The organism is Streptococcus ferus DSM 20646 (assembly GCF_000372425.1).
GTDB classification, from domain to species: domain Bacteria; phylum Bacillota; class Bacilli; order Lactobacillales; family Streptococcaceae; genus Streptococcus; species Streptococcus ferus.
The window spans coordinates 1-57,454 of sequence record NZ_AQVD01000004.1 but is presented as its reverse complement, the minus strand read 5'-3'; the positions used below and the strand labels follow the sequence as shown (position 1 = coordinate 57,454).

The following is a 57,454-nucleotide window of genomic DNA, read 5'->3' as shown; positions in this document are numbered from 1 at the left end:
TTCTCATCTCTTTTACCCCAAAACACCGCAGACTTTCCAAAATGGACAAGTTCATCAGCGGTTAAGGGAAGGTGAGCAATCCTGTCTTCCAGAAAGGACCGATCCACCTTGTCTGAATAGAAAAGGACATCCTTTCGCGCCAAGTCCTCCTCCCACCATGCTGGCAAACAGTCGGCATCTTTTTGATAGTCGCTTTGACTTAATAAGACAAAGGATTTTACAAAAGGATAATGTTTCTCAAAAAGGGCGGTAAATGATTTTTTTAAGACTGATGGCGAATGTTCTGAATCAAAGAAAAGATTGCCGCTGTTAATATAGGTGACAACCTTCTGACAGCCCAAATCAACAGCCAGCTGTTTGAGATCAGCCATGGCAACCTTATTGTTGCCGCCAACATTGATACCTCTTAGCAACAAAACATATCTCATACTTTCTCCTCCAGTAAACGATCTTTAATGACCTTAATCAGTTCATCTCGGTCCACTATCCATTGAGCTCGGTCATCTTTTTCGTAAGTCCGATTAGACAAGAAAATAGCAGCCTTTTGCCGAGGAATATTGATTAGAATAAAGGTGCCCGTATAGCCTGTGTGAAGCAGCCATTCACCGTCCAAATCCCAGGCCAGACTCCTGTCCTTATTGGATCTGGAGTAATTTCGGCTTAACTTTTTGGCAAATGAATCCGTCAGGTAATGGTTAATAAAGGCTTCAAGGTCAGCCAGATTGGAAAAAAGACCGGCCGATCCCGTATGGATTCCCAGAACAGCCGCCTTGGGGTCATGGACTCTCCCTGAAGGAACATCTTTTGCCGTAACGACAGCATCCGCTACAGGACCGAAAGACGTTGAGGTCATTTGGAAAGGGCCAAAAACCCTCTCCTGAAAAATAAGATCCAGAGACTGCCCCAAAAAGGTTTCGAGCATAAAGCCCAGCAGGATAAAATTAATATCTGTGTATTTAAAAGATCTATCCGCTGTGACCTTAATCTGGTTGATAGCCTCAGTCAGCTGGGCGGCACTTAATCGATCACGATTGGGAATAAAGGGATCAATTCCCGAAGCATGTGTTAGGAGCTGCCTAATGGTGACGGTATCATCGTCAAAGTCAGGATAATAGTGCTTCAACGGCTGATCCAATGCGATTCGCCCTTCCTCAATCAAGAAAATCAGAACCGTCCCGACACCAACAACCTTTGAAACACTGGCGAGATCATAAATCAATCCTTCCCTGACCGGCTGACCTGGCTGTACCTGACCGTAATAGTATTCTTGCCATTGGCTGCCATCAAAAAGAGCGAGACTGGCTCCTAGATAAATGTTCTGGTCAATCTGCTCTTTGATTTTATTATGAATAGAGGTCACGTGTTCTGTCATTCCTTGCTAAACCATACTTCAATCCGACTGGGATCAGAGACCGCAAGGACCTTTTCCTTATGATCCAAATAAACATCCTGTCCTTGCGCTTCCAAATAAACTTTCAAGGACGCCAAATCGTAATCAGCCGGCACTCTAAATTCGATAAATTCGATATCCCAAGTAACATGCGGTTCTACCGCCAAGTCCGGTCCCTCAGCCGCGACAAAGAGCAAATGGACTGGAAGGCCTTCAAAAAGGCGATAAAAGTCCTGACTGGCCTTAAGATCTGCCACATTGAGACTAATTTGGTCAATGGTGAAATCAGAAAGTCCTGTGAACCCTTCTCTCACCTGACCCTCAAAACAATCAACCTCCACTAGGCTGCTTAAATCATCTTCTGCATGCAGCAGAAAACGATCGTTTTCTGGGGATAGGGTCTCAAATGCATACCCCTTGCTGCCCTTGAAAAGTTTGCTGGCCTTAGCTCCCTGAGCAAGTAAGGCAGCAATATCCTGAGGCTGACTTGTTTTGAGAATAATCTGATTGAGCTTTTTCTTGCCTTCTACCGCCCTTGTCCGATAAGCAGGCGACTCTTCAATGACAAATTGGCTTCCTGAACCAGTCCAGTCACTGAAAAAAGCCAGTGCGTTTTCTTCTGAGATTAGTTTAAAACCTAAATTTTTCTCATAAAAAGCAATATTTTCATCGCGATTATTCACCCGCAAAACAGGTGAATAAAGTCTCATACCATCAAATGTCATTATATCTCCCCTTTACCTTACTTTACATTTTAGACAAATCTCCACTATTTGACAAGAAATTATATGCTCTGAAAGCCTTTTCTACATAAAAAAAAGAGACTTGAAGTCTCTTTTAATGTTAAGCAGCGTATAGGTATTGGTAAAGTGCCACTGCAGCAATTCCTGCAAGGATAGGTGCTACAACTGGTACCCAAGCATACCACCATTTTGAATCGCCTTTATGTTCACCAAGAACTGATTTCGGCAAGAAATGGTGAAGAATACGTGGACCAAGGTCACGTGCAGGGTTTAATCCAGGACCTGTAGGACCGCCAAGTGATGTCACAAGGGCCATCACAAGGAATCCAAGAGCCATGTGAGAAACAGCAAGTCCTGAGTTGATGTGTGAGCCTAACTGAACTTTTCCGGCTACTGTTGATGCGTCAATTCCTTGACTAGTTGCATATTGAACAACTTCTGCACCAAAGTAATTCTTTGTCATGGCGATAGCTGCAAAGAAAAGAACAAAGGAGCCAAAGAATTCATTGATGAAACCATTTGTCAGACCACTGTTGCGAGATTCTTCTTTACCATTATCTACGCTCACGATAGTTGAGAATGATCCTAGAATAGCGTTAGGATTTTCTGTTTGCAGGTAGTACGGGCGGTGTGTCGCCACAACCACAGCCTGACCGGCAATCGCTCCAAGAAGCTGTGCGCAGATATAAGGCAATACCTGAGCCCAAGGGAAGAGACCTGCTGTTGCCAAACCTAAAGTAAAGGCTGGGTTAATGTGATTGCCTGATACATTTCCAAACATGAGTGCTGGAATCATAACTCCCATACCGTAACCGATAGCAATCGTCAGCCAACCGCTAGCATGACCTTTAGTACCTTTAAGTTCAACGTTAGCAACCGCACCATTTCCTAAGATGATGAGGATAGCCGTTCCCAAAAATTCAGTGATGTATTTCACTGTCCATGTAACATCCATTTGTCTTTGTTTCCTCCGATTTGAATTTATTTAGACATGTTACATTTTATCAAGTATAATGAATAATGTAAAGGTCTCCACAAAATAAAAACGTTTACTTAATAAAGAGGAAAAGATGAAATATAATCAATACAGCTATATTCCTGTCACCGAATCAGAAGCCCTTGAAGAACTGCAAAAGCTAGGCTTCTCTTTATCAGCTGATAAGCAGCCTAAGGATAATCTGGAACAGTTTTTAAAGACCCTTTATTTCCAGAATCCAGACTTTGATGAGGTGTCCCAGCAGCTGATTGCTGACTTTGAGACTGATCTTCTGACCTTTTTCCATTCTCAGCAGGCGTTGACCGATACTGTCTTTCAGACCATCGCCTTGCAGCTGCTTGGTTTTATCCCTCACGTTGATTTTGCAAACTCGGCAGATTTCTGCCAAACTATTGCCTTTCCTATTACTTTTGACCAGAGTCATTTCTTTTCTAATCTCCACCAGCTTCTGGCCTGCCGGCGAAAAAATGGTATGACCCTAATTGATAATCTGATCAGTCAAGGCTTTCTGCCAGCTGATAATGACTATCACTTTTTCAACGGAAAAAGTCTGGCAACTTTTGAGACATCTGATCTGATCAGAGAGATTGTTTATGTGGAAGCACCGGTAGATACTGATGAAGATGGGCGTCTGGATGTGATTAAGGTTTATATTATTCGACCCAAGACCAAGCACAAACTGCCCAGTATGATGACAGCCAGTCCCTACCATCAAGGCATCAATGAGACCGCAAGCGACAAAAGACTGCATCAAATGGAAGGCAAGCTAGAGGTCAAAACAAAAGGCCGAATCACAGTAGAAACAAGTGATTTCCAGCCTTTACCTTCTGAAGAACAGGATTTGCTTCCTCTGACATCTGCCACAGAGAGTTTCAGCCACATCGACTCATACAGCCTGAACGATTACTTTCTGGCTAGAGGCTTTGCTAATCTTTATGTCTCTGGAGTTGGAACCCTAGGCTCAGACGGCTTTATGACCAGCGGTGATTATGCTCAAATCCACTCTTTCAAGGCTGTTATTGACTGGCTCAATGGTAAGGCAAGAGCCTTTTCCAGCCGAAAAAGGGATAAGCAGGTTTTGGCAGATTGGGCCAGTGGCCTGGTTGCCACAACAGGGAAATCCTATCTGGGGACCATGTCTACTGGTCTTGCAACGACTGGCGTGGATGGTCTTAGGGTGATTATTGCAGAAGCCGCCATCTCAAATTGGTACGACTATTACCGAGAAAATGGGCTGGTTTGCAGCCCTGGCGGCTATCCGGGCGAGGATTTGGACGTTCTGACTGAGCTAACCTATTCTCGGAATCTGGCTGCCGGCGATTATCTGCACCACAATCATCAGTACCAAGCACTGCTGGAGCAGCAGATCGCTCAGCTTGACCGCTCATCCGGCGACTACAATCAGTTCTGGGAAGACCGCAATTACCTGCCTCATGCGAATCAGATTAAGGCTCATCTTGTCTTCACGCATGGCTTGCAGGATTGGAATGTAAAACCGTCACAGGTCTACAAAATCCTTAATGCCCTGCCAGAACAGGTCGACAAACATGCCTTTCTCCATCAGGGAGAGCACGTTTATATGCACAATTGGCAGTCTATCGACTTCCGAGAAAGCATGAACGCCCTCCTAACGAAGGAACTTTTAGGGCTGGCCAACGGCTATCAGCTGCCTGCTGTTATTTGGCAAGATAATGCGCAAGAACAAAACTGGGAAACGCTCACTCGTTTTGGCAGTCAGCAGACTGTCCGTCTGACTCTTGGTGATAGCCAAGAGCAGATTGATAACCACTACCCAGACGAGACCTTTAAGGCCTATTGCCAAGATTATCTCAGCTTTAAAAAAGACCTCTTTGATGCTAAAGCCAATCAAATTACTGTGGATCTTGATATCACTGAGGAGCTGCTGATTAATGGAGCCATCCGCCTGCAGTTAAAACTGAAATCCAGCCATCATATGGGGATCTTATCAGCACAGCTGCTTGATTTGGGCAAGAAAAAACGCCTAACCGACAGCCCTCATATTTTAGAAATGGCAGCCATTGATAATGGCAGGAATTTCTCCCGTGAAGCGCTTAAAGAATTAGCCTATAAAGAAAGTCCTTATCGGGTCATTACAAAGAGCGTGCTCAACCTTCAGAATCGTCAGGACTTATTGACGATTGACGACATCATTCCCAATCAATGGATGACGGTTAGCTTGAACTTGCTGCCGACTATTTACCGCTTAAAGAAACACGATAAGCTCCGTCTGGTACTTTATACCACTGATTTTGAACATACCATTCGTGACAATAGCTCTTACAGCCTAACGGTAGACTTAAAAGCATCGTGTCTTGACATTCCTCATTCTTAAAAAAGCAGCTGTCTTTCAGCTGCTTTTTGATTAGTGCTTTGTTGATTTGCTCCCGTAAGCAAGGTAGTAAAATAGGCTGACAAAAACAGCTCCCCCCAGCACATTTCCCAGATAAACACAGGTAAAATTAGCCCAAAAATCCATCCAGTTAGCCTCCTGTTCAAAAATGGCCGCCGGAATAATAAAGGCATTGGCAACACTATGCTGGAAGCCAATGGCAACAAAGGTCATGACAGGGAACCAAATCCCCAGTAGTTTGCCGCTGGCTTCTTTAGCCCCGTAGCAGAGCCACAGAGACAGGCCGACAAACCAATTACAGCCGATACCTGACACAAAGGCCTGTAAAGGACTGGCTGAAAGTTTGGCATGAGCCACCTCAACCACTTCTTCTTTGAAAATACCTGTCGCTGTCAGGCCCAGAAAATGGCCGAAAACATAAGCCACAAAGAAGGCTCCGATAAGATTAAAGATGGTAATGGTCAGCCAGTTTTTAAGCAAAGAAATGGCTGATACCTTCTTGGCGAAAAAAGCAGTTGCAACAGCCATCATATTACCTGTTATCAGCTCTCCGCCAGCCATCAGAATAACAATCAGACCAATCGGAAAAAGACAAGCCCCGATAAAACTGGCAAAAGCGCCAAAGGTGGCCATACCGCTGGCTGCCACCCTGACATATAAAAGATAGCCCAGACTGATCATAGCCCCTCCAATAAAACCAAGAATCGCCTTGGCAAGAAGGCTCTTTTCAACCTTATGCTCTCCGATATGAATCGTTGCCTCTAAAATCTCTTCTGGTGTCTTCATACATACTCCTTTGTTATCGCTTTCACAAATCATTTTCATTATATCAAAAACCTGATGAAAAACAAGCCTTACAGAATATCTTTCTCAGTTTGCTCAACCCTTAAAACATGATATAATAGACAAATATCATTTAGACATCACCGTCAAGAACAGTGTGACAGTGGGATGACGTCTTAATTTGAAAGGAATCTAGAAAATCTTATGATGAATATGCAAGGCATGATGAAACAGGCGCAAAAGCTTCAGAAACAAATGGAAGAAAAGCAAGCCCAGTTAGCTAGTACGACCTTTGTCGGTAAGTCGGCTCAGGAACTTGTGGTCGCAACTTTCACCGGTGATAAAAAGCTGGTTGCCATTGACTATAAGGAAGCGGTGGTTGACCCTGACGATATCGAGACCCTTCAGGATATGACCGCTCAGGCAGTCAATGATGCCCTTGAGCAAATTGATGCTGCTACCCAGAAAACAATGGGCGCTTTTGCAGGGAAATTGCCCTTTTAAACTCTAAAAAGCAGTTTGGTTAAAACCCAAACTGCTTTTTGTTTACCTGATACCCGATAGGCTGGTTAAGATCAGTCTTGAATTGACGCTCTATCTAAGAACAGGATAAAGCGCATCTTGTCACCGGATCGTTTAAAATGATAGGAAAAGCCATGCTGATCTAAGATTTGCTGAACCATATAAAGTCCCATGCCTGTGCCCCCATCCTTGCGGTCACGGCTAAAATCAGGTCGATAGAAAGGCTGGAAGATGTGTTTCAGCTCCTCATCTGTCAGCAACTGTTCAGCTTGATTTTCAAGTATCAGACGCCCCTCAGAAAGACTTAGATGAATGACTCCTCCTGCTCTTGTATAACGAAAGGCATTGTCCAACAGATTTTTGATAGCTTTCAGGAGATAGGCTGGATTGGCAGTCACCCGATAAGAGGTTAAGGTACTTGAAAATTGGTAGGAATGCGTTTCAGCCAGAATATAATAGCTGTCTAAATTTTGCTCAATCAGTGATTTGACGTCAATGGTTTCCTGATGAGACTTGACCCCTATGTCCAGATTAGTGGCATCCAGGACGGACTGGACAAGAACAGACTGTTCCTGGAGGATGTCCCGACACTTCCTCAAATAGGTATCATGGTCTTTAAAATCACCTACATTATAAAGCATCCCTTCCACTAAGGCTAGGCTACTGGCGATAGGTGTTTTTAATTCATGCGATGTGATTCTCAGAAAATCGGCCTGCTGGCGTTCACGTTCAACCGTCCGCTGGTTCTCCTGTTTCAGCTCCGCAATACTTTGTAACAGATGATTATAGAGCTGATTGATATTTTGAGCCAAGTTGGCAATCTCATCCTGGCCGCTAATCTGGCAGGCAAGTCCCTCTTCTAAGGCTCTCATCTGCCGCGTTGTTTCAGAAATCGTTTGAATCCGCTTGTTAGACAGACGACTATAAACATAGGCCACTAGACTGGCCAACAAAACAATGAAGACCAAAATAAAGGGATAAAAGGTCAGCAGAATCTGACTGATGCCTGACAAAGACTGAAAGCCATATTCCGCCTGTACAATATAGGCATCCCCTTCGGAGCTGGCAATCAATTCTGACCAGCTGCCGATTTGATCAAACTGACCCTTTTCCAGATAGGTCTTTCTCCGATCAGCAGCCTCCTTATCTGAGGCATCTGGGTACAGAATTTTGCCAGAATCATCCATCAAGGTTAATAGAAGGTTGGGATTGGTCTTATCGTAGGTAGCGATCTGAGACAGCAGTTTTTCTGTCGATTTGCCATCCAATTGTTTGACAATAGCTTGGTAATCGTTTTTAATCTCAACTTGTTTGGCCTGATTATAATAAATGGGCATCGCATAATAAATAACAGCCAAAAGAACAAGAACCGTAGCGATTATCATGGAGGTCACAATGAGGAAGTTTTTTCGAACGATTCCCATCTTAATCCTCCTCAATCTGATAGCCACGGCCAATTACTGTCTTCAAAGGTAAGGATGGCAGTTTTTTTCGTAGATTTTTCATATGATTGTCCAAAACTCGGCTGTCCAATTCCGTATAGCCCCAAATGGTCAGCATCAGCTGGTCCCGACTGACCAGACGGCCTTTTCGTTTCAGCAGAAGCATTAAAATATCGTATTCTTTTTTGGTCAGGCTGATGTCTTGTCCAGCCATCTGAACAGCGCCGCTATCAGGGCAGACCTTGATATCTGAGACCGCAAGATTTTCAGGCCCCTCTTGCTGTCGCAGGATATTTTCAATCCGCTTCATCAAAATCAAAGGGGAGAAGGGCTTGACAACATAATCGCTAATCAAATGATTAAAGCTGACTAGCTGTGTGTATTCATCAGCCATGGCGGTCAGCATTAGAACAGGAACTGCTGATGTTTTACGGATTTCTTTAAGAAGCTCAATACCACTTAAAGACGGAATCATAATATCCAAAATCAGCAGATCAAAGGACTCCTGCTGAAAAAGCGTCAAGGCCTCTTTCCCATCAAATACTGGCCAAGTCTGATGCCCATGTTCTTTTAAAAATTCACAGACGACTTGGTTAATGACTTTGTCGTCCTCCACCACCATGATGCGTGCCATATAGAAAACCTCCTAGCTTCTCTTCTTTTATTATAAGCACAAGAGACTTTCTTCGCAAGTTGTTAAACAATAGGAAAAAGAGATAGAAAAGGCACTAAATTCGCCTTTCTTCTGATTTTTTCAACCAGAGCTTTTAAAAAACAGGTAAAAAACAGATGGGAAACAGATAAGCAATAGTCTCCTTTGCTAAAATAAGGGTGAAAGAAGCGATACCTTAAGAAAATAGAAAGGTTATTTCCAATGAAGGAAAAGATAACGGTTTTAAAATGGTTTGATATTGCCATCATCACTGTCATTATGTTCGGTGACGGCATCTACAACTCCACCCTCCAGTATCTGGCTTTGAGCAATCAGACAAGCACACTGAAAGAGAATCTGACCTTCTCCAGTATGCAGAATTACCAGGCCTTGGCCCTGCAGTCACTTTTGCTTTTCCTAGCCTTTATGTATCTGGTTTTCAGGAATTTTGATTTTTCGGTTTGGACCCAAAAAATGGTTTTTGAGCCCTGGCTTTTAGTCAAAATTGTAGGTATTTTTATTCTGGCAGCCCTAGCCATGGATATCTATGCCTTGGTCAGTTATCAGCTGTCAGCAGTTGCCACACCTAGCTTAGCACAACTTTTTCCAAACCTAGACCTGTCACTGATTCTTTATGCCTTGTTAAATGGTTTTTACGAAGAAATCTTTTTCTTGGGTGTCTGTCTGGCCGTCAGACCAGAATATACCAAGTGGGCCTTCCTTTATTCATTGGTAATACGCTGCAGCTTCCACACTTATCAAGGATTAGGAACAGCCATCGCTTTAGGGCTTCTTGTCGGTACAATTTTCTACCTGCTCTATCGAAAATTAAAACCACAAAACCTGCTGCCCTTCTTCTTTGCGCATGCTATCGCTGATGTGATTGGCCTATCTGTCCTCTTCTACTTTTGGAATTAAGCATCCTATTTTCACCCTCATATCGCTTTGCTCAGATTATTTTCCCCTAAAATAATCCCTGCTGCCTAAGGCAAGCACTTATAGAACGGAGACGTCTTGTGAAAAAACGTTTAAAAAAATATGGGAACAACATTGTTCTCTTTATAACTATTGTCCTTGTTGTTTCAGGTATGTCACTTCCATTTTTGGAGTTTGCAAAAACCCATGGACATGCTGATCGGTATCCTCAGTTTCTGATGGCTCTGCCTCTGCTTCTGATTTACATTATTCCTTTTGCCTTTTTTACCAACTACTTGCGCAAACGCTTTGACGTCTCAAAGACGGTCTTTACGCTGACTTGGTTTTTGGCACTTGCTATTCCTGTGAATATTGGGGCTCTGGGCAATGAATTTCTATCGTTATTTCTGCTAAAACTGAAACTCTCTGAGCAATTTTTAAATGATTGGGGGGCGTCTCTGACGGCTCCTTTCACAGAAGAAATTGCGAAAGGAATCGTTGTTCTGCTGATTGTTCTTCTTTTCCAGCAGCGGTCCTTAAAAACCAGCCTTCTTTTGGGAATGATTGCCGGAATAGGCTTCCAAATTGTTGAGGACAGCCTTTATATCCAACAGACGATTTTCAAAAACGATGGCAATGGCTTTATCACAGCCTTTGAACGCATCGCTTATTCTGGTCTGAGCCACTGGGTTTTCTCTGCCATCTTCGCAGTCGGTCTGGTTGCCCTCTTCACCAGAAGTAAGGCTATTTCTAAGATACGGGCCATTTTCTATATTATTGCCCCAATCGCTATCCACTTTGCCTGGAACTCCCCGCTAGATTTTTCTGGAAGTAATACCATTTACGGCATTATTTCTTGGATGATCTTGTTCTCCATCTTTAAAACAGTTGATCAACTGCCAAAAGAAGCGGAAATGCTCCCGTCAGCCTAGATAACAGTGCCCAAAACCTTTTGAAGTCATTTTCCCCCTCCTTTACAATAAAACGGGCACTAAATCACAAAAGCAAGAATCAGATGATTCTTGCTTTTGTCTGTTCTTAAACCGTCCAATCTATTTCTGGCCCTAGAGGAACAATCCCGTTGGGGTTGATGGTCTTGTGGCTGCCATAATAATGCTCCTTAATATGTTCAAAATTCACTGTCTCCTGAATGCCAGGCAGATGATAAATGCTTTTCGTATAAGCCCATAAATGAGGATAGTCAGATAATTGTCTGATATTACATTTAAAATGCCCAAAATAAACCGAATCAAACCGAACCAGACTGGTAAATAAGCGAATATCTGCCTCCGTCAGACGGTTTCCTATCAGAAAGTCCTGTTGAGCAAGAAGGGCTTCTAGCTTATCTAAGGCCTTAAACAGGCACCTCACTTCTTCCTGATAAACTTCCTGTTTCGTCGCAAATCCGACCTTGTACACCCCGTTATTAACCGCATCATAGACAAAAGCATTCATGGTATCAATCTCTGACAGAAGCTCTGTCGGGGCATGATGATTGGGGGCTGCACCCAGATGATCAAAGGCTGTGTCCAGCATGCGGATAATGTCAGCAGATTCATTATTGACAATGGTTTTGGTCTTTAGGTCAAAGAGCACCGGAACGGTAACCCTGCCACTATAATTAGGAGCTGCCTTTCGATAAATGTCGTAGAGATACTGAGCATTAAAGACTGGATCTCCAATAACACCAGGACCTTCTTCAAAAGTCCAGCCATTCTCCAACATCAGAGGGTGAACAACTGAGACAGAGATCATGTTCTCCAAACCTTTCAAGGCTCGGATAATCATGACACGACTAGCCCAAGGACAGGCTAAAGAAACATATAAATGGTAGCGGCCGACTTCAGCCTTGTAGCCTCCCTTTCCAGTCGGACCGGCCGAACCATCTGCTGTGATCCAGTGACGGAACTGAGATTCCGTCCTCACAAAACGTCCCCCCGATTTTGAGGTATCATACCATTGATCAACCCACTTGCCATCAACCAATAAACCCATCAGCTTACCTACCTTTCCAAACGATTAAGATGAAAATAAAAAGGAACCGAAAATGATTTTCAGCCCTTTATCTGCCAAATAAACGCGCAAAGAAACCTTTTTTAGCTTCTTCTTGCTGATTTTGAATCTCTTCAACTTCTGCCTTGGCTTCGTCTAATTCTAACTTCAGCGTGTCCCTGTCAGAGAAAGCTGCCAGCGTCAGCTGCTGCTGCTGATCCAACTGTTTGTCTTTCTCAGCAATCTGAACATCCTTGATACGAAGCTGTTCATCCTTATTCTCCAGCTGGCTGTCCTTAGCTTTAAGCTGTTCATAGAGACGGGTAATTTCAGTATTTTTCTCATCAATAAGAATTTCTAAAAATTCGCGCTGCTTAGCTTCCTCGCTGACCGGCTCATCTTCAAAAATGGTTTTTTTGTAAATCTCTTCAAGTTTAATGAGGCCGCTTCTCAGAACGACCGTCACTCCCTTATCATTTTTATCCAAATCTTCCTCAGGGAGAGCCTTGACCCGATTATTAATCGCTTGGCGACTAATTCCTAAAATCTCAGCCAGCTCACTGACGGTTTTTTCAATTGCCATAATATCCTCTTTTTACTGAAATAATACTATGAAAATCTTACCATAAGGCTTGGTTTCTGTCAATTTTAGCCGACTTTTCAGGCGCTTGTCTTCCTTTATTTTATGGTAAAATAAAAACATGACAAAACCATTCGATACGATTATTATTGGGGGCGGTCCGGCCGGTATGATGGCGGCCATTTCCTCCTGTTTTTACGGGCAGAAAACCCTCTTAATTGAAAAAAATAAGAAGCTGGGCAAAAAACTTGCCGGGACTGGCGGCGGCCGCTGTAATGTGACTAATAACGGGGATTTGGATGATCTCATGGCAGGGATTCCAGGCAACGGCCGTTTTCTTTACAGCGTCTTTTCTCAGTTTGATAATCATGATATTATAGCCTTTTTTGAAGAGAACGGCGTTGCTTTAAAAGTCGAAGACCATGGCAGGGTTTTTCCTAAAACGGATAAATCACGTACCATTATTGACTGTCTGGAAAGAAAGATCAATGCGCTTGGCGGCCAAATGCTAACACAAACCGAGGTAGTTTCTGTTAAAAAGATAGACGGACTCTTTCACCTTAAAGCAGCTAACCAGGAATTCAGCTGCCAAAAACTGATTGTGACAACTGGAGGAAAATCTTATCCTTCGACAGGTTCAACCGGTTTCGGCCATGAGATTGCCAGACATTTCAAACTGAACATCACTGAACTGGAGGCGGCTGAAAGCCCCCTCTTAACAGACTTTCCGCATAAGACCCTGCAAGGAATTTCCCTAGACGATGTGACACTCCGCTATGGCAAGCACCTCATTACCCATGATTTACTCTTCACCCATTTTGGCCTGTCTGGTCCGGCAGCTTTAAGACTCTCTTCTTTTGTTAAAGGAGGAGAAATAGTTGAATTAGACTTTCTGCCGACACAATCACAAGACGCATTAAATGCTTTCTTTGAAGCCCACCGCGACAAAACAGTCAAGAATGCCCTAAAACAGCTGCTACCCGAACGGCTGGCAGACTTTTTGGCCCAAGACTTTCCAAAACCCCTTAAGCAGTTGACGCCTCGCGAAACATCTAGCTTACTCACAAACCTTAAGGCTTTTCCAATTCAGATTACCGGTAAAATGTCTCTGGCCAAATCCTTTGTGACAAAAGGTGGCGTCGAACTAAAGGAGATTGACCCCAAGACCTTGGAAAGCAAGAAAGTGCCCGGCCTCCATTTTGCCGGCGAAGTGCTAGACATCAACGCCCATACCGGCGGCTTTAACATCACTGCAGCTCTCTGTACAGGTTGGGTTGCAGGGAGTGTGCATATACAATAACTGATCCTATCCTTTTGAAACAGATCCTCTTGCCAAAAAGTTACAGTCTGTGTACAATAAAGGTGATATAAAAACACATTGCAGTTGGTAGTCTGCAAACATCTTGATGATGTCAGTAACCTTCCCTCCAGGTCGTCCTTTATCACATTTATCATTTAGGAGGGGACTCTCATGAAATTGACAGTCTATTTTGATGGCACATTTTGGTTTGCTTTGGTGGAGCATATCAACCGTAAAGGACAGTACAAAGCTTTTCGCTACCCATTCGGTAAGAAACCAAAGGATTCTGACGTTTGGGACTTCATTTTGAAGCATCTACCAAATCTGATAGAAAAATATGATCAGATTGAAACAGATTCATCTATTGAAGACATTCCACACCCCAAGAAAATGAATCCCAAGCGCATGCAAAGGAGTCTTAACAAATCTAAAAAACAGGCTCCCGTTTCTACCAAAGCCCAGCTTGAAATGCAAAAGCTGCACGATGGGATAAAACAGGAAAGGAAATCTCTGAAAAAGAAGGAACATCTGACTTTTAAAGCCCACACGTATCATCTTAAACAAGAGAAACGCCACCAAAAAAAGAAGGGACATTAACTTGTCTCTTCTTTTTTAGGGGCTTTAAATGAACAACCGCAAAACGGCGACGCAGAGGACACCGGTCACAACGGCCAACATGACATTTTTACTTCTGAGGACAACCAAAAAGGTCGGTAGGACAGCCACGGCTTCAATCCATTTTAGCTGCGGAAGACTGCCTGTTTTTTCTGTGAAAATACTGGATAAGACCAGGGCAAAAATAATGGTTAGCGGCAGGTAACCTAAAAAGGCCACCACCTTATTTGGCAGACTGGCAAAGCGAACCAAAAAGTAAGGGAAGACACGCGGAATCCATGTGACCAGCATAGCGGCTACGATTGCCGTCAAAATATAAGGATTAATCATCTAACATCACCCCCACCGTACAGCCTAATAACGTCGCAGCCAAGACCGCTAAGGACTCCGAAATGAACACGCTTAAAAGGACATAAGCCAAAAAGACCGTCAACAGAATCATGCCAATCTTTTTTATCGGCAATCGTTTCAGCATTCCCTCCAGCTGGCCTGAAAAAATAGCTACAAACATAGCAATCAAGGCAAAATCAATACCAAAGGCATTCGGATTAGGAATCAGACCGCCAAGAACACAGCCTATCAGAGAAGCCAAAGCCCATGTCAAGTAGCCCGCAGCATTATTGCCATACATCCAGGCAGGCTTAATCACCTTATGGCGGATATGTTCCCCCAACATAATGCCATAGCTTTCATCCGTCATGAAGGTTCCGATGAGGAGCTGCTGCGCTAAGGTTGCCTCTGGAAAAATCGTTGCCGTGTGCAGGTTCATCAAAAAATGTCTTAAATTAATTAAAAAAACCGTCAGGGCAATCGAAGCCAGTGGCGCTTTTGCCAAAATCAAGGCGCACAGGGCAAACTGGCCTGAGCCCGAATAAACGATCAGACTCATCAATCCTGTCTCCAACGGGCTTATCCCAGATTTTGCAGCCACAATTCCCAAGGCCAACCCAATAGAAGTATAACCAAATACGGTTGGTGTGGCAGCCTTGACACCTTCGGTGAATCCTTTCTCCTCCATACTTTTCCTTTCAAGAGATAATGTGTTCATTATAACACAAAATACCCTTCATCAAAAAGGGTATTTGATTACTCTATGGTCTCAAAAGCCAAACTTGGTTTTGCATTTAAATCTAATGACGCAAAATTGCCCTTCTCATATTCAACGGCTGCAGCCAGTGCAATCATACCTGCATTGTCTCCACAGAGACGAAGCGGCGGAATAAGGACCTCGACATCCTGAATGTCTTTGGCCAAGCGCTCACGAAGTCCCTGATTGGCAGCGACACCTCCAGCCACCACAAGTGTCTTAACAGGATATTTTTCCAAAGCTTTCTTGGTTTTTACCATGAGAATATCCAGTACAGCAGCCTGAAAAGAAGCACAGAGGTCTTCTGAAACCAGTTCCTCGCCTTTTTGCTGGGCATTATGGTGAAGATTGATAAAAGCCGATTTTAGGCCTGAAAAAGAAAACTCTAAGTTATCTTCCTTAATCATGGCGCGTGGAAAATGATAACGATCTTGCCCCTTATGTGCCAAGATATCAATTTCACGTCCGGCTGGGTAACTTAGGCCCATCACACGTCCAACTTTATCGTATGCCTCACCGACAGCATCATCACGGGTTTCCCCAACAATCCGATAAGCACCCGCTTTTTCCACGTAAACCAGTTCTGTATGTCCTCCTGACACCAAAAGAGCCAGCAGTGGATAGGTTAACGCCCCCTGTTCACGCGCTGCCATCAGGTGACCGGCCATATGATTGACTGGGATCAGAGGCAGGCCATTTGCCCAAGCAAAAGCCTTGGCTGCTGCCATCCCCACAAGAAGAGCTCCTACGAGACCTGGACCCTCGGTCACTGCCACTGCTGATAGATCCTGAGCCGTAATCCCTGCTTCTGCCAGAGCATCCTGAATACAAAGGGTGATTACCTCAACATGGTGACGACTGGCGACTTCCGGCACCACACCACCAAAACGTTTGTGACTTTCCACCTGGCTAGCGATAATATTACTTAAGAGTTGGTCTTCATTTTTTAAAACAGCTACGCTGGTTTCATCACAAGATGATTCAATAGCTAAAATATAACGATCTTCCATAGTCCCTTTCTACCTAGTTTCTGCTGCCTTCTCTTTTCATCAAGATAGCATCTTCAAGTGGCTCATGATAATAATCCTGCCTCTTTCCGACCGTCACAAAACCATACCGTTCATAGAGATTTTGTGCTATCCGATTAGAAGCTCTAACCTCCAAAAAGATAGGCTGATCCAGACCCTCTAAAAAGGTCATCAGCTGCTTACTTAACCCCTGCCCCTGAAAAGCCTTTTTAACGGCGATATTTGTCAGCTCCAATTCCCCAACCAGATGTTGCAGAGACAGAAAGCCTACGATGTCTTTCCCGTCATAGACAAAAAAATAGTCTGCTTCCGGTTTTGCCAAATCAGCAGCTATTTGTTGCTGGGTCCAAGGAGACTTGCCATAGACATCCGTCAGGACAGCTAAAATCTGCTTGGACAGTTCTTCCATTTTTCTATCTTCCATATCACACACGGCGAATATAATCTAGAGATGAAGCGGCATGATTTTCCAGCCACTTCTCTTCTGCTTCAACTTTCTTTAGGTAGTCTGGCACAAAGCTGTGACTATCAGACGGCTCAAGTTCTTGTCCGAGTTTTCCAAGCTGATAGGCTGATGGCAGAACTTCCGCCACCTTGGCCTGGGGAACAAGCTCCGCGATTCGCTGACCAAAAGGCGCAACTTCCCCAACGAACATCAGCTTTTCTTCCTGCCCGACTCTCTCTAAAACACTTTCAATGGATGTATGCCGATCAGGCGCGACAGCCTTTCCCTCTTTATAAAAACCGACATAAACATTCTGACGGCGGGCATCCATCAAGGGAATCACCAAGCCATCAAACGGGCAATTCAGAGCAATGGCCTGCAGGCTAGAAAGGCCAACTAAGTCAATCCCTAAACTATAAGCCAAAGTCTTGGCAGTTGCCACGGCAACCCTTAATCCCGTGTAAGAGCCCGGACCTTGTGCAACGACAATACGGTCTAATGCCTGCGGGCTCATCTCCAAAGAGGCAAACAGAAAATCAACGGTTGGCATAAGACTGATACTATGATTTTTTGTGACATTAAGCGTTGTTTCTGCCAGCAATTGGTCATCTTCCAAAAGGGCAACTGAAAGCGCTTTGCTTGATGTATCAAGGCTTAAAACTTTCATATTTTACCTACCTCACTTGATTCTAACTCTTATTTTATGATATAATTTTGATAATTGCAACGAATCAAGGTTAAATCTATTACTCATGACAATTTCATAACCGTCAGTCTCTTGCTCTGATTTATAGAGGATTTGACCATTTTTCAATATTGACATAACCCTTTTCGGGTAACAAAGAAAGGTAAGCAAATGATTTACAAAATTTTTTATCAAGAACGTAAGGACCTGAGCCCGCGCCGTGAGCAGACTCAGGCGATTTATATCGAAATTGATGCTCAAAACGAACTGGAAGGCCGCATTAAGGCCCGTAAACTGGTTGAGGAAAAGACAGCCTACAACATTGAGTTCATCGAGCTTCTGTCAGACAAGCACCTAGAATACGAGAAAGACTCCGGTGCTTTCGAATTAACGGAGTTATAAGATGGCAAATATCAACTTAAAAGCCGAAGAAGTCGGTGTTTATGCCATCGGTGGATTGGGCGAAATCGGTAAAAACACCTATGGTATTGAATACCAAGACGAGATTATCATTGTTGATGCTGGTATCAAATTCCCAGAAGACGATCTCCTAGGGATTGACTATGTTATCCCTGATTACTCTTATATCGTTGAGAATCTTGACCGTATCAAAGCCCTAGTCATTACCCACGGGCACGAAGACCATATCGGAGGAATTCCTTTTCTCCTGAAACAGGCAAATATTCCCATCTATGCAGGACCCTTGGCTCTTGCCCTCATTCGAGGAAAACTTGAAGAACACGGCCTGCTCCGCGATGCCAAACTATACGAAATCAATGCCAATACTGAGTTAACCTTTAAAAATCTCAGTGTGACCTTTTTTAGAACCACTCACTCAATCCCTGAACCCCTAGGCGTTGTTGTGCAGACCCCTCAAGGGAAGATTGTATGTACCGGCGACTTTAAATTTGATTTCACACCGGTTGGTGAACCCGCTGACCTACATCGGATGGCCGCTCTCGGAGAAGAGGGAGTTTTGTGTCTCCTGTCTGATTCTACCAATGCTGAAGTTCCTACTTTCACCAACTCTGAAAAAGTCGTTGGCCAGTCCATTATGAATATTATCGAAGGCATCCACGGACGCATCATTTTCGCCTCCTTTGCCTCCAATATTTTCCGTCTTCAGCAGGCTGCAGAAGCCGCTGTTAAAACTGGCCGTAAAATTGCTGTTTTTGGACGTTCTATGGAGAAAGCCATTGTTAACGGGATGGAACTGGGCTATATCAAGGTTCCCAAAGGAACTTTCATTGAACCCAATGAGATTAAAAATTACCATGCCAGTGAAGTCCTCATCATGTGTACGGGAAGCCAGGGAGAATCGATGGCTGCCCTCTCACGTATTGCTAACGGGACCCACCGCCAAGTGCAGCTGCAGCCTGGAGATACGGTTATCTTTTCATCAAGCCCTATCCCCGGAAACACTACAAGTGTCAACAAGCTAATCAATACCATTCAAGAGGCCGGTGTCGAAGTCATCCACGGTAAAATCAATAACATTCACACATCTGGACACGGTGGTCAGCAGGAACAAAAGCTTATGCTCCGCCTCATTAAACCTAAGTACTTCATGCCAGTCCATGGTGAATATCGGATGCAAAAAGTCCATGCTGGTCTTGCCGAAGATACCGGTGTAGCAAAAGACAACATCTTCATCATGGAAAATGGCGATGTCCTTGCTCTGACCAGTAATTCTGCCCGCCTAGCCGGTCATTTCAACGCTCAGGATATCTATGTTGACGGCAACGGTATCGGCGACATCGGAGCAGCCGTGCTCCGTGACCGACATGACCTCTCTGAAGATGGTGTGGTTCTAGCCGTTGCGACTGTTGATTTCAAGACACAAATGATACTAGCAGGACCAGATATTCTCAGCCGCGGTTTCGTCTATATGCGCGAATCAGGAGATTTAATCCGTGAAAGTCAGCGTATTTTATTCAATGCTATCCGGATTGCCCTCAAAAATAAGGATGCCAGCATCCAGTCTATCAACGGAGCCATTGTTAATGCCCTGAGACCCTTTTTGTATGAGAAGACAGAGCGCGAACCCATTATTATTCCAATGGTTCTAACACCTGATAAATAACCCAAAAGCCTTGATTTTTCAATCAAGGCTTTTCTTTTTATGTTAATAAGGGTAAATGTAAGAAACAGTTCCGGCAGTTCCGCTGTTATTAGGATCAAACCAACCACGGTAGTTATCAATCCATTGCTGATCTTTATAGTTAGACTCAAGAACCTGAATATGGCCGTCTTCACCAACCGCTGTGACGTAGGCTACATGACCGTAACCGCCATCAGTCCAGCAAATGATAGAACCAACTGTTGGAACAGAACCGACTGTATAACCTTGCTGCGCTGCCGTGGTCGCCCAGTCTCCACCGTTCCCCCACCATTCGCCTACCCAAGGCGCCAACTGCTTAACGCCCCAAGTACACTGACCGACAGGGTATGAACTCTCTGGCTGTGCCTCGGCTGCCGGCTGCTCAGCGACAGCTGTCTCTTGAGGTGCTGCGGCTTGACTGGTATTGTTGCCATTTACGGTCAGCGTTTGCCCCGGTAAAATTAAACTGTCAATGGTCTTGCCGTTTAAAGCAGCTAACTCATAAACATCCATGCCATACATTTGGGCCACACTGTAAAATGAATCGCCGTATTGCAGGGTATAAGTATCCGCATTCACCACTTTATCTCCCACGAAAACAGTTGCTGCCGTAGCTGCTACGGTAAGTGTTGCTTTTCCCAAAAATTGTTTTTTCATAAATAATCATTTCCCTCACAGACTTTCTCAAAGTAGTAATACCATGATACCCTACTAATATTTCAGGTCTTTTAAAAGAAAAGATAATTTTTATTACTAATCCGTAACAAACGCCCCTTCTAAAAATGACTCAATGACCCTCAATCCCATCATTAAAAAGCTGGTTACCCAGCTTTTTAATGATTATTGTGAGACCAAAACGCGAAGCTGCTGATCAATCGTTTCTGCTGTCATACGCCCTTCACGAATGCCCCAGATTACAAGACTAGGACCTCTGCGAGCATCTCCTGCAACAAAAACTTTCTCGTTATTGGTTGAATAATCATCATAGATGCTCTTCACACCAAATTGATCGAAAAGTGACGTTTCTGCGCCGGTAAAGCCCATTGCAAGGAGAACAAGGTCTGCCTTAAGCACTTCTTCTGAGCCCTCAATCGGCTTGAAGTCCCTTCCCACCTTGACCGTTTTTGCAGCAATCACCTGGCCACGATCCGCTCCGATAAACTCTACCGTTGAGGTACTGTATTCTGTCAGGCTGCTGTTTTGGACAAAATCAGCTTCTTCCTGGCCATAACCGGTACGATTAATCATAGGGTATTCCGGCCAGGGGTTGGTGTCCAGACGACTCTCAGGAAGCTGTGGCGTAATTTCAAGCTGTTTGATGCTTGCAGCACCCAAACGGACAGCCGTTCCGATACAGTCATTCCCAGTATCACCCCCACCGATAACTAGGACATGTTTGCCCTTTAAGGTAGCTCCCAGCTGACGATCTGGGCTGGCCAAGAGATTCTGAGTCGTTTCTGTTAAGAAATCCACTGCAAAACGCACGCCCGTTAAATGACGGCCGGGAACATCCAGGTCACGCGGTACGCTGGCTCCCGTAGCTAAAATAACGCGGTCAAAATCCTGCAAGAGTTCCTCTGCACTAATATCGCGGCCAATTTCCGTATTCGCAATAAAATTAATCCCAATTTCAGCCATGGTATCAATCCGGCGCTGAACAATATCTTTATCCAGCTTCATATTTGGTATTCCATACATTAAGAGGCCACCAAAGCGATCTGAACGTTCAAAAACAGTAACCGTATGCCCCAGCTGATTAAGACGCCAAGCTGCAGATAAACCTGCCGGACCAGACCCCACAACCGCAACCTTAAAACCTGTACGCTCAGATGGTAAGCCAGAATCAGCAACCCAGCCTTCTTCAAAGGCATTATCAATAATAAAACGTTCATTATCATGAATCGTAACCCCAGCTCCATTCAAGCTTTCGGTACAGCCCTTCTCACAAGGTGCCGGACAGACACGACCCGTCATCTCAGGCAGGGGGTTGGTTCGGCTTAAACGCTCAAAGGCTCGGCGAAAATCACCCTTATAAACCAAATCATTCCACTCAGGAATTAAATTATCATTGGGACAGCCAGAAACCGCACGGCCGCCACCGTAAAAACTGCCTTCATGACAGAAAGGAATGCCGCAGTTCATGCACCTAGCGGCCTGTTCCTGCCGTTCTTCCCTAGATAAGGGTGTCTGTAATTCTTCAAAATCAAGAATACGCTCGCTAACGGGACGATATGGATTGTCCTTGCGCTTGTATTTTAAAAATCCAAATGGGTCTGCCATATCAATTCCCTCCTGTTACTGTAGCCAGCAGGTCTGCTCTTTCCTGAGCAGTTTCCTGACCGCCTGTTGCAATTTCAAATGTTGTCAATTCCAGTTCATCTCCGCTGAGACCGCGCTTGGCTAGCGCAAATTCAAGATCATTGATTTCATGGAATTCTGTCGGATAAACTTTGACGAATTTTCTGACCTGATTATCCCAGTCATCAAGAAGACGCGCCGCCTTTTGACTGCCGGTGTAAGCTAAATGCTGCTCTATCATTTCTTTAAGAATCTCATCGCCTCTTGTCTCTCCAACTGCGTATAGATCAACCATTTCTCTATTGACCTTATCCTTAAAGTGACCATCAGCATCATAGACATAAGCCACGCCGCCACTCATTCCAGCTGCGAAATTGCGGCCGGTTGTTCCTAGGATAACCGCAACACCGCCTGTCATGTATTCACAGCCGTGGGCACCGACCCCTTCAACGACAACCTTCGCACCTGAGTTACGGACACAGAAGCGCTCACCTGCACGCCCAGCAAAGTAGGCCTCCCCATTGACAGCACCAAAAAGAGAAACATTACCGACAATCGGCGAATTCTCGACATCATAAGCTGCATCATGTGGCGGCTTCACAATCAGACGCCCTCCTGACATGGACTTGGCAATGTAGTCATTGGCCTCTCCGATGAGGGTTAATTCCATTCCTTGCGGGATGAAACTTGCAAAACTCTGGCCTGCAATCCCCTTATATTCATATTTGATGAGTCCGGCTTCTACGGTCTGATTCCCATATCTTTCAGCAATCCAGCCCGCCATTCGGCTTCCGACAGAACGCTGAACATTGTTGATGGTATTTCTAACCGTCACACCCACACCACTCTCAATAGCGGCTGTAGCAAATCCGTCCAGTTCTTTCCACTGGCGAGCATCAGCGAAAGGATCTTCTGTTTTGGCAGCAATTGGGAAGCTGTTCCCAATAACACGGGAAAAGTCCAATGATTTGGCCTTCCCTTTGGGAACAAACTTAGCCTTCAGCACCTCCGCATGTCCAACCATCTCATCAACTGAGCGGAAGCCTAATTCTGCCATGTATTCACGAAGTTCTTCTGCCATAAACAGCATCATATTGATAACATGTTCTGGTTTACCAGCAAAGTGCTTGCGCAAATCAGGATTTTGGGTTGCCACCCCAACTGGGCAGGTATTGAGCGAGCACACCCGCATCATGACACAGCCCACAGAGACTAAAGCAAGACTGGCAAAAGAGTATTCTTCTGCACCAAGCAAAGTAGCAATAGCCAAATCACGCCCTGTCATCAATTTACCGTCCGTCTCCAAGGTCATTCGCTGGCGAAGACGATTGAGAGAAAGGGTTTGATGGGCTTCAGCCAAGCCCATTTCCCAAGGCAGGCCTGCATCGCGGACAGAATTTCGCGGAGAAGCTCCTGTGCCGCCATCATACCCTGAAATAACGACCTTATCTGCACCCGCCTTGACACAGCCGGTAGCAATGGTCCCTACACCTGTACTTGACACCAACTTGACATTGATTTGGGCATAAGGGTTGATTGCTTTCAGATCGTAGATGAGTTGGGCCAAATCTTCAATAGAATAAATATCATGATGCGGCGGAGGCGAGATGAGACGAACACCTGGTGTAGCCCCACGAATCTCAGCTACCCAAGGAAAGACCTTTTGCCCAGGCAGCTGACCGCCTTCACCAGGTTTTGCTCCCTGTGCCAATTTAATCTGTAGTTCTTCAGCCGACATCAGGTATTCTGCATTAACACCAAAACGACCAGAAGCGACCTGTTTGATTTTCGAGTTAAGGTTACGTCCATCTGCCTGAGGTTTGAAACGTTTTCGATTTTCACCACCTTCACCAGAGTTTGACTTAGCACCTATCCGATTCATGGCTTCAGCAATTGTTTCATGCGCCTCCTTGGATAAGGACCCAAAACTCATGGCCCCCACCTTGAAGCGCTTGACAATTTCCTGAGCTGGTTCGACCTCGGAAAGATCTACTGCGGGACGACTAGACTGAAACTCCCACATGGCACGCAGAGTCGTTGGCTGCTCTAAGGCTTCCTTGTCTAGTTCTGTTGAGTATTGTTTAAAGAGACCGTAATCCCCACGCCGAACCGCCTGTTGGAAATTATAGATGGTCTTGGGATTAAAGAGGTGGTATTCACCATCTGTTTTAAACTGGAAAGAACCGCCAGACGGTAGATAATCATTGGCTTTAGGGCCAAAAGCAAAGGCGACACGTTCTAAGTATTCCTTTTCAATCTGATTAAGTGATAGCCCATTGATTCGAGTCGCTGTTCCCGTAAAATAACGGTCAACAACCTGTTCAGACAGACCGATGGCTTCAAATAACTGGGCACCTTTATAACCGAGAACAGTCGAAATCCCCATTCGACTCATTACTTTAACGAGGCCTTTTTCAGAAGCCTTACGATATTTCTCAAAACTGTCAGCTGTCTTATCAAAAGCAGCCAAGGTTGCGTAGGCTCCGTAAGGGTGAACCGCAGTTGCTCCAAAGCCAACTAAGGTTGCAAAATGATGCACCTCAAAAGCCTCAGCTGTATCGACAACAATTGAAAACTGACTGGCTTTCCCTTTAACAACCATATAATTATTAAGTCCGGATACCGCTAAAAGGATTGGAATTGCCAACTGGCCTTCCTGAACCTGACGGTCCGAAAGAATAATAATCTTACTCCCCTTATCCACTGCTTCCTCAGCCTGCTTGAAAAGATCTTCCAGGGCATGCTGAAGGCGATTATGATCTGAGCCGCCTAAATCGTAAACGGTTGACAGGCTTGTCGCCTGATAACGTTCATCCTTCAGAGCTGCCAACTTGGCAAAATCTCGGCTAGAAAGGATTGGACTCTCAATCCTTACCTTGACACAGTTATCCGCCCCATCACGGCGAATATCACCATCACCGCCCAAATAAACATTGGTCGAAACGACTAGCTGCTCTCGAATCGCATCAATCGGAGGATTGGTTACTTGAGCAAATTGCTGTTTAAAATAAGTGAAGAGTGACTGTGGCTTGTCGGATAAAACAGCCAGAGGGCTGTCAAACCCCATGGAAATAACCGGCTCTTCCCCTTTTTCAGCCATTGGCAGTAAGACCGTCCGAATGACCTCATCGGTGTAACCAAAAATCTTCCACATTTGATTGACATCATAGGTCTGTGGTTCTTGTTCGGCTTCCGCAAAATCATCCAATAAGGCAATATTGTTCTTAACCCAGTCTTGATAGGGGTGCTGTTTAGCATAATGAGCCTTAACCTCTTCATTTTTCAAGAGGAGACCTTTTCGGGTATCAATGAGCATCATGTTCCCAGGTCCTAATACCCCTTTTTCCAGTACTCGACTAGGCTCTAAATCAACAACACCTGACTCACTGGAGCAGATCAAGAAATTATCCTTAGTCCTTGAATAGCGACTTGGTCGGAGTCCATTACGGTCAAGGCGCGCCCCAACCATATCACCGTCAGTAAAGACAAGGGCCGCAGGTCCGTCCCAAGGAGCGACAAAGCTGGACGAATATTCATAGAAGGCTGACAGCTCATCTGATAAGCCAGCATCTTCGCCCCAAGCTTCGGGAACCATCATCAAGAGACTCTGAGGAATGTCCCGTCCGTGACGATAGAGGTACTCTAAGCAGTTTTCTAGTTTGGCAGAATCAGAATGTTCCTCATTATAAACATCAATCTGATGGCTGTGCATCCAATTTTCTGCTCCACGGAGGGTGTTGATTTCACCATTATGGGCTAAGAAGCGAAACGGTTGAGCCCGATCCCATGATGGAAATGTATTGGTAGAGAAGCGCGAATGCGTCAAGGCAATATGCGACTTAAAGTGTTCATCAATCAAGTCCGGATAGAAGAGACGTACCTGGAAGGCATGCAGCATCCCTTTGTAAACGATGGTTTTGCTTGAGAGCGAGCAAATAAAAAGCTCATCTGTCGCAAAGGTTTTTTCAAGATGGCGTCGCAGACGAAAGAGCTTATCTTCAAAGACACGTCCGCTGTCAGTATCTGTCGGTTTTTCAATAAACAGCTGGACGAAACTAGGCATGATATCCTGAGCCGCAGGACCGCAGTTGTCATAATGAAAAGGTACATCACGTGCAAGAAGCACATGAAAACCGCCCTTCTCAATCTCACTAATAACACTATCCTGTAAAATACTTTTGGCCAGCTTATCTTGTGGCAAGAAAAGCTGAGCAACCGCATAGTCACCAAACTGTGGCAGGACAATGTCGGCCTCCTGAGCCTTCAGTCGGAAAAATTCATCCGGCATGGCCACCAGCATTCCAGCTCCATCTCCTGTATCAGGTTCTGCCCCTGTACCGCCTCGATGGTTCATTCTTTCTAACATGGTCAGGGCATACTCAATGAGAGTATGACTGGCTTCTCCTTCAATATGAGCGACAAAACCCATTCCACAGGCATCGGATTCAAAAGAAGGATCCCAGAGTGTTGTTTGCTGTGCTTTCAAAGCAGCTTCTTTCATACATTTACTCCTACTATCAATAGTGTCTCATAATGATAAAACTGATGAAAAAATTATACCACAAGAAACTTAATTAGAACAGATTTCATTAAGAAAAAATCTGAAAATTCAAGCAATTATTTTGACAAAGAAAGCAACCCGAAGGTTGCCTTGCTTAACAATGAACAAAAGCAATTAATAAAGATCCAGGTAGTTTTCCACTTCCCATTGTGACACAAAGGTCGCATAACTAGCCCATTCGATTTTTTTAGCCTCCACAAAGTTTGTGGTGATATGACTTCCCAGAGCCGCTTTCACAACATCGTCTTCCTGAAGGGCTTTAACAGCATTGCGCAGCGTTGAAGGCAGATCAGCGATACCAGCCGCCTTACGTTCCGCCTCAGTCATCACATAGATGTTAGACTCAACCGGTGCCGGTGCCTCAATTTTATTTTCAATTCCATCAAGTCCAGATTCAAGAAGGACGGCCAGTGCCAAATAAGGGTTGGCAGTCGGATCAACCGAACGCAGTTCAAGACGGGTACTCATGCCACGAGAAGCAGGCACACGAATCAATGGGGAACGGTTACGGCCAGCCCAAGCAATATAGACAGGTGCTTCATAACCAGGAACCAAGCGTTTGTATGAGTTAACCGTTGGATTCATCACGGCTGTGAAGTTATAAGCATGCTTCATCAAGCCGCCGAGGAAATAGTAAGCATTTTCGGATAACTGCATGCCCTTTGGATCTTCTGGGTCAAAGAAAGCATTTTTTCCATCTGGAGTGAAGAGAGACATGTTACAGTGCATTCCTGAACCGTTGATTCCAAATTTTGGCTTAGCCATAAAGGTTGCATAAAGACCGTGTTTACGCGCAATGGTCTTAACAACCAGTTTGAAGAGCTGAATCTTGTCACAAGCTTTTAAAACTTCCTCATACTTAAAGTCAATCTCGTGCTGCCCCACAGCTACCTCGTGGTGACTAGCTTCAACTTCAAAGCCCATGTCTGTCAGCACATTAACAATTTCACGGCGAGTATTGTCTGCAAGGTCGGTTGGCGCTAGGTCAAAATACCCACCCTTATCATTAACATCCAGCGTCGGTTCCCCTTTTTCATCCAGTTTAAATAGGAAAAATTCAGGTTCAGGACCAAGGTTGAAAGAGCTAAAACCAAGTTCTTGCATATGTTTCAGCGCACGTTTTAAGTTTCCGCGTGGATCTCCTGCAAATGGTTCACCTTCTGGTGTGTAAATATCACAGATCAAGCCTGCAACACGGCCATTTTCATCTCCCCAAGGAAAAACAGTCCATGTATCAAGATCAGGATACAAATACATATCAGACTCATTGATGCGGACAAAACCTTCAATTGACGAACCATCGAACATCGCTTTATTAGAAAGAATTTTTTCAATTTGCTCGTCTGTGGCAGGAATTTCAACATTTTTCATAATCCCCAAAATGTCAGTGAACATCAGTCGAAGAAAAGTAACGTTTTTTTCCTTGATATCGCGTCTGATATCATTTGCAGTAATTGACATAAGTAATCTCCTTTTTTGATTAAAAAAATATATTTAGACACATCAGAATGTGACATTAACGTAAGCGATGCGATGGCTGCTGAAAGCCGCCTTGAGCTCTAAGTTCGTCTTGTAAAATACGACGAACATCTTCATCAGTAAGGGTCTTTTGGGCTAGACGCTGCTGATCTTTTCGTTTGGCATATTCTTTTTTGATAGCAACAATATTAAGACCCTCTTCTAGAAAATCTCGAATTTCAAGCAGGCGATCCATATCATTAAGTGAATACAAGCGCCGATTGCCTTCGCTACGATTAGGGGTTAATAGACCCTGCTCTTCGTAATACCGAATTTGTCGGGCGGATAAGTCCGTTAATTTCATAACCGTCCCAATCGGAAAGACAGACATTGAGCGTCTCAACTCTTTTTCTCCCATATAAGCTCCTTTCACCCCCTTATTATATTCTGAAAATTCTGACCTGTCAAGTGCAAATGTTATATTTTCTAACATAAAAGAATGAAAATTACTTCTCATCCTTCTTTTTCTTATTAACATATCCAATCAGACGTTCAAAATCAGAATTCACCAAGATAGCAATAAAGACTCCCATAAAGGTCTCAAAGACTCTGGCAAAGACATAAAAAATAGTTTCGTGTGCAGGTATCGAGAGAGAAATAATCAAAAGCGCCGAGACACCGCCTATAATCCCCGGCTTATTGTCCATAGCCACATTCGTCATAATGGTCAACATGGTTAGTATCGGAACAAAAACAACGACAACCCAAAATTGCCCATGAAAAAAAACATTAAGAACATAAAATACAAGGGCATAAAAACCACCGATACTATTCCCCACCACACGCGAGGCTCCAAAATGCACACTTTTATCAAAATCTTCTCTCAGGCTAAAGACTGCCGTCAAAGCGCCAATCTGCAGACCCTTCCAGCCAAACAAACCAAATAAAAGCAGAACCAAAAAGACAGCAAAACCTGATTTTGCAGTCCGCATTCCCAGTTTAAACTTCTTAATATCAAATTTATATTTTTTTAGCAGCTTCATTCTCTCTTCCTCACCCTCTATTCTAACACGTCTGAGCTACTTTGTGGAGTATTCATTCGCTTTCAGCGCACAGAAAAAGTTGGCAATCCTGATTTTTGCTTTAAAATGCAGAAGCAGTTCGCTTTGCTGAGATTGTCAGCGAGTATTTAGCCTTGTGAGGTCGCAAACTCACTCTGTTTTAAGGAATACTCTACTATCAATAACAACAGACAAAAAACGACAGGAAACCTGTCGTTTTTTAACCTTGATATTTTGAGCTGACTGACTGCCTATTTTTCAGTCAAAGCAGCCAAGCCTGGTAATACTTTATACCTTGCTAGACTTTCTAACTCGCCTAGCTTCGTAGAAACTCTACGCGATGCACTAGAAAAAGAGCTGGTTGCCCAACTCTTTTCGTTGTATATCTTTCATGCGCAGTAGCTGAATGGCAGTTCACTTCGCTACGCTTGTGACCAACCTATTCAGCCTTGCGGGGGTGCGTCTACGGAATCGTAGATTCCTGACTTACCGCCTATTTTTCAGTCAATGCTGCAAGACCTGGCAAGACCTTACCTTCAAGGAGTTCCATTGACGCACCGCCGCCTGTTGAGATCCATGAGAATTTGTCTGCACGGCCGAGGTTGATGGCTGCTGCGGCTGAGTCACCACCACCGATGATAGATTTCACGCCTGGTTGTTTCACGATAGCGTCCATCACACCGATAGTACCCGCTTGGAAGTCTGGGTTTTCAAAGACACCCATAGGACCATTCCAAACCACTGTTTTAGCACCAGTTAATTCTTCGTCAAATTTAGCGATAGATTTTGGACCGATGTCCAGACCAAGGAAGCCTTCAGAAACAGCTTCGCCTTCTGTATCACGGACTACATCATAGCCTGCAAAGGCATTGGCTTCTTTTGAATCAACTGGCAAGATCAGTTTGCCATTTGATTTTTCAAGCAATTCTTTAGCGATGTCAAGCTTGTCTTCTTCCACCAGTGAGTTACCGATTTCGATACCTTGTGCCTTGTAGAAGGTATAAGTCATCCCACCACCGATAAGAACTTTGTCAGCTTTTTCAAGAAGGTTTTCGATGACACCGATTTTATCGGAAACTTTTGAACCACCAAGGATGGCGATGAATGGACGAACTGGGTTGTCAACAGCTTCTTGGATGTAGGCAATTTCATTTTCCAAAAGGAAACCAGCTACTGCTTTTTCCACGTTTGCAGAAATACCTACGTTTGACGCGTGGGCACGGTGAGCTGTACCAAAGGCATCGTTTACGAAGATACCATCACCAAGTGAAGCCCAGTATTGACCAAGTTCTGGATCATTTTTAGATTCTTTCTTACCATCCACATCTTCGAAACGAGTGTTTTCAACAAGAAGAACTTGACCATCTTCCAGCGCATCAATAGCAGCTTCCAATTCAGCTCCACGAGTAACGCCTGGGAAAGCAACTTCTTGACCCAATTTAGCCGCCAAGTCAGCCGCTACTGGTGCCAGAGATTTGCCTGCTTTGTCTGCTTCTTCTTTAACACGGCCTAGGTGAGAGAAGAGAATAGCACGGCCACCTTGCTCGATGATGTACTTAATAGTTGGAAGAGCTGCGGTGATACGGTTGTCGTTTGTGATAACGCCATCTTTCAAAGGCACGTTAAAGTCCACACGAACCAAAACTTTCTTGCCTTTCAAATCAACATCTTTAACAGTCAATTTTGCCATTAGTTAAGACTCCTTAAAAATTTTTATACAGGTCAATTATACCATAATTTCAATCAGTCAGGTATAAGAACCAAAAAGTTTCCTTTATTTTCAAAAAAAGAGAGCCTAGGCTCTCTTTCTCATCGCTCATAAATTCTTATTTAGCGATTTTTGCGAAGTACTCAAGAGTACGTACAAGCTGTGAAGTGTAAGACATTTCGTTGTCATACCAAGAAACAACTTTCACCAATTGTTTACCGTCAACATCAAGAACTTTAGTTTGAGTTGCGTCAAACAATGAACCGTATGAGATACCAACGATATCTGATGATACGATTTGGTCTTCAGTGTAGCCGTATGACTCAGTTGCAGCAGCTTTCATCGCAGCATTTACTTCTTCAACTGTTACATTTTTCTCAAGAACAGCAACCAACTCTGTTACAGATCCTGTTGGAGTAGGTACGCGTTGTGCAGCACCGTCAAGTTTTCCGTTCAATTCTGGGATAACAAGACCGATAGCTTTTGCTGCACCAGTTGAGTTAGGAACAATGTTGGCAGCACCAGCACGCGCACGACGAAGGTCACCACCACGGTGTGGTCCGTCAAGAATCATTTGGTCACCTGTATAAGCGTGAATTGTAGTCATCAAACCTTCAACAATACCAAAGTTATCTTGAAGGGCTTTAGCCATTGGTGCAAGACAGTTTGTAGTACATGAAGCACCTGAGATAACTGTTTCAGTACCATCAAGGATATCATGGTTAGTGTTAAATACAACTGTTTTAACATCGTTTCCGCCAGGAGCAGTGATAACAACTTTTTTAGCGCCGCCTTCATGCAAGTGTTTTTCAGCACCAGCTTTGTTAGCGAAGAATCCAGTTGCTTCAAGAACGATTTCTACTCCGTCAGCTGCCCAGTCAATTTGTTCAGGATCGCGTTCAGCAGAAACTTTCACAAATTTACCGTTAACTTCAAATCCGCCTTCTTTAACTTCAACAGTTCCATCGAAACGACCTTGAGTAGTGTCGTATTTCAACAAGTGTGCAAGCATGTTTGGATCTGTCAAGTCATTGATACGTGTTACTTCAACACCCTCAACATTTTGGATGCGACGGAAAGCAAGACGACCAATACGACCGAAACCGTTAATACCAACTTTAACTACCATTCGTGATTTCCTCCTTATGAAAATCAAAAAAATTTTATTTTAAAAGGACCAGCCTTTTAATAACCTATTGTGAAAAGATTAACTTATAAAGGTACAAACTAACCCTTCAACAAGTTTATTATATAACTATTCCTATAAAATTGCAAATGATTTTAGACTTTCTGAAAAGAAAAAGACACCCTTGCAGGGTGTCTTCATTCATTAAGCTTCACCAGAATTTTTCTTGATAATTTCTTCTTGAACAGACTTAGGAACGTCTTCATAGTGGTCAAATACCATCATGAAAGTACCGCGTCCTTGAGATGCTGAACGAAGAACAGTTGCATAACCAAACATCTCCGCAAGTGGTACATAAGCACGGACGATTTGACTGTTTCCGTGGGCTTCCATACCATCAACACGACCGCGACGTGCAGTCACGTGGCCCATAACATCACCAAGATTTTCTTCAGGAACAGTAACAGTGACAAGCATCATTGGCTCAAGGATAGCTGGCTGAGCTGTTTTCGCAGCTTCTTTCAGCGCCAGAGATGCCGCAATCTTGAAGGCTGTTTCTGATGAATCGACATCATGGTAGGAACCATCGTAAAGTTTTGCTTTCACGTCAACGATCGGGTAACCAGCAAGGACACCGTTTGCCATTGACTCAACCAAGCCTTTTTCAACGGCAGGGATAAATTCACGCGGAACCACACCACCGACGATAGCATTTTCAAACTCAAAGCCTTTACCTTCTTCGTTTGGTGTGAACTCAATCCAAACATCACCAAACTGACCTTTACCACCAGATTGACGCTTGAAGAATCCACGAGCCTGTGTAGAAGCACGGAAGGTTTCACGGTAAGATACCTGTGGAGCACCAACGTTTGCTTCAACCTTGAATTCACGTTTCATACGGTCAACAAGGACATCCAGATGGAGTTCTCCCATACCAGAGATAACTGTTTCACCCGTTTCAACGTTTGTTTCAACGCGGAAGGTTGGATCTTCTTCAGCTAGTTTCTGCAGGGCAACACCCATTTTATCTTGGTCAGCCTTAGATTTTGGCTCAACCATGAGTTGGATAACCGGTTCTGGAACGTTGATAGATTCCAAGATGATTTTAGCTTTTTCATCAGTCAATGAATCACCAGTTGTGGTATCTTTCAAACCAACAGCAGCGGCAATATCACCAGCATAAACTGTTTCAATTTCTTGACGGCTGTTAGCGTGCATTTGTAGGATACGTCCGATACGTTCGCGTTTGCCTTTGGTAGTGTTAAGAACGTATGAACCGCTGTTAAGCACACCTGAGTAAACACGGAAGAAGGTCAAACGACCTACGAATGGGTCTGTCATAATCTTGAAAGCAAGAGCCGCAAATGGTTCATCATCAGACGCTGGACGTGTTTCTTCTTCGTCGGTATCTGGATTGATTCCTTTGATTGCTGGAATATCAAGCGGACTTGGCAGGTAATCAATAACCGCATCCAACATCAGCTGAACACCTTTGTTCTTGAAGGCAGATCCACAAAGTACTGGGAAGAATTCAACATTGATGGTCGCTTTACGGATAGCAGCTTTTAATTCTGCTTCTGTAATTTCTTCACCTTCAAGGTACTTCATCATCAGCTCTTCATCAGTTTCCGCAACTGCTTCCACCAATTTTTCACGGTATTCTTGTGCTTGCTCAAGGTAGTCCGCTGGAATATCTTCTTCCTTGATATCAGTACCAAGGTCATTGGTATAAATTTCAGCTTTCATCTTAATCAAGTCGATGATTCCGCGGAAATCATCTTCAGCTCCGATTGGCAGCTGAATTGGATGTGCGTTTGCTTGCAGGCGGTCATGAAGGGTACTTACTGAGTAAAGGAAATCTGCACCGATTTTATCCATTTTGTTGGCAAATACGATACGAGGAACCCCATATTCAGTCGCCTGACGCCAAACTGTTTCAGTCTGAGGCTCTACACCTGACTGTGAGTCAAGAACGGTAACTGCACCATCCAATACACGGAGAGAACGCTGTACTTCGATGGTGAAGTCAACGTGCCCCGGTGTGTCGATGATGTTGACACGGTGGTCGTTCCATTGCGCAGTTGTTGCGGCAGATGTAATGGTGATACCACGTTCTTGTTCTTGTTCCATCCAGTCCATCTGTGACGCACCTTCGTGTGTTTCACCGATTTTATGGATTTTACCAGTATAGTAAAGAATACGCTCAGTTGTAGTTGTTTTACCAGCATCAACGTGAGCCATGATACCGATATTACGAGTTTTTTCAAGTGAAAATTCGCGAGCCATTTGGTTTTCTCCTATAAAAATTTATTTTGCTTTTTTATTATAGCATATTCATAAAGAACGGATAGGCAGGACCTACCCGTTCTCGCATCGTTTTTTATTTTTTCCTGTGGAAAATGATGGACGACAGCCCAGCTCTAATAGAACTAAGTATGAGTAGCAAACCTAGCGTGCTAACTCTTTGCACTTATTCTTAGTTGAATTTTAGCTACAAATGTCCTATCTTAACTGAACCCGGCCGGCGTACTGCCAGTGAAAAAAGATAAGTTTCCTTGGTTGTAAACAACCAGCGTCATCTTCCTATTTTTCACCTGTACGCCCGCCCTTGGTATCTTAATCTTACCAGCGGAAGTGGGCGAAGGCACGGTTAGCTTCAGCCATCTTATGAGTGTCTTCACGTTTCTTAACTGCTGCACCTGAGTTATTAGCAGCATCAAGAATTTCTTTTGCAAGACGATCCTTCATAGTATGTTCACCACGAGCACGTGAAGCATTAACCAACCAACGAAGACCTAGAGTGGTGCGACGTTCTGGACGAACTTCAACTGGAACTTGGTAGTTAGACCCACCAACACGACGGGCACGTACTTCAAGGACAGGCATGATATTTTCCATTGCTGTCTCAAACACTTCAAGTGCATCTGTGTCTGAAGCTTCTTTAATCTGATCAAAAGCTCCGTAGACAATTGTTGCAGCTGTCCCGCGTTTCCCATCAAGCATAACACGGTTGATAAGACGTGTTACAAGTTTTGAATTGTACAACGGATCTGGCAATACTTCGCGCTTAGGCGCACGGTTTTTACGACTCATTTCCTAATCTCCCTTCTTATGCTTTTGGTTTTTTAGCACCGTATTTAGAACGGCCTTGTTTACGATCAGCAACACCTGCTGTATCCAGTGCACCACGAACGATATGGTAACGTACCCCTGGAAGGTCTTTGACACGACCGCCGCGGATAAGAACCACACTGTGTTCTTGCAGGTTGTGACCGATACCTGGAATGTAAGCAGTCACTTCAATAAGGTTACTCAAACGTACACGGGCAAATTTACGAAGAGCTGAGTTAGGTTTCCTAGGTGTCATCGTACCAACACGAGTTGCAACACCGCGTTTTTGAGGGGCAGCAATCTTCGTTTGAACTTTTTTATGGCTGTTATAACCAATGTTCAATGCTGGTGATTTAGATTTTTCTACTTTAGACTTACGTGGTTTACGTACCAACTGATTGATTGTAGGCATCTACATTCTCCTGTATTTTTTTATTTTTGGTTGATAAAGCACTTGGTGACAGTCTTTATCGTGGTGTACTTTTGCAACATTTGTCAGCACGTCTCTGTACACTTTTGAGAGACCAAAAGTAAAAAGTACCGTCCAATATAATAACACAAAACGAGGTCAGTGTCAATTCTTTTTTGTTGAGACAACGAAACTCCTGAGCAGGAAAAAGAGCCTCATTCTGAGGCTCTGAAATAATCTTCTTGGTTCAGTCAAATCCTATGATGATGTCAGACTCCCCCATCAAAAAGATTGCCGATCTCAACATCAACTTTTTTGTTTTTCACATCAATCTTTGAAACCGTCAATAAGGATTTGTAATCCACAAAAAGGTTCCGCTTGATTTGCTTATTGTCTGCAAAAACAGCCACACCAACTAAATGGCAGTCAAACTCACTCAGCAGGCTAACCATACCCGATATGGTCCCGCCACCTTTCAAGAAATCGTCCACAATAAGAACATTGCTGTTGGGCTTAAGGCTTCTCTTGGACAAAAACATTTTTTCAATACGGTCGCTAGACCCCGAAGCATAGTTAACTGACACCGTTGAGCCTTCTGTAATCTTTAAATCTCGGCGGACGATGACAAAAGGAACGTTGAGGATTTCTGCGACAGCATTAGCCAACGGAACGCCCTTGGTCGCAACGGTCATAACCGCATCAATTTGCTGGCCAGAAAATGCCTTGGCAATAATCCGACCGACTTTTTTGAGAATGCTTGGTGTACTCAAGAGGTCTGACAGGTAAATATAGCCCCCCGGTAAAATACGGTCACTCTCCGACAGTCTTTGACAGAGGCCTTCAGCAATAGACTTGGCCTCCTCAGATGAGATAGAAGGCGTAAAGAGAACACCTCCACTCGCCCCAGTCACCGTCTCAACCTGACCAATCCCTGCTTCCTCGAAAGCTTTTTTGACAATTCCAATGTCTTCAGAAATAGACGATTTAGCTGTTTCGTATTTTTCTGCAAACGTATTTAAACTAATGAGTTGATAAGGGTTGTTGATGAGATAGTTTGAGATAACCACCATACGTTCACTGCGCCGTAATTTCATACTGTACTCCACTTTATGTTTTTGATTATTATACCACATTAGGCAGCAAAAAACGAACATTATTCTTAAATAAGCTCGTCTTTTTCGTTTTTTAATGATCTTTTTTGGGTTTATAGAAAGAACGATTGTCCATAGCAAAAATGCGACTGGTCATCTCTCCTTCTCCGACACGGGAAAGGGCCGCGGTCATCATCATCATTTCAGCGTCAATATTGTCAATCATGTGAAGGATTTCGGCTTCCATAATCTTAGGGCGGACAGGACTGCCATATTCTAAAAGTCCATGATGACTTAAAATCACATGGCGAAGGATAATAACATCTTCTTGACTGTCATCAATGGATAGCTCAATCAAAGCCTTACTGATTTCTTCATCAACCAGAGCAATGTGACCTATCAAATTCCCCCGCACCGTGTACTCTGTCTGGTCCGGTCCTGACAATTCAATGACCTTCGCTAAATCATGAAGCATAATTCCCGCAAAGAGCAGACTTTTATCTAACTGAGGGTAAATATCCCCAATAGCATCTGCCAGACGAATCATGGTGGCAGTGTGATAGGCTAAGCCGGACTCAAAAGCATGGTGATTGGTCTTAGCAGCTGGATAAGTGAAAAATTCATCATGGTACTTCCGATAAAGAGCTCTCACCAGACGCTGCCATGTGGCGTTCTCAATTTTAAAGAGCATCTGTTCCAGATAATCTTTGATGTCGTCTACATCAACAGGCGCCTTTTCTTTAAACTCTTTGGGATTATTAGGTTCTCCTTCTTGAGGATGACGCAGACTAATCTGGTTCACCTGAGGCGTTCCGTTATACACTTCACGACGCCCTTTCATGAAGACAACCTTGCCGGCGGTAAATTCTTCGACATTATAAGGCTGTGCATCCCACAGGTTACCCGAGATTTCGCCGGTATCATCCTGAAAGGTAAAAGCAATATAGTCTTTTCCAGCTCTTGTTTTTCGAACTTCTGCTGACTTTATCAGGTAAAAGCCCTCAAAAAGCTCATCTTTCTTCATTTGGCTAATTTTCATGGGTTTCCTCACTTTCTACTAGCGGGAGATTTAAGAAACTGCTTGTCGCTTGATCTTGATAAGTTTCGACGGTATTTAAGGCACGGACAATAGCGTTCGTCCTGGTCGTCAGAAGCGTATTGATGCTCTTGCTGGCCGTATCGAGCTGTTTCTGAGCCTTGGTAAGCATACTTTCAAATTTACCAAACTCTGTTTTGACATTGCCTAAAATCTTACTGATGTCGTCAGCATTCTTTTGAATATTAAGGGTTTTAAAACCAACCGATAAGGAATTCAGAAGGGCAGATAAGGTTGATGGTCCTGCGACAACAATATTTTCATCCCGACGCAGACTGTCAAAGAAGTTAGCATTGCGAACCACTTCGGAGTAGAGACCTTCTGTGGGCAGGAACATGATGCCAAAGCTGGTTGTTTCGGGTGGGTTCAGATACTTCTTACGGATATCCTTCGCAAATGTCTTAATCGCCGCTAAAAGAGCTCTACGACAGGCTTCAACAGCTCCTTTATCACCTGTTTCATAAGCTTCTTCCAGACGGTAGTAGTCTTCCAAAGGGAATTTTGAATCAATCGGCAGATAGACATAGTCATCTTGATTGGTCCCAGGCAGTTTAATCGCGTACTCAACACGATTTGAGGTCCCGCTGACGGTTACAAATTCACGTTCGTACTGATGCTCCGTCATGATGTCTTCGATAATCTGCCCTAATTGAAGCTCACCGAGAATTCCTCTGGTCTTGGTATTTGACAGAACCTTATTAAGGGTGCCGACATCCTGAGCGACTGATTTCATTTCTCCCAGCCCCTGATTGACACTTTCTAACTGCTTCGACACCGTTTCAAAGGATGTCTTGAGACGGTTATGCAAGGTCTGATCCAGCTTTTCTTCGACAGTCTGCCGCATTTCCTCCAGACGCTTTTCGTTTGACGCCTGCATCTCTTTAACAGACTGGCTCAACTGCTGATTGATCTGATCCAGTCGCTGATCTGAACGGTCTCGATTCGCAGATAGGTTCTGGTACAGCACTTCCTGCAAGTCTTTAAGCTGACTGTAGAGTTCTTTTTGTAAGTGGCTGATATCCTTAGACATTTCTAGAATCTGATTTTTTTGAGCCAAATCTAGCTGATAGGAAATCTGCTCAGAAAGGTTATCAGCATGATCGTCTAATCTTTGCGCCAACTCTGTCTTATGCTTGTCAAATTTTAGAAAAACAGCCAGGCTGACAGACAAACTGGCCGCTGTTATCAATAAAAGTAGTCCTTCCATACTAATCCTTGTCTTTTGTTTGAATGACAATCAGGTAACCCTGTGAGACAGAAAACTCAATAGGCTGACCAATGAATTCATTGCTGCTGTAGATTTTCTTTTTAAAAAAATGAGATGCCGTCAATTCATACTTGGCACCCCTGATTTCTAAATCAGCAGCGCCTTCTGGCATAAACGAAATATAACTGCTGTCTTTTTCTTGAGAAATCTGGTGTCTGCCAGCAGGGAAATAACGCACCACATTTTGCTGATCCCTGAGTACAATACGCCCCATAAAAGGGGCAAGCTCAGGGTCACTAGGCAGAAAAATATTCGACAGGCTATGGTCCGCCCTGCCCCCTAAAGCGCCAAAAACAGTGACCTCTGCATCCTCAAATTGCTGGAAAATCCGTTTCAGGGCAAGTTCTGTATCCGTGTCATTCTTCTCAGATGGTGACTGATAGATTTTGCCGGCTGCTTTTTTTATGTCTGATAATTCATCAGCCGTTACAGAGTCAAAGTCACCGACAGCCAAATCTAACGGCAGTCCCTGTTCCAGCAAAAAAAGACTGCCACGGTCAACCCCTACATAATAGTCAAAGATTTCCGTGAAAAAGGTCAAGTCCCCGCCCGAAAACAGACCAACCCTAAGCATCTAGAGCATCCTTCAAATGCTGAACACCTGCTGACAGATCCTCTTTAAAGAGATAAGATCCTGCAACAAAAACATTAGCTCCTGCTAATTTGGCCAACTTGATGGTGGTGTCGTCAATGCCGCCATCGACCTCAATATCAAACGAAAGGCCTTTCTCAGCCCGAAGACGAGCGACGTCGGCAATTTTATCCAGGCATTCCGGAATAAAGGCCTGACCGCCAAAACCAGGATTGACCGTCATGATAAGCACCTGATCCACAAGGTTTAAAACAGGCTCCAAAGCCGAAACAGGGGTCCCCGGATTGATTACTACACCAGCCTTCATGCCTGCGGCCTTGATTTTTTGCAGGGCTCCATGAATATGATCTGTCGCCTCGGTATGAATCGTCATGATATCAGCCCCCGCCTGAGCAAACTGATCCACATAACGCTCTGGGTCAACCACCATCAGATGGCAGTCAAAAACCAACTTGCTGTGCTTACGCAAGCTAGCCACGACGTCAGCTCCAAAGCTAATATTCGGAACAAACTGGCCATCCATAATATCGATATGAACATAGTCAGCTCCGCTGTCTTCAATTCGTCTTAATTCACCAGCAAAATTGGCATAGTCCGCAGCGAGAATGGATGGTGCGATTTTATAAGTTGACATAATAACCTACTTTCTTTTGGCTGTCTTGCGATAGGTTTCTCGGCGATTCTCGATTTCACTGAGAAATTGCAGGTAATGCTCATAGCGGAACTGCCCTAACTGGCCTTCTGACAAGGCCTCCTTAACAGCGCAGGCAGGTTCATGCGTGTGTGTACAGGAACGAAACTTACAGTTCAGGCTTATGGCGTGAATCTCAGGGAAGGCTGCATTTAGATCCTCACTATTACTTATTTCGTAATCAATGGAACTAAATCCAGGCGTATCAGCAATTTTTCCTCCCTCTAAGTCATAAAAACTGACCGCTCGTGTCGTATGCCGGCCCCGTCCCAAACTGCCAGAGATCTCTCCAGTTTCCAAAGCCAAATCAGGAGCCAGTTTATTGAGAAGCGTTGACTTGCCGACACCTGTCTGACCCATGAAGACGGTGATTTTGTCCGCCAGCATGGGAGTGAGTTCTTCCAGGGAGTAGAGAAAGTCGTAGCCAATCTTTTGATATGCTGCTCTCATCTGATTCATCTGGGACCAGTCGTCCAAGAGGTCCAACTTGCTGATGTAAATCAGAGGCCTGATTCGCTTATGCTCCAAAAGGACTAGAAAACGGTCTAAGAGATTGCTGCTGAATTCAGGCTCTTTGGCAGACATGATGATTACCGCCTGATCAATATTAACAATAGGCGGACGAACGAGGGTATTTTTCCGATTATGAATCGCCAGAATGTAACCTTCTGAATTTTCTGGAGCCGAAAAGTCCACAAAATCCCCGACATAAGGGGTTTGACCTTTTTTTCTAAAATTGCCGCGCGCCCGCGTCTGATAAACTTGGCCCTGAGCTTCCACATAGTAAAAGCCCGCTAAAGCTTTGATAATTCTACCTTGCAAGTGTTCTCCTTTTGACTTGAATAGCCCTATTATAACAAAAAAAGATATAAATCGCTTCATTCTTCTTGGCAAATCTCAAAAAAAAGGTATAATAGATTATATGCGGAGGTGGTGGAACGGCAGACACGCATGCTTCAGGCGCATGTGCCCGTACGGGTGTGAGGGTTCAAATCCCTTCCTCCGCATTCTAAAAGAGCTGAACTGGTTGGTTCGGCTCTTTTTTGCTTATAATCCTACTTCTTTCAGACTATCCGCCAGACGACCGAAGTCAGGGATAGACAGGGCTTCCCCGCGAATGGAGGGTTGGACGTCAGCCAGTTCCAGTGCTTTTTCGAGTTTTTCCTTGATTTCCTCTGATTTGCCGAAATGACTGGTCAGGTTGTTCCAGAGGGTCTTGCGGCGGTGAACAAAGGCTGCCTTGGACACCCGGAAGAGATAATCTTCATCCTGAACCTGCACCAAGGGTTGCTCCCTGCGAACCATTTTAAGAATAGCGGAGTCCACATTTGGTGCAGGTACAAAGACAGTGCTAGGCACGATGAAAGCCACCTTGGCGGTCATGTAGTACTGGACCGCGATGGACAGGCTACCGTAGGCCTTGGTGTTTGGCTCGGCAGAAATGCGGTCGGCCACCTCCCGCTGCATCATGACCACAAACTCGCTGAAAGGAATCTTGCTCTCAATCAGGTGCATGAGGATGGGGGTGGTGATATAGTAAGGCAGGTTGGCCACGACCTTGATGGGCAGGTCAGGATTCTTGAAATTCTGGATTTGCGTTTGCAAATCGGTCTTCAAAATGTCCTGATTGACCACAGTCACATTGTCAAAGCGGCCCAAGGTGTCCGCCAAAATCGGAATCAGGCGGTCGTCAATCTCAAAGGCCATGACCTCGGCAGCATTTTCCGCCAAAAACTCGGTCAAGGCCCCAATTCCAGGACCAATCTCAATGACATTGACATGTCGGTCAATCTCTGCCGTATCTACAATCTTCTGTAAAATATTGGTATCAGTCAAAAAATTCTGACCGAAGGATTTCTTAAAGGTAAACCCGTGGCGCTCAAGGACAGCGCGGGTGACGGTTTTGTCTGCGATACGCATATTATTCTCATTTCCATTTTTTTACCCTCTTATTGTAACACAAAATAAAACAGAGGCCGACACTATTGACCCTCTGCTTTGCTTTATTCAACGATTTCCGTAAATTCTTCTACAGGCTTTCTCACATGCGGATACCCCGCTTGCAAAGCCTTACCCACCGGCAGCATCAAAATGGGTTCCCAATCACTCGGCACTTTGAGATAGGTTTTAATCCCGTCAAAGTCTGCACCGCGCATAGGCACACTGTCATAGCCAAAAGCTCGCACCACCTGCATGAGGTTCATGGCAAAAAGGCCAACATCTAAACGCAATCCCTCAATCTCCTTATCCTCAGGGTGAAGAGCCAAATACCGACGAATACGATCAATACGATATGTCACATCTTCTTTTGCGACAACTTTCTTCTCCAGATGAAAAGCCTGCCACCAGTCTAAATCATAAGCCTGCTTATCCCCAAATAGGAGAAAAACCGCCGACGCCGTCTCAACTTGTGGCTGATCAGCTGATAATTTCCTCAACTCTCTTTGCTTTTCCTTATTTTTAACAACCATGACACGCCAAGGCTGAAAATTATTGCTAGACGGAGCATAGCTGGCATGCTCCAGCATTTCCCTAATAAGATCATTTGATAAGATGGCATGGCAATCAAACTGTCGAACAGAGGCACGTCCGTCTAAAAAACGTAAATGATCATTCATAATAAGTCTCCTTGTTTTTCAAGATAGTTTTATTATAATAAAGCCAGTAACAGAAAAACAGTAGGCACTTTTTTGTGACCTACTAAAAAGGAGACTCAATATGCAGACAAAACCGAATTGGAACTGTGGTTTGACCCGCCTTATGGATGCTCTTTCAGGTAAATGGACGCTCCAGATTTTTTGGAACATTTCGAAAAACGAACCCATACGCTTCAATCAATTACAACGCGAGGTAACAGGTATTACCAAAACCATGCTGGTCCGTTCTCTGGACGACCTGACTCAGAATGGTCTCATTGCAAGAGAAGATTTTCAAACCTGGCCACTCCATACCCAATACACATTAACTGATAAAGGGCATAGCCTGTTGACATTACTGCTAAATATCAATGAATGGGGTAGGGAAAATTTATAAAAATCTTATTTTTCAAACGGGCATAACACCGCGCAGGAGGGCAATTTTTTTCATTAGCTAAATCTTCCCTTATAGATAACAGTCTGATTTGTAGCAATAAACTTCACAGGTACATCCTAACACGTTTTTGATACTCTTGATAGGCAACACCAAATTTTACTAAACACTCTCTTTCCTCCGCCAATATGATAAAGTGAGCTGATAGTTGAAAAATAGCTAGCACAATGAGCAATATTAGCGACTGAGTAAGCATCACCATGCCTAAAAAGAAAACAAAATAAGCAAGATACATTGGGTGACGGGACAGCGCATAAAGTCCTTCGGTATTCAAGCCCTTTTCATCGGGATTGGCAAAATCTTTCATAACCAAAACGAGAAACAGGCTACCTAAAAAATAGACTCCTGATCCTAAATAGAAAACAGTAGAGAAAGAAAGACTGACTTTTAGCAAGAAAGGGACAAGCAAGAGCATAAGGGTAGAGAATTGATAAAGATAGTAGGCTATCATCTCTTTCCCTTGCATGGGAGCAAAATGGGCTGCCCGCCCCGTTGCCTTCCTATCCAAGAGTGAAAGAAAAATAAATCGGATAAGCAGGAACGGAACGAGTAGGTAAAAAGCTGGCATAGGATTTCCTCCTATTTTTAACTTTCTTGATAATCCGTCATCACTTTCTCAACATCCGCCAAACTAATTCCAAACAGTTCCAAGCGTTTCAGCAACTGTTTGCCATTGCTATAGCCGATGCGCAAGCATTCTCCCAGATATTCACGGCGCTTGCGGCTGTCTGCCCCCATGAGGAGACCTAGGCGAATCAGGTCCTGCTGGCTGATGTCAAAATGGTTTTCGTCGTCATAGTGGCCCCGTACACCTGCTAATGCCTTTTCCAAGTCCTCAAAGCTGGCGTGCTCAATGCCCAAGGATCGTCCCTTAGTCTTGGACTTGGGCCGAGCTTCGTCCCGTTGTAAAAAGGCGTGCTTGACTGTAGGAATGGCCTGCATAATGATTTTGCGAATCCGCTCCCCATTGTAGTCTGGGTCGGTAAAGACGATGACCCCACGCAGGGCATGAAGTTTCTCTATGCGTTCTAGGTCATCGTCTGAGATGGCTGAGCCTCTGGTTTCGTAGGTGTCTACCTCGTAAAAGCGTTTGAGGTTGGCTGTGTCGTCCTTGCCCTCGACCACCAGGACTTCTTGGATTTTAATTTTCTCTGTCAATCTTAAACAGGCTCCTTGCATTCTCGTAGGTCGCTTTCGCCACTTCTTCGACCGACTGGTTGCGAAGCTGGGCCAGCATTTCCACCACATATCGGGTGTAGCCGGTGCGGTTTTCCCGACCGCGCTTGGGCACAGGGGCCAAGTAGGGTGCGTCCGTTTCGACTAGGATTTTTTCTAAGGGCAAAGCTTGCGCAGCTTCCTGAAGTTCCGTGGCTTTTTTGAAGGTCACAACTCCCGAGAAGGAGATGCGCATGCCCAAGTCCATGAAGGCCTGAGCCTCCTCCAGCGTGCCAGAAAAGGAATGCATAATGCCACCCCGCGGGCCGACACCCACTTCCTTGATGATCTGGTAAGTATCTTCCAGAGCGTCGCGAGTATGAACCACAAAGGGTAAGTCCAACTGCTTGGCCAGCTCCATCTGTCGCTTGAAAACACGAGCCTGGGTTTCCTTATCTGCCGTCATCCAGTAGTAATCCAGTCCAATCTCCCCCAGGGCAATGACCTTGGGATGTTTAAGAGACTTGAGTAGATAACGTTCTACTTCCTCGTCATAAGTGCCAGCCTCTGTCGGATGCCAACCCAATGTCAGATAGATTTCAGAATGCTGATCAGCAAGCTCCACAGCCTTGTCAATGGTTGCTCGGTCAAAACCAACGACATTGTGGAGGGTGCCCCCCATTTCCTTGGCAAAATCTAGTTCTTCTTGGACCCGACCATCAAACTGCTCGACGTTTAGGTGGGTGTGGGTGTCAAATATTTGTATCATCATGCTTTTCTTTCTTTTCTATCATTATACCATAAGCCAACTCTGTCTTTGACTGAGAAAAAGCACCAAACCTTGTTCGATGCATTCTTTTATGGTTATTCTTCAAACTGGCCATCTTTAAATCCTGTGAGACCTTTTCTGTCTCTAGTATATTATATTTTGAATAGAGTATAAACAGATGACACCTATAACAGTTTTATCTTTCATCAGTATCCGGCAAACATTCCAATTATGAAAGATAGTCGGATAGAATGGCTTGATAAATCGCAATAAAATCCCAGTATTGATCCACCGGTAAACGTTCATCAATCTTGTGATTGAGCATGGGAATGCCCGGGCCATAGACGGCCACATCAAACGTTTTCTTAGACTGAGTAAATTGGGCTGCATCGGTTGTTCCCGATACTGCTAGAGGGACTAAGGTGCTTGGCAGATCGTTTTGTCCTGACAGGTCACCTCCTAAAACCTCTTCCATCTGCTTCAACTGGGCAGGAACCTGTAAACTAGGGAACTGCTGCTGTACTTTCAAAATAGACTGAATGAGTGGAGAATGCTTATCACTAACAACTGGTTTTTGATCAGCAGTCACCTCTAGATTTAAATCAAATCCTTCTTGCTCATTCAGCTCCTCAATCACGTACTTGACTGTCCGAATCACGTCTTGGTTATCATAAGCAGGAATTGTCCTGGCATTAGCCTCAAAACTTGCCCAATCGGGAATAGAATTCACCTGTTGGCCCCCTGTTACCACCGTAATATTATGAAAGGTTTGACCCAACTCTGGATCAGTATGCTTTGTTGTTTCTTGTGCAATAGCTTCTGATATCTTCAGCATCGCATGATTGAGGTGCTCAATGGCATTGTTACCGAGTTCTGGCATGGAGGAATGAGCTGCCGTACCCTTAGAAGTGACCTTGTAGTTCAAAGAGCCTTTATGAGCATAAATAATCCCAATATTACAAGGCTCTCCAATTAGCATGCCATCTAAATCATCCACATAGCCCAGCTTCGTTAGCTGCTTGGAACCATATTCTCCAATTTCTTCACCAACAGTCGCCAACAAACGAATAGTCCCTGAATAGTCTTGTGATTCATGGAGGGCAACCATAGCCAGAACAAGAGCTGCAAGACCCGACTTCATATCTGAAGCTCCCCGTCCCCAAAGAATCTTGTTTTCATCAACGAAACCTGAAAAAGGAGAATAGGTCCAATCCTCTGCATTTCCAGCACTGACAACATCCAAGTGACCAGTTAGGCCCAATTTTTTCCCAGGGCCATTTGAAATTTCCGCTACTAAACTGGCACGCTTTGGCGCAAATTCCACTAACTCGCTCTCAATGCCATGAGCAGTTAAAAACTCTTGAATATAGCGAGCCAGTTCTTCTTCATTATCATTTTCTGTATTAATCTGTATCATGTCCTGTAACAATTGGACTGCTTCTTCTTTTGTTACCATATCGATCCCTCCTTGTAATATACTAGTATATCACCTTTAATTGTTTTTCGAAAGCTTGAATTCACGGGAGAAAGAGCTCCTCTTTGCAATCACAGTCTAAATACCTTATAATATAGAGGTAACTTGTATTTTGAAAGGAGAATCGCTATGAAAAAAGCTTTGTTAGTTGTTAATCCTAGTTCTGGTGGTGAAAAAGCACCAGGGTTCCAAAAACAGGCCCTTGAGAAATTAAAAGCCTATTTCGATTATGTTGAGGTAAAAGAAACCAAAAAAGCTGGCGATGCGACTCGCTTTACTAAAGAGGCTGCCCAAAAACAGTTTGATAGCGTGATTGTTATGGGTGGAGACGGAACTGTCAACGAAGGCATCAGCGGTCTTGCTAAAGAAAAACATCGGCCACATTTTGGATTCTTCCCCCTTGGTACCGTCAATGACCTAGCACGCGCTTTAGAGATTCCCCTTGATCCTGCTCAAGCTATTGCACAATTTGACCCTAATCATAGGCGACCCCTTGACATCGGCCAGGTAAATGATAGTTACTTTATGAATGTCGTTGCGATTGGGGCTATTCCCCAGGCCATCAATGACGTTGCCCCAGATGAAAAGACACGCTATGGCAAAATGGCCTACTTTATCAATGGCTTCAAGGAATTGATGAACAATCAAAAATATCATTTTCAGGTTCAATTAGATGGTGAAGTCAAGGAAATTACCTCTACCACTATCTTAATCGGGCTTACAAACTCCATCGGGGGCTTTGAATCGCTCTTACCAAATGCCAAAGTCGACGACGGCCTCCTGCACCTTATGTACTTGAAAGACAGTCATTTCTTGAATACCGTGTCTGCCATTCCTCAACTGGTAGGAGGGGTAACTGAAGAAAGTAATACCCTTGGCTATGAAACTTTCAAGGAGGGGGTAATTAAACTTTCTAAAGGAGACCTACAAATCAACGTCGATGGAGATGAAGGCGACAGCCTCCCTATTCGTCTATCTGTTCTTCCATCTCACTTATCTGTCTATTATTAAAAAAACCAACAGACTCGAGTTTCTGTTGGTTTCTCTGTATTCTTATGAGATTATCAACTAAGCTGATAATACTTTACGTCCCTTACGACGACGTGCAGCTAACACGCGACGGCCATTTTTAGTTGACATACGGTGACGGAATCCATGCTTACGTTGACGACGGATTTTACTTGGTTGAAAAGTACGTTTCACTTTGAATACCTCCTCATAGATTTTCGTATTCGTTTAGCCGGCTATTTTTTGATCAGTTACTAAACATACTAGAATATTCTATAATAAAGACCGCTTAATGTCAAGATTTATTTTTACGCTTCTCCTCTAGCTTATGGTTAATCCGGTTCACTTTTTCATGGGTCAGATAAAGCATGACCAGCCAGACGAGAACATAAATCAAGACAAAACCGCCCAAAAACAGAGGGTGAAAAAACTGATCGGTAAAGCCGTTATAAGCATTCATGCCGACAATCAAACCAAAAACAGACAAAAAATGAATCAGCAGCTGCCATTTTAGAGCAAGCGCGTCCACTAAAAAAATAAGGCTGACAATCCCAATAACACCGCTAAACAAAGCCACACTGGCAATATTGGACAGGGTCTGGGTTTCTACTCCCTGAATATAAAGGCAAGAAACATAGACAATGGTGCCATAGCCGATTCCAATTAAAAAAGCTTCTAGTAATTTTCGCATCTTTTTCCTCACAATCCCAGACGTTTTTCTAAATGTGACAGGTAACGCCGGCTGACATCCGTCTTGATGCGCCCGGTCAAAATCGCCAGCATATTCCCTGAAAAACTGTTTTCCAAAGCTTCTAAATGATTGATATTAATCACAGCATGCCTAGAGACCTGAATAAAATCTGGATTTCCCAAGCGCTCCATAAACTTATACAAACGCTCACTGGTGACCAGACGCCCCTTGGTGGTATCGAGCAACAAATTAGCTCCCTCAACATCCACCAAAATCAAGTCTTCTGTCCGAATCATCTCAATGCGATCTTTCGTTTTGACAGGAAGAACGGTCTGAGTTTCCTGCTGATATTGATTCAAGTAATCTAGGAATTGTTGGGTTGGCCGATTGAGGGTTTGGCTTTTAACCAGAACCTCAATCTCTCCGTCAGTCAGGGTCGGGTCTTCTTTAAAATCGTAACGCATCTCGGCCTCTTTCTCTGGGAATCATCTTACCTATCATATTAGCGGTTTCCGCGCCATTGCGCAAGTCCTGTTGTTTTTTTCCAGAGGGTTCCCCCACGACCGAAACGGACGGTCTTAAACTTTCTTAACCGTCTTGGTAAGAACGACAGCCAGTAGTATCAACGCTTCAAGACCAATGACCAAGACTAAGATTTTATAGGTATCTGCCTCGGTCGTTAAATGCTCCAGTTTGAGCCCAATCCCCATCAATTCCTTGAACTCCGCCAAGGGAATGTTTAGACCGTCCAGTTTTTCGGTCATCAAAAGCTGTCTGTAAAGCGAAGCGACATAAGCCCCCGGGACACACTTAATCACATTCTGTGCCATCGTCGGCAGAACGCCAATCGGCACGTAAACACCAACCAAGAAACCAGAGGCTGTTCCAATAATAGTTCCCAGACGGCCTTCAGCTTCCGTAGACGACAGAAACTGCACGATAATAACCGACAGCAAGGCAGCGCTGACAGCACTGATGACGGCGACTAAGAGAAGCTGAGGATAAAGCGCAAGAGGAATGGTCAAGCCGTCCTGCCAACTAAAGTAAGCCGCCATAACGGCAAAGAGGAAAGCCTGCATGACAAGGGCAATCAAGCTGGCCGAAAGAAGATAAGAGAGTTGTATTTTAAATGGCGACAAATCCGTTAAAATAAAATCATCCCAGACCTGCCGCTCCTTATCAACCACAATCTTAGCCGCACCTGTCCAGGCAGTTGTGATTCCGGTTACCGCTAACACACCACCCATGACCCATAGGTCCAGCAAAAGCTGGGAATCCGGAATCTGTTTCCAACTAGTTTCTAAGTTTTTTTGCAGAAAAACGAGATAGAGTACAAAGGCAATCAAGGCGCCCAAAATAGAGAAAAAGACATTGGATTTATTCCGAAAATAGAGTTTTAAATGTCTAAAAACAAGTGCCGTCATGATGAAATCTCCCTTCCGGTAATGGCAAGAAAGGCATGGCTGAGACCGCCTTTTTTATATTCAAACTGAGTAATTTCCTCTTGGTACTGGCTCAAAAAGACAATGGTCTCCTGAGCAGCCAAGCCCTCAATCAGCAGGCCTTCCTCCGTCTCAGAAACCCTAGGCTCCTTTAACAAAAAGGCTTCTGGATTCGTCACTTTAAAGAGGAGTTGATTTTGGCTGTAGCCTTCGATAATCTCCTGTGCTGAGCCTTGTGCCAAAATACTGCCTTTGTCAATAATATAGATTTGATCTGCTGTTTCAGCTTCTTCTAAATAATGTGTAGTCAGAAAAATCGTCAATCCCTGTTCGAGACGCAGCTGGTGGATGAGATTCCAAATGAGCTTTCGGGTCTGAACATCAAGACCTGTCGTCGGTTCATCTAAAAAGAGCAAATCTGGCTGATGAATCAAAGAACGGGCAATATCGACCCGGCGTCTTTGACCGCCGGACAGGCTGCTGTATTTTTGATGAAGGATATCTTCTAATTGGGTCAAGGCAATGACTTTGTCGAACCAATTGTGATCTAGGTTCTTATAGAGGGCCGCTCGATTTTTCAGGTTTTCAATAACCGTCAGCTCTCCGTCAAGAATGCTGTCCTGAAAGACCACTCCGATTTTGAGGTCAGGCTTCTTCTTGATCTGACCTGAGCTTGGTTTTAGCAGCCCAACCAACATCTTGATGGTCGTTGACTTGCCAGCTCCATTGGTCCCCAGATAAGCGACAAAACTGCCTTGCGTGATGTTTAAATCGAGCGCTTTAACAGCTGCTTTGCCCTGATAATTTTTCGATAGCTGATGGGTTCGTATTAGTTCCATAAAAGCCTCCTTACTGACACCTTTATCTTAACAAACTTAAAAAGCCCTGTGGGGCTTTTTACCTTAAGTGGTTAAATTCTGACCTTAAGCGGTGAGATTTGGCCAGCCACTTGTCTGAGAGCAGATTAAAAGCTGGCAAAATAGCTTTTAATCTCTAGCAACAACAACGACATAGCGATTGGGATCATCTCCCTCAGAATAGCTTTCGACGCCGTCAATAGTGGCGATAGTCTTATGAACAATTTTGCGTTCGATATTGCTCATTGGATCCATCTCATAAGATTGACCGGATTCCAAAACTCTTTGAGCGGTTTTCTTGGTGAAATCAATCAGGATTTCAGCCCGGTGTTCCATGTAATCATGCACATTCAAAGTAATCGAATAGTGCTTCGTATAGCGATCGTGCAAGAAGTTTTGAGCCAAGAGCTGAAGAGATTTGAGCACTTTGCCATGGTAACCTATGACACGGCCAGGCTCCTGAGTTTCAATCTGCAGGTTAATGTGGCGACGATTGTGACTGATGTCAATACTGGCCTCCAAATCCATCTCATAAATGATTTTCTGGATGTAATCCGCGACTTCTTTACTAGCCTCTTCAATGGCCTCAACATCATCTGTCTGATTAAACTCACTGGCAACAAAATCCTCAAAACTGTCATTCGCTTGATCAGCAGCTGATACTTTTTCAGTCTCTGTCACAGGCGTTTCCGCTTGTTCAGCCTGAATTTTGCCCTGTTTGCTGAGTTCAACAGCGTCTTCTTCTTTACTGCTGACCGGCTCGTTTTGCTGATTAATGTGATCTGGGACACCTCTCACGGCTTTTTGGTCAGCCTGATGAGCTGTTTTTTCATCTATATTTTCGACCTCAACTTGTGCCGGCTTTTTCCCAAATCCTAAAAAGCCTTTCTTCTCGCGGGAAATGACCCGAATATGAGCCTGCATGCGAGAAATGCCCAGCTGACGCAGTCCTTCTTCAATAGCTTCTTCAACAGTTTTTCCTGTGAATAATACCATGATAGTTCTCCTTTATTTTCGTTTTTTCTGTGCTTTTTTCTTGGCACGTCTAATTTTGGCTTGTTTTTGCCGCTCCTCGTCTTCCAGTCTCTGACGCTCTGCAATAATTTTAAAAGGATTATTCAGCAGGAGAATCTGGAACACTTGGAAGGCATTGGAGACTGTCCAGTACAAGGAAACCCCGCTGGCGATGTTGAAAGAAAAGAAGAAGATGACAACTGGTATCAGATAAGTCATGGCCGTCATCATACCATTTCTTTCTTTGGCTGCTTTGTTGGTCAGCCAGGAGGATAGGAAGGTAAAAGCAGCCGCTAAAATCGGCAGGATAAAGTAAGGGTCTGGTTTTGAAATATCCAGCCAGAGAAAGTGCCCCTGCGTCAGCGATCCGACACGGGTCAGCGCTTGATAAAGTCCCCATAGAACGGGCATTTGCACTAAGAGTGGTAAGAGGCTGGCATAGGGATTCACCCCATACTTTTTATAGAGAGCCTGACTTTCTTCGGCTAAGCGCATCCGGCTGTCACTGTCTTTGCCAGGATATTTAGCCTGGAGAGCCTTCAGCTCCGGCTGAATTTCTTGCATCTTCTGGCCTGACTTGAGCTGTATATGATATAGCGGCATCAAGAGAATACGGATCAGAAGCGTAAAGAGTATAATCCCAACGCCGATGTTTCCATTTATGGACAGGAAACGAATAATTTCAGCAAAGAAATAGACAAACCGTTCCCAAACGCCACTTGACTGGCTGGTTATTTGACTGCGGCCACAGGCAGCTAAAATGAGCAAGGCCATTGAAGCCAGACTAATTAACTTAACTTTCCTTTTCACTGGTTGAACCTTCCTGATAGAGTTTTGCAAGTGTTAGAACATGAGTGAGGTTTTTTTTAATGTCCTGGTAGTTCAAGACCTCAACCCCTTTTCTGGCAATCACAACAAAGTCGTGACTGGTCAAGTGGGGTGACAGCTCCATAATCACATGGCGTAATTTTCGTTTGATGGCATTGCGGGTCACCGCATTGCCCAGCTTTTTACTGACAGACAGACCCACTCGGTAGTGGTCCTGTTTTTTGGCCAAGCTATAAACCACAAATTTTCGATTGGCAACATTTTGCCCCCGCGAAAAAATCGCTTGAAAATCTTTGTTGCTCTTGACACGATAGCTTTTTTTCAAAACACAACCCCATCTTTTCAAATTACCTTTTATTATATCATAAAATGAGAAAAAGCCAAAAATCCTTAGATTCCTGACTTATTGCTCTCGCTTATAAATCTTGTTTGGCTTGTTTAATCTGCCAGCTGACCTGATCAAAACCTGTCCCTCCAAGTGAATGTCTGCGCTCTACGGCTGTTTTGGAAGACAAAGTTTCATAGATATCGGCATCAATGAGATCCGATACTTCCTTGTAGCGCGCCAGAGGGATATCTTGCAGATAATGACCTGCTTTACTGCACTCTAGGACCAATTTCCCAACAATTTCATGCGCCTGCCGGAAAGGCAGTCCTTTGCTGGCTAAGTAATCTGCCAGTTCCGTCGCATTTGAAAAATCTTTTTCGGTTGACGCGGCCATGTGCTCTTTGTGTACGGTCATACTGGTCAGCATCCCCGCCAAGATGTCAATCGCTACCGTAATCGTTTCGGCTGTGTCAAACATCCCTTCCTTATCTTCCTGAAGGTCCTTATTATAGGCCAATGGCAAGGATTTCATGACCGTTAAGAGACCAAAAAGATTGCCGTAAACTCGGCCAGATTTGCCACGAATCAATTCTGCCATATCGGGGTTTTTCTTCTGTGGCATGATGGAGGATCCGGTCGAGAAAGTATCAGACAAGGTTACAAATCGGAATTCCTGACTGCACCAACTGATTATTTCTTCACATATCCGTGACATATGCATCATCAGAATAGAACTATTGGCTAAAAACTCCAAAATAAAATCTCTGTCCGATACTGCATCCAAGGAATTAGAGTAGGGTGCTGCAAAGCCCATTAAGTCCGATGTTCGCTGGCGATCAATCGGGAAAGTGGTCCCAGCCAATGCCGCTGCACCGAGAGGGGAGAGATCCGTATGCTTAAGATTAAAGGTGAAACGTTCGCTGTCTCTGGTAAACATATTGTAGTAAGCCATGAGATGATGACCAAATGAAATCGGCTGGGCATGCTGCAGATGCGTGTAGCCCGGCATTATCGTCTCGACGTGCTCCTCAGCCAACGCCAGCAAGACACTTCTCAGATGCGCCAATTTTTCTAGCACTTCGCCTAGCTTTGCTTTGAGATAGAGATGCATATCCGTTGCCACCTGGTCGTTCCGTGAGCGGGCAGTGTGCAGTTTTCCAGCAACAGATCCTATTTTTTCCGTCAGTAGACTTTCAATATTCATATGAATGTCTTCGTTAGAGACATCAAATGTTAGCTCCCCTGACTGATAAGCCACCAATAACTCTTCCAGACCTTTTTTAATGGTATCTGCTTCCTTCTGAGGAATAATCCCCGTCTCTCCCAGCATAGTGACGTGGGCCAAGGAGCCTTTGATATCAAACTCAGCCATTTTTTGGTCAAAGCTAATGCTGGCGCCAAACTCTTCGACCCATTTTTCAAGACCCGCTTCAAAACGGCCTCCCCATAATTTTTTCTCTGCCATAACAATCCTCTTATTCTGTCATTTTTCTATAGAAAAAGGCTAGTCGCCTAGCCTTATGTGGTGTCACTGCACTTAATTCTTAAAATCTATCTCTCCGGATAGTCTTATTTAAGCTCGGTGCGGCTCTCTGACCGCAATGACGAGTAGTATTGAAGAAAAGCCTTTTAGATGCAGCTCTCCGACTGCTTTTATCTAAAATACTTTTCCTTAGAAATCACAGCTCTTATGTTATTGATCTGCCAACTTGCCAACTTCTGCATTTACCTTGGTGGGAAGTCCCCAAAGTTTGATGAAACCAACGGCTGCATCTTGGTCAAAGGTATCCGCAGACGTATACGTCGCCAGATTTTCATCGTAAAGTGAATTTGGTGATTTCCGAGCCACGACCTGTGCATGTCCTTTATAAAGTTTCACCTTGGCTGTTCCATTAACAACCTTTTGAGTTTCCTTAATATAGGCAATCACAGCCTGTGTCGCCGGGCTGAACCAAAGCGCATTATAAATCAGGTTTGACAGCTCATTTTCAAGAATAGGCTTGAAGTGGGACACTTCACGTACCAGAGTCAAATCTTCGATTTCTTTATGGGCAGCTAAGAGCGTGATGGCTCCCGGACATTCATAAATCTCCCGTGATTTAATCCCGACCAGACGGTTTTCCACATGGTCAATCCGGCCGACACCGTGTTTCCCTGCAATCACGTTCAATTTTTGAATAAGATTAGCCAGACTCAGCTCTTCTCCATTGACAGAAACGGGAACACCTTCTTTAAATTCAATGTCAACAAATTCCGGTGTGTCTGGAGCATTTTCTGGAGCAGTTGTGATGCCAAAGGCTTCTTCTGGCGCCTGATTCCAAGGATTTTCAAGAACACCGCACTCATTAGCACGCCCCCAAAGGTTTTGGTCAACTGAGTAGGGATTATCTAAATCAGCTGGCACTGGAACACCATTTTCTTTGGCATAGTTGATTTCCTCTTCCCGTGACCATTTCCACTCACGTACTGGAGCGATGACGTTGAGATTAGGGTCAAGCGCAGCGATAGCTACTTCAAAACGCACCTGATCATTCCCTTTACCGGTACAACCGTGTGCAATAGTAGTTGCCTTAGTTTGATGGGCAATTTCGACTAGTTTTTTAGAAATCAAGGGTCTGCTAAGCGCTGATACGAGCGGGTATTTTTGCTCATAGTAAGCATGGGCCTGAAGTGCAGGAAGGACGTACTCCTGAGCAAATTCTTCCTTGACATCAATGACATAGGATTCCACTGCGCCAACTTTCAGAGCCTTGTCATGGATAAAGTCCAAATCTTTCCCTTCACCAACATCCATACAAACGGCAACAACATCATAATCTTTTTTGAGCCAGGCGATGGCAACTGAGGTATCAAGACCCCCTGAATAAGCTAAGATAACTTTTTCTTTTGACATAGTAATACTCTTTTCTGCAATAATTGATAGCTATTTGCTAAGCTTACTATGTATTATATTGCATAAATATACAAAAGTCAAGTATATTTTTAAAAAAATGTATTTTTATTTATAAATACCAACTTTTCCTGTCAAACAAAAAAGACAAATCTCTAGATTTTCTCAGATAGCCCAGCATTGTTTGAGCCTCAATTAAGAAAATAAGAACTCCCAGTTTTTAACTTCAAAAAAGAAAGAATTCAACATTGTTTTGATCCATTACATTTCCTCTGTAAGCACTTGCGCAGATAAAGACTTTTCATGACTTAAAAACCTCCGTTGCCATCTAGGTTACTAGAGCTCAACGAAGGTTATTTTTTATGCCATTATGTTACAACTTATCATAGCCAGTTGCCTTCTCTTTAACCGCTGTCTTAATCGCGGTTGAAAAGGTCCCTTTAACCTCTTGGTCCAAGGCTCCTGCAGAAGCTTTCAAGGTCTTCTTCGCAGCTTTGGCAGAAGCCGCCATTTTCTGCTTATACGTCGACTTGATTGTACTCGGGCGTCCCTTATAAAAACCTGCTAAGATCCGCACCGTTTGTTTCTCAAGGGTCTTTTCAAGTTCTCCTAAGTCACCGTCAGACAAGGCCTGACTCGTTCCTAACAAACAATCCACTCATCCTTTTCCTTTCATCATTCAATGTCCAATTGTCGGCGTTGGGCATAAGCCGCTTGGAGTTGGTCTTCTGCGCTATCATAGGCCTTTCGATAGCTGGCTTCTAACTGGTCTAATCTCTCCTCACAGTCTTGGAGGACCGCCTGCAGCTGCTGGTCACCGTCTAGCAGGTAGGCATCCGCCATAGCGGTCAGTTCATGGTAATCGCTGACCTCCCGTTGCCTAAAGTCACCAAGCGCTGCGTCATATTTGGTTTCTACCAAGGTCTGAAACCACCGGTAGCGGTCTTGATAGACGGCCATTTCTTCTTCGATACTGCCTCTGTCCCTTCGGTAGTCTTCCTCCAGCTGATACAGCTGACCTTCTAACTGCTGGACTTTATGACCGATTACGTCCCACTGGTCCATTGGACAATCTCCCCAGCTAAAGTCGCATCTTCGGCAAGGATGGCCTGCATCCCAGTCTCGATTTCTTGGCTTAAATGGCTAAAAGCCTCAGCCAGCTCTTGCGCANCCTTCACTTTTTTGTCAAAATAATCCGTCACCTCACCCACGACGGACTCATAAGTCACACCTTCTTCGGCATAGATGGCCATGATTTCCTCATCGGTCAGATGGGTCACAGAAAAAGGACGGCGTTTGATGTCTTCCCACACGTCCTCAGCTTCGGCTACTGCNTCATCTCGAATGGCNTTGGTCTGCTCATAAGCCTCTTGCGCAATGGTGCCCAGAGAAGCNGCGATAACACTGGCTTGGCTATAATCCAGATANACCTGTTCATGCCCGGTCAGACCGCCAGATGACAGGCTGGCTTTGAGCTGTTGATAAGTCTCCATGCCCGTATAAACCTTATTCAGAGCAGCGGTTTCAATGGTGTTCAGGACTTTAATCTTGCCCTCCTTGTCCAAGGCATAACCCAAGGTCATGTGCTGNTCTGCGAAGCCTTTCGATTGACTGTCAACATAGTAGACCACTCCTACAGCCCCCTCACTGCCTTGACTGATGTCACGCCCCACCATGCTAATCATATCTTTAGGGTCAGCATAATTATAGATTTTCCCCTTAATCGCATCAACTTTTTCCTGCTGTTCGTCAGATAAGAGACTATAGATATTAGGACCGTTGTAGATATGG

The 57,454-nt window shown here is 44.3% G+C and carries 59 protein-coding genes and 1 tRNA gene (1 of these 60 cut by a window edge); 11 read left to right on the top strand and 49 right to left on the bottom strand.

Features of this window, described 5'->3' with window-relative positions; translation table 11 throughout:
- From A3GY_RS0106830 to gla, 4 genes are all read right to left on the bottom strand, one after another.
- Positions 1-428: the 5' portion of a DUF1697 domain-containing protein gene (locus tag A3GY_RS0106830; RefSeq protein WP_018030674.1), read on the bottom strand. It extends 115 nt beyond the left edge of the window; 428 of the gene's 543 nt are visible here — the first part of the coding sequence; it begins with the start codon at positions 426-428; its stop codon lies off the left edge, out of view.
- On the bottom strand, positions 425-1,372 hold the full coding sequence (locus A3GY_RS0106825; RefSeq protein ID WP_018030673.1) for a serine hydrolase domain-containing protein: 948 nt from the start codon (positions 1,370-1,372) through the stop codon (positions 425-427). Before A3GY_RS0106825 ends, A3GY_RS0106830 begins: the two co-directional genes overlap by 4 nt.
- Positions 1,369-2,118 (bottom strand): CppA family protein, encoded by a 750-nt coding sequence (locus tag A3GY_RS0106820; protein ID WP_197708975.1) that lies wholly within the window; start codon positions 2,116-2,118, stop codon positions 1,369-1,371. The genes A3GY_RS0106825 and A3GY_RS0106820 overlap by 4 nt, the downstream gene beginning before the upstream one ends.
- Before the next feature lie 115 nt (positions 2,119-2,233).
- Complete coding sequence (gene gla, locus A3GY_RS0106815) at positions 2,234-3,088, bottom strand: aquaglyceroporin Gla (RefSeq protein ID WP_018030671.1); 855 nt, start codon at positions 3,086-3,088, stop codon at positions 2,234-2,236.
- Positions 3,089-3,203: 115 nt separating this feature from the next.
- Between gla and A3GY_RS0106810 the strand changes: the two genes are divergently transcribed.
- Positions 3,204-5,483, top strand: coding sequence for a Xaa-Pro dipeptidyl-peptidase (locus A3GY_RS0106810; RefSeq protein ID WP_018030670.1), 2,280 nt, complete (start codon positions 3,204-3,206; stop codon positions 5,481-5,483).
- A 30-nt stretch (positions 5,484-5,513) separates the two neighbouring features.
- On the opposite strand, the gene A3GY_RS0106805 is transcribed toward A3GY_RS0106810, so the two are convergent.
- Entirely contained in the window at positions 5,514-6,287 is a 774-nt protein-coding gene (locus tag A3GY_RS0106805; protein WP_018030669.1) for a formate/nitrite transporter family protein, read from the bottom strand.
- A gap of 201 nt (positions 6,288-6,488) precedes the next feature.
- Here A3GY_RS0106805 and A3GY_RS0106800 point away from each other — a divergent pair, with 201 nt between their 5' ends.
- Complete coding sequence (locus tag A3GY_RS0106800; protein WP_026161968.1) at positions 6,489-6,788, top strand: YbaB/EbfC family nucleoid-associated protein; 300 nt, start codon at positions 6,489-6,491, stop codon at positions 6,786-6,788.
- A 71-nt stretch (positions 6,789-6,859) separates the two neighbouring features.
- Here A3GY_RS0106800 and A3GY_RS0106795 read toward each other — a convergent pair whose 3' ends face one another.
- Positions 6,860-8,230, bottom strand: a complete 1,371-nt coding sequence (locus A3GY_RS0106795; protein WP_018030667.1) for a sensor histidine kinase — start codon at positions 8,228-8,230, stop codon at positions 6,860-6,862.
- Between the two features lies 1 nt (position 8,231).
- On the bottom strand, positions 8,232-8,882 hold the full coding sequence (locus A3GY_RS0106790; protein ID WP_018030666.1) for a response regulator transcription factor: 651 nt from the start codon (positions 8,880-8,882) through the stop codon (positions 8,232-8,234).
- Between the two features lie 240 nt (positions 8,883-9,122).
- Here A3GY_RS0106790 and A3GY_RS0106785 point away from each other — a divergent pair, with 240 nt between their 5' ends.
- Together A3GY_RS0106785 and A3GY_RS0106780 are read left to right on the top strand one after the other, a co-directional pair.
- Positions 9,123-9,818, top strand: coding sequence for a CPBP family intramembrane glutamic endopeptidase (locus tag A3GY_RS0106785; RefSeq protein WP_018030665.1), 696 nt, complete (start codon positions 9,123-9,125; stop codon positions 9,816-9,818).
- Between the two features lie 98 nt (positions 9,819-9,916).
- Complete coding sequence (locus A3GY_RS0106780) at positions 9,917-10,747, top strand: PrsW family intramembrane metalloprotease (RefSeq protein WP_018030664.1); 831 nt, start codon at positions 9,917-9,919, stop codon at positions 10,745-10,747.
- 106 nt (positions 10,748-10,853) lie between these two features.
- Here A3GY_RS0106780 and A3GY_RS0106775 read toward each other — a convergent pair whose 3' ends face one another.
- Both A3GY_RS0106775 and A3GY_RS0106770 read right to left on the bottom strand, forming a co-directional pair.
- A complete protein-coding gene (locus A3GY_RS0106775) occupies positions 10,854-11,810 on the bottom strand; it encodes a glutathione S-transferase family protein (RefSeq protein WP_018030663.1) in 957 nt (318 codons plus the stop codon).
- A gap of 67 nt (positions 11,811-11,877) precedes the next feature.
- Positions 11,878-12,390, bottom strand: a complete 513-nt coding sequence (locus A3GY_RS0106770; RefSeq protein ID WP_018030662.1) for a DUF536 domain-containing protein — start codon at positions 12,388-12,390, stop codon at positions 11,878-11,880.
- A gap of 118 nt (positions 12,391-12,508) precedes the next feature.
- On the opposite strand from A3GY_RS0106770, the gene aao reads away from it, so the two are divergent.
- Complete coding sequence (aao, locus tag A3GY_RS0106765; protein WP_026161967.1) at positions 12,509-13,687, top strand: aminoacetone oxidase; 1,179 nt, start codon at positions 12,509-12,511, stop codon at positions 13,685-13,687.
- 171 nt (positions 13,688-13,858) lie between these two features.
- Entirely contained in the window at positions 13,859-14,284 is a 426-nt protein-coding gene (locus A3GY_RS0106760; RefSeq protein WP_018030659.1) for a YjdF family protein, read from the top strand.
- A 24-nt stretch (positions 14,285-14,308) separates the two neighbouring features.
- Here the strand turns inward: A3GY_RS0106760 and A3GY_RS0106755 are convergent, their stop codons facing one another.
- The 5 genes from A3GY_RS0106755 to tsaB form a co-directional block, all read right to left on the bottom strand.
- Positions 14,309-14,632 carry an AzlD domain-containing protein gene (locus A3GY_RS0106755; protein ID WP_018030658.1) on the bottom strand — a complete coding sequence of 108 codons (324 nt, stop codon included), beginning with the start codon at positions 14,630-14,632 and terminating at the stop codon, positions 14,309-14,311.
- Positions 14,625-15,320, bottom strand: coding sequence for an AzlC family ABC transporter permease (locus tag A3GY_RS0106750; RefSeq protein ID WP_018030657.1), 696 nt, complete (start codon positions 15,318-15,320; stop codon positions 14,625-14,627). Before A3GY_RS0106750 ends, A3GY_RS0106755 begins: the two co-directional genes overlap by 8 nt.
- A gap of 68 nt (positions 15,321-15,388) precedes the next feature.
- Positions 15,389-16,399 (bottom strand): tRNA (adenosine(37)-N6)-threonylcarbamoyltransferase complex transferase subunit TsaD, encoded by a 1,011-nt coding sequence (gene tsaD / locus A3GY_RS0106745; RefSeq protein WP_018030656.1) that lies wholly within the window; start codon positions 16,397-16,399, stop codon positions 15,389-15,391.
- A 13-nt stretch (positions 16,400-16,412) separates the two neighbouring features.
- Positions 16,413-16,841: a ribosomal protein S18-alanine N-acetyltransferase gene (gene rimI / locus A3GY_RS0106740; protein WP_026161966.1), complete on the bottom strand. Its 429-nt coding sequence runs from the start codon at positions 16,839-16,841 to the stop codon at positions 16,413-16,415.
- 1 nt (position 16,842) lies between these two features.
- Complete coding sequence (tsaB, locus tag A3GY_RS0106735) at positions 16,843-17,529, bottom strand: tRNA (adenosine(37)-N6)-threonylcarbamoyltransferase complex dimerization subunit type 1 TsaB (protein ID WP_018030654.1); 687 nt, start codon at positions 17,527-17,529, stop codon at positions 16,843-16,845.
- Between the two features lie 189 nt (positions 17,530-17,718).
- Here tsaB and A3GY_RS0106730 point away from each other — a divergent pair, with 189 nt between their 5' ends.
- Both A3GY_RS0106730 and rnjA read left to right on the top strand, forming a co-directional pair.
- Positions 17,719-17,949, top strand: coding sequence for a DNA-dependent RNA polymerase subunit epsilon (locus A3GY_RS0106730; RefSeq protein WP_018030653.1), 231 nt, complete (start codon positions 17,719-17,721; stop codon positions 17,947-17,949).
- A gap of 1 nt (position 17,950) precedes the next feature.
- Positions 17,951-19,630, top strand: coding sequence for a ribonuclease J1 (gene rnjA / locus A3GY_RS0106725; RefSeq protein WP_018030652.1), 1,680 nt, complete (start codon positions 17,951-17,953; stop codon positions 19,628-19,630).
- A gap of 42 nt (positions 19,631-19,672) precedes the next feature.
- On the opposite strand, the gene A3GY_RS0106720 is transcribed toward rnjA, so the two are convergent.
- From A3GY_RS0106720 to rsgA, 17 genes are all read right to left on the bottom strand, one after another.
- Positions 19,673-20,305: a COG3942 and LysM peptidoglycan-binding domain-containing protein gene (locus A3GY_RS0106720; protein WP_018030651.1), complete on the bottom strand. Its 633-nt coding sequence runs from the start codon at positions 20,303-20,305 to the stop codon at positions 19,673-19,675.
- Between the two features lie 183 nt (positions 20,306-20,488).
- Positions 20,489-21,928 carry a glutamate synthase subunit beta gene (locus A3GY_RS0106715; protein ID WP_018030650.1) on the bottom strand — a complete coding sequence of 480 codons (1,440 nt, stop codon included), beginning with the start codon at positions 21,926-21,928 and terminating at the stop codon, positions 20,489-20,491.
- A 1-nt stretch (position 21,929) separates the two neighbouring features.
- Positions 21,930-26,447 (bottom strand): glutamate synthase large subunit, encoded by a 4,518-nt coding sequence (gene gltB, locus A3GY_RS0106710; RefSeq protein WP_018030649.1) that lies wholly within the window; start codon positions 26,445-26,447, stop codon positions 21,930-21,932.
- A gap of 174 nt (positions 26,448-26,621) precedes the next feature.
- On the bottom strand, positions 26,622-27,968 hold the full coding sequence (gene glnA / locus A3GY_RS0106705) for a type I glutamate--ammonia ligase (protein WP_018030648.1): 1,347 nt from the start codon (positions 27,966-27,968) through the stop codon (positions 26,622-26,624).
- A gap of 55 nt (positions 27,969-28,023) precedes the next feature.
- Positions 28,024-28,383, bottom strand: a complete 360-nt coding sequence (locus tag A3GY_RS0106700; RefSeq protein ID WP_026161965.1) for a MerR family transcriptional regulator — start codon at positions 28,381-28,383, stop codon at positions 28,024-28,026.
- A gap of 88 nt (positions 28,384-28,471) precedes the next feature.
- Positions 28,472-29,008, bottom strand: a complete 537-nt coding sequence (locus A3GY_RS0106695; protein WP_018030646.1) for an FUSC family protein — start codon at positions 29,006-29,008, stop codon at positions 28,472-28,474.
- Positions 29,009-29,519: 511 nt separating this feature from the next.
- Positions 29,520-30,716: a phosphoglycerate kinase gene (locus A3GY_RS0106690; RefSeq protein WP_018030645.1), complete on the bottom strand. Its 1,197-nt coding sequence runs from the start codon at positions 30,714-30,716 to the stop codon at positions 29,520-29,522.
- A gap of 136 nt (positions 30,717-30,852) precedes the next feature.
- Positions 30,853-31,863: a type I glyceraldehyde-3-phosphate dehydrogenase gene (gene gap / locus A3GY_RS0106685; RefSeq protein WP_018030644.1), complete on the bottom strand. Its 1,011-nt coding sequence runs from the start codon at positions 31,861-31,863 to the stop codon at positions 30,853-30,855.
- 201 nt (positions 31,864-32,064) lie between these two features.
- A complete protein-coding gene (gene fusA, locus A3GY_RS0106680; protein WP_018030643.1) occupies positions 32,065-34,146 on the bottom strand; it encodes an elongation factor G in 2,082 nt (693 codons plus the stop codon).
- Between the two features lie 336 nt (positions 34,147-34,482).
- Entirely contained in the window at positions 34,483-34,953 is a 471-nt protein-coding gene (gene rpsG / locus A3GY_RS0106675; RefSeq protein WP_018030642.1) for a 30S ribosomal protein S7, read from the bottom strand.
- A gap of 16 nt (positions 34,954-34,969) precedes the next feature.
- On the bottom strand, positions 34,970-35,383 hold the full coding sequence (gene rpsL, locus A3GY_RS0106670) for a 30S ribosomal protein S12 (protein WP_018030641.1): 414 nt from the start codon (positions 35,381-35,383) through the stop codon (positions 34,970-34,972).
- Between the two features lie 266 nt (positions 35,384-35,649).
- Positions 35,650-36,474 (bottom strand): pur operon repressor, encoded by an 825-nt coding sequence (gene purR / locus A3GY_RS0106665; protein ID WP_018030640.1) that lies wholly within the window; start codon positions 36,472-36,474, stop codon positions 35,650-35,652.
- Positions 36,475-36,565: 91 nt separating this feature from the next.
- Positions 36,566-37,510, bottom strand: coding sequence for a 3'-5' exoribonuclease YhaM family protein (locus A3GY_RS0106660; RefSeq protein ID WP_018030639.1), 945 nt, complete (start codon positions 37,508-37,510; stop codon positions 36,566-36,568).
- Complete coding sequence (locus tag A3GY_RS0106655; RefSeq protein ID WP_018030638.1) at positions 37,500-38,774, bottom strand: DNA recombination protein RmuC; 1,275 nt, start codon at positions 38,772-38,774, stop codon at positions 37,500-37,502. The genes A3GY_RS0106660 and A3GY_RS0106655 overlap by 11 nt, the downstream gene beginning before the upstream one ends.
- 1 nt (position 38,775) lies before the next feature.
- Entirely contained in the window at positions 38,776-39,408 is a 633-nt protein-coding gene (locus tag A3GY_RS0106650) for a thiamine diphosphokinase (RefSeq protein ID WP_018030637.1), read from the bottom strand.
- Positions 39,401-40,060: a ribulose-phosphate 3-epimerase gene (gene rpe, locus A3GY_RS0106645; RefSeq protein WP_018030636.1), complete on the bottom strand. Its 660-nt coding sequence runs from the start codon at positions 40,058-40,060 to the stop codon at positions 39,401-39,403. Before rpe ends, A3GY_RS0106650 begins: the two co-directional genes overlap by 8 nt.
- A gap of 6 nt (positions 40,061-40,066) precedes the next feature.
- Positions 40,067-40,939 carry a ribosome small subunit-dependent GTPase A gene (gene rsgA, locus A3GY_RS0106640; RefSeq protein ID WP_018030635.1) on the bottom strand — a complete coding sequence of 291 codons (873 nt, stop codon included), beginning with the start codon at positions 40,937-40,939 and terminating at the stop codon, positions 40,067-40,069.
- A 102-nt stretch (positions 40,940-41,041) separates the two neighbouring features.
- Here rsgA and A3GY_RS0106635 point away from each other — a divergent pair.
- A tRNA-Leu gene (locus tag A3GY_RS0106635) sits at positions 41,042-41,124 on the top strand.
- 40 nt (positions 41,125-41,164) lie between these two features.
- Here the strand turns inward: A3GY_RS0106635 and rsmA are convergent.
- Together rsmA and A3GY_RS0106625 are read right to left on the bottom strand one after the other, a co-directional pair.
- Complete coding sequence (gene rsmA / locus A3GY_RS0106630; protein WP_018030634.1) at positions 41,165-42,037, bottom strand: 16S rRNA (adenine(1518)-N(6)/adenine(1519)-N(6))-dimethyltransferase RsmA; 873 nt, start codon at positions 42,035-42,037, stop codon at positions 41,165-41,167.
- An 83-nt stretch (positions 42,038-42,120) separates the two neighbouring features.
- Positions 42,121-42,735, bottom strand: coding sequence for a nitroreductase family protein (locus A3GY_RS0106625; RefSeq protein ID WP_018030633.1), 615 nt, complete (start codon positions 42,733-42,735; stop codon positions 42,121-42,123).
- Between the two features lie 100 nt (positions 42,736-42,835).
- Between A3GY_RS0106625 and A3GY_RS0106620 the strand changes: the two genes are divergently transcribed.
- Positions 42,836-43,150: a winged helix-turn-helix transcriptional regulator gene (locus A3GY_RS0106620; RefSeq protein ID WP_018030632.1), complete on the top strand. Its 315-nt coding sequence runs from the start codon at positions 42,836-42,838 to the stop codon at positions 43,148-43,150.
- A 103-nt stretch (positions 43,151-43,253) separates the two neighbouring features.
- Here the strand turns inward: A3GY_RS0106620 and A3GY_RS0106615 are convergent, their stop codons facing one another.
- From A3GY_RS0106615 to A3GY_RS0106595, 4 genes are all read right to left on the bottom strand, one after another.
- Complete coding sequence (locus A3GY_RS0106615) at positions 43,254-43,775, bottom strand: methyltransferase family protein (RefSeq protein ID WP_018030631.1); 522 nt, start codon at positions 43,773-43,775, stop codon at positions 43,254-43,256.
- Between the two features lie 17 nt (positions 43,776-43,792).
- Entirely contained in the window at positions 43,793-44,365 is a 573-nt protein-coding gene (gene rnmV / locus A3GY_RS0106610; RefSeq protein WP_018030630.1) for a ribonuclease M5, read from the bottom strand.
- Positions 44,349-45,131 carry a TatD family hydrolase gene (locus A3GY_RS0106605; protein WP_026161963.1) on the bottom strand — a complete coding sequence of 261 codons (783 nt, stop codon included), beginning with the start codon at positions 45,129-45,131 and terminating at the stop codon, positions 44,349-44,351. The genes rnmV and A3GY_RS0106605 overlap by 17 nt, the downstream gene beginning before the upstream one ends.
- Before the next feature lie 229 nt (positions 45,132-45,360).
- Positions 45,361-46,587, bottom strand: a complete 1,227-nt coding sequence (locus A3GY_RS0106595) for an ArgE/DapE family deacylase (protein ID WP_018030628.1) — start codon at positions 46,585-46,587, stop codon at positions 45,361-45,363.
- A 147-nt stretch (positions 46,588-46,734) separates the two neighbouring features.
- On the opposite strand from A3GY_RS0106595, the gene A3GY_RS0106590 reads away from it, so the two are divergent.
- A complete protein-coding gene (locus tag A3GY_RS0106590) occupies positions 46,735-47,616 on the top strand; it encodes a diacylglycerol/lipid kinase family protein (RefSeq protein ID WP_018030627.1) in 882 nt (293 codons plus the stop codon).
- Positions 47,617-47,673: 57 nt separating this feature from the next.
- On the opposite strand, the gene rpmH is transcribed toward A3GY_RS0106590, so the two are convergent.
- From rpmH to A3GY_RS0106535, 12 genes are all read right to left on the bottom strand, one after another.
- A complete protein-coding gene (gene rpmH, locus A3GY_RS10095; protein ID WP_002262507.1) occupies positions 47,674-47,808 on the bottom strand; it encodes a 50S ribosomal protein L34 in 135 nt (44 codons plus the stop codon).
- Positions 47,809-47,908: 100 nt separating this feature from the next.
- Positions 47,909-48,304, bottom strand: a complete 396-nt coding sequence (locus A3GY_RS0106585; protein ID WP_018030626.1) for a DUF3021 domain-containing protein — start codon at positions 48,302-48,304, stop codon at positions 47,909-47,911.
- An 8-nt stretch (positions 48,305-48,312) separates the two neighbouring features.
- Positions 48,313-48,768 (bottom strand): LytTR family DNA-binding domain-containing protein, encoded by a 456-nt coding sequence (locus tag A3GY_RS0106580; protein ID WP_018030625.1) that lies wholly within the window; start codon positions 48,766-48,768, stop codon positions 48,313-48,315.
- A 114-nt stretch (positions 48,769-48,882) separates the two neighbouring features.
- Positions 48,883-49,728, bottom strand: coding sequence for an ABC transporter permease (locus A3GY_RS0106575; protein WP_018030624.1), 846 nt, complete (start codon positions 49,726-49,728; stop codon positions 48,883-48,885).
- Positions 49,725-50,585: an ABC transporter ATP-binding protein gene (locus A3GY_RS0106570; RefSeq protein WP_018030623.1), complete on the bottom strand. Its 861-nt coding sequence runs from the start codon at positions 50,583-50,585 to the stop codon at positions 49,725-49,727. Before A3GY_RS0106570 ends, A3GY_RS0106575 begins: the two co-directional genes overlap by 4 nt.
- A 147-nt stretch (positions 50,586-50,732) precedes the next feature.
- Positions 50,733-51,599: an RNA-binding cell elongation regulator Jag/EloR gene (gene jag / locus A3GY_RS0106565; RefSeq protein ID WP_018030622.1), complete on the bottom strand. Its 867-nt coding sequence runs from the start codon at positions 51,597-51,599 to the stop codon at positions 50,733-50,735.
- A gap of 12 nt (positions 51,600-51,611) precedes the next feature.
- Positions 51,612-52,391, bottom strand: coding sequence for a YidC/Oxa1 family membrane protein insertase (locus A3GY_RS0106560; protein ID WP_373757068.1), 780 nt, complete (start codon positions 52,389-52,391; stop codon positions 51,612-51,614).
- A gap of 19 nt (positions 52,392-52,410) precedes the next feature.
- Positions 52,411-52,770: a ribonuclease P protein component gene (gene rnpA, locus A3GY_RS0106555; protein WP_018030620.1), complete on the bottom strand. Its 360-nt coding sequence runs from the start codon at positions 52,768-52,770 to the stop codon at positions 52,411-52,413.
- Positions 52,771-52,861: 91 nt separating this feature from the next.
- Positions 52,862-54,238, bottom strand: coding sequence for an argininosuccinate lyase (gene argH / locus A3GY_RS0106550; protein ID WP_018030619.1), 1,377 nt, complete (start codon positions 54,236-54,238; stop codon positions 52,862-52,864).
- A gap of 228 nt (positions 54,239-54,466) precedes the next feature.
- Entirely contained in the window at positions 54,467-55,666 is a 1,200-nt protein-coding gene (locus A3GY_RS0106545) for an argininosuccinate synthase (RefSeq protein ID WP_018030618.1), read from the bottom strand.
- Between the two features lie 370 nt (positions 55,667-56,036).
- A complete protein-coding gene (locus A3GY_RS0106540) occupies positions 56,037-56,321 on the bottom strand; it encodes a hypothetical protein (protein WP_018030617.1) in 285 nt (94 codons plus the stop codon).
- A 17-nt stretch (positions 56,322-56,338) separates the two neighbouring features.
- Positions 56,339-56,728: a hypothetical protein gene (locus A3GY_RS0106535; RefSeq protein WP_018030616.1), complete on the bottom strand. Its 390-nt coding sequence runs from the start codon at positions 56,726-56,728 to the stop codon at positions 56,339-56,341.
- Positions 56,729-57,454 lie beyond the last annotated feature (726 nt).

Coding starts and splice junctions, on each gene's coding strand:
- A3GY_RS0106825 (WP_018030673.1), bottom strand. CDS start 1,372: ATGACAGAACACGTGACCTCTATTCATAATAAAATCAAAGAGCAGATT.
- gla (WP_018030671.1), bottom strand. CDS start 3,088: ATGGATGTTACATGGACAGTGAAATACATCACTGAATTTTTGGGAACG.
- A3GY_RS0106810 (WP_018030670.1), top strand. CDS start 3,204: ATGAAATATAATCAATACAGCTATATTCCTGTCACCGAATCAGAAGCC.
- A3GY_RS0106805 (WP_018030669.1), bottom strand. CDS start 6,287: ATGAAGACACCAGAAGAGATTTTAGAGGCAACGATTCATATCGGAGAG.
- A3GY_RS0106800 (WP_026161968.1), top strand. CDS start 6,489: ATGATGAATATGCAAGGCATGATGAAACAGGCGCAAAAGCTTCAGAAA.
- A3GY_RS0106795 (WP_018030667.1), bottom strand. CDS start 8,230: ATGGGAATCGTTCGAAAAAACTTCCTCATTGTGACCTCCATGATAATC.
- A3GY_RS0106790 (WP_018030666.1), bottom strand. CDS start 8,882: ATGGCACGCATCATGGTGGTGGAGGACGACAAAGTCATTAACCAAGTC.
- A3GY_RS0106785 (WP_018030665.1), top strand. CDS start 9,123: ATGAAGGAAAAGATAACGGTTTTAAAATGGTTTGATATTGCCATCATC.
- A3GY_RS0106775 (WP_018030663.1), bottom strand. CDS start 11,810: ATGGGTTTATTGGTTGATGGCAAGTGGGTTGATCAATGGTATGATACC.
- A3GY_RS0106770 (WP_018030662.1), bottom strand. CDS start 12,390: ATGGCAATTGAAAAAACCGTCAGTGAGCTGGCTGAGATTTTAGGAATT.
- aao (WP_026161967.1), top strand. CDS start 12,509: ATGACAAAACCATTCGATACGATTATTATTGGGGGCGGTCCGGCCGGT.
- A3GY_RS0106760 (WP_018030659.1), top strand. CDS start 13,859: ATGAAATTGACAGTCTATTTTGATGGCACATTTTGGTTTGCTTTGGTG.
- A3GY_RS0106755 (WP_018030658.1), bottom strand. CDS start 14,632: ATGATTAATCCTTATATTTTGACGGCAATCGTAGCCGCTATGCTGGTC.
- A3GY_RS0106750 (WP_018030657.1), bottom strand. CDS start 15,320: ATGGAGGAGAAAGGATTCACCGAAGGTGTCAAGGCTGCCACACCAACC.
- tsaD (WP_018030656.1), bottom strand. CDS start 16,399: ATGGAAGATCGTTATATTTTAGCTATTGAATCATCTTGTGATGAAACC.
- rimI (WP_026161966.1), bottom strand. CDS start 16,841: ATGGAAGATAGAAAAATGGAAGAACTGTCCAAGCAGATTTTAGCTGTC.
- tsaB (WP_018030654.1), bottom strand. CDS start 17,529: ATGAAAGTTTTAAGCCTTGATACATCAAGCAAAGCGCTTTCAGTTGCC.
- A3GY_RS0106730 (WP_018030653.1), top strand. CDS start 17,719: ATGATTTACAAAATTTTTTATCAAGAACGTAAGGACCTGAGCCCGCGC.
- rnjA (WP_018030652.1), top strand. CDS start 17,951: ATGGCAAATATCAACTTAAAAGCCGAAGAAGTCGGTGTTTATGCCATC.
- A3GY_RS0106720 (WP_018030651.1), bottom strand. CDS start 20,305: ATGAAAAAACAATTTTTGGGAAAAGCAACACTTACCGTAGCAGCTACG.
- A3GY_RS0106715 (WP_018030650.1), bottom strand. CDS start 21,928: ATGGCAGACCCATTTGGATTTTTAAAATACAAGCGCAAGGACAATCCA.
- gltB (WP_018030649.1), bottom strand. CDS start 26,447: ATGAAAGAAGCTGCTTTGAAAGCACAGCAAACAACACTCTGGGATCCT.
- glnA (WP_018030648.1), bottom strand. CDS start 27,968: ATGTCAATTACTGCAAATGATATCAGACGCGATATCAAGGAAAAAAAC.
- A3GY_RS0106700 (WP_026161965.1), bottom strand. CDS start 28,383: ATGGGAGAAAAAGAGTTGAGACGCTCAATGTCTGTCTTTCCGATTGGG.
- A3GY_RS0106695 (WP_018030646.1), bottom strand. CDS start 29,008: ATGAAGCTGCTAAAAAAATATAAATTTGATATTAAGAAGTTTAAACTG.
- A3GY_RS0106690 (WP_018030645.1), bottom strand. CDS start 30,716: ATGGCAAAATTGACTGTTAAAGATGTTGATTTGAAAGGCAAGAAAGTT.
- gap (WP_018030644.1), bottom strand. CDS start 31,863: ATGGTAGTTAAAGTTGGTATTAACGGTTTCGGTCGTATTGGTCGTCTT.
- fusA (WP_018030643.1), bottom strand. CDS start 34,146: ATGGCTCGCGAATTTTCACTTGAAAAAACTCGTAATATCGGTATCATG.
- rpsG (WP_018030642.1), bottom strand. CDS start 34,953: ATGAGTCGTAAAAACCGTGCGCCTAAGCGCGAAGTATTGCCAGATCCG.
- rpsL (WP_018030641.1), bottom strand. CDS start 35,383: ATGCCTACAATCAATCAGTTGGTACGTAAACCACGTAAGTCTAAAGTA.
- purR (WP_018030640.1), bottom strand. CDS start 36,474: ATGAAATTACGGCGCAGTGAACGTATGGTGGTTATCTCAAACTATCTC.
- A3GY_RS0106660 (WP_018030639.1), bottom strand. CDS start 37,510: ATGAAAATTAGCCAAATGAAGAAAGATGAGCTTTTTGAGGGCTTTTAC.
- A3GY_RS0106655 (WP_018030638.1), bottom strand. CDS start 38,774: ATGGAAGGACTACTTTTATTGATAACAGCGGCCAGTTTGTCTGTCAGC.
- A3GY_RS0106650 (WP_018030637.1), bottom strand. CDS start 39,408: ATGCTTAGGGTTGGTCTGTTTTCGGGCGGGGACTTGACCTTTTTCACG.
- rpe (WP_018030636.1), bottom strand. CDS start 40,060: ATGTCAACTTATAAAATCGCACCATCCATTCTCGCTGCGGACTATGCC.
- rsmA (WP_018030634.1), bottom strand. CDS start 42,037: ATGCGTATCGCAGACAAAACCGTCACCCGCGCTGTCCTTGAGCGCCAC.
- A3GY_RS0106625 (WP_018030633.1), bottom strand. CDS start 42,735: ATGAATGATCATTTACGTTTTTTAGACGGACGTGCCTCTGTTCGACAG.
- A3GY_RS0106620 (WP_018030632.1), top strand. CDS start 42,836: ATGCAGACAAAACCGAATTGGAACTGTGGTTTGACCCGCCTTATGGAT.
- A3GY_RS0106615 (WP_018030631.1), bottom strand. CDS start 43,775: ATGCCAGCTTTTTACCTACTCGTTCCGTTCCTGCTTATCCGATTTATT.
- A3GY_RS0106605 (WP_026161963.1), bottom strand. CDS start 45,131: ATGATACAAATATTTGACACCCACACCCACCTAAACGTCGAGCAGTTT.
- A3GY_RS0106595 (WP_018030628.1), bottom strand. CDS start 46,587: ATGGTAACAAAAGAAGAAGCAGTCCAATTGTTACAGGACATGATACAG.
- A3GY_RS0106590 (WP_018030627.1), top strand. CDS start 46,735: ATGAAAAAAGCTTTGTTAGTTGTTAATCCTAGTTCTGGTGGTGAAAAA.
- A3GY_RS0106585 (WP_018030626.1), bottom strand. CDS start 48,304: ATGCGAAAATTACTAGAAGCTTTTTTAATTGGAATCGGCTATGGCACC.
- A3GY_RS0106580 (WP_018030625.1), bottom strand. CDS start 48,768: ATGCGTTACGATTTTAAAGAAGACCCGACCCTGACTGACGGAGAGATT.
- A3GY_RS0106575 (WP_018030624.1), bottom strand. CDS start 49,728: ATGACGGCACTTGTTTTTAGACATTTAAAACTCTATTTTCGGAATAAA.
- A3GY_RS0106570 (WP_018030623.1), bottom strand. CDS start 50,585: ATGGAACTAATACGAACCCATCAGCTATCGAAAAATTATCAGGGCAAA.
- jag (WP_018030622.1), bottom strand. CDS start 51,599: ATGGTATTATTCACAGGAAAAACTGTTGAAGAAGCTATTGAAGAAGGA.
- A3GY_RS0106560 (WP_373757068.1), bottom strand. CDS start 52,391: ATGGCCTTGCTCATTTTAGCTGCCTGTGGCCGCAGTCAAATAACCAGC.
- argH (WP_018030619.1), bottom strand. CDS start 54,238: ATGGCAGAGAAAAAATTATGGGGAGGCCGTTTTGAAGCGGGTCTTGAA.
- A3GY_RS0106545 (WP_018030618.1), bottom strand. CDS start 55,666: ATGTCAAAAGAAAAAGTTATCTTAGCTTATTCAGGGGGTCTTGATACC.
- A3GY_RS0106535 (WP_018030616.1), bottom strand. CDS start 56,728: ATGGACCAGTGGGACGTAATCGGTCATAAAGTCCAGCAGTTAGAAGGT.